The 55969-nt window shown below is 45.8% G+C and carries 66 protein-coding genes (2 of these 66 running past the window's edge); 30 read left to right on the top strand and 36 right to left on the bottom strand.

Annotated features, from left to right (window positions below):
- Positions 1-734, top strand: partial view of a translocation and assembly module lipoprotein TamL gene (gene tamL, locus IEV98_RS22040; protein WP_229738904.1) — the final stretch only. Its footprint begins 1576 nt before the window's first position; only the last 734 of its 2310 coding nucleotides appear in the window; the start codon falls outside the window, past its left edge; it ends in the stop codon at positions 732-734.
- Positions 735-764: 30 nt separating this feature from the next.
- Here the strand turns inward: tamL and IEV98_RS22035 are convergent, their stop codons facing one another.
- Positions 765-1355: a hypothetical protein gene (locus tag IEV98_RS22035; protein WP_229738903.1), complete on the bottom strand. Its 591-nt coding sequence runs from the start codon at positions 1353-1355 to the stop codon at positions 765-767.
- A 65-nt stretch (positions 1356-1420) separates the two neighbouring features.
- Here IEV98_RS22035 and IEV98_RS22030 point away from each other — a divergent pair, with 65 nt between their 5' ends.
- From IEV98_RS22030 to IEV98_RS22000, 7 genes are all read left to right on the top strand, one after another.
- Positions 1421-2911 (top strand): gluconokinase, encoded by a 1491-nt coding sequence (locus tag IEV98_RS22030; RefSeq protein ID WP_188508212.1) that lies wholly within the window; start codon positions 1421-1423, stop codon positions 2909-2911.
- Between the two features lie 30 nt (positions 2912-2941).
- Positions 2942-4261 carry a gluconate:H+ symporter gene (locus IEV98_RS22025; RefSeq protein WP_188508211.1) on the top strand — a complete coding sequence of 440 codons (1320 nt, stop codon included), beginning with the start codon at positions 2942-2944 and terminating at the stop codon, positions 4259-4261.
- 132 nt (positions 4262-4393) lie between these two features.
- The gene (locus tag IEV98_RS22020) at positions 4394-5452 is read left to right on the top strand and encodes an efflux RND transporter periplasmic adaptor subunit (RefSeq protein ID WP_188508210.1); all 1059 of its coding nucleotides are present in this window, start codon (positions 4394-4396) and stop codon (positions 5450-5452) included.
- A gap of 18 nt (positions 5453-5470) precedes the next feature.
- On the top strand, positions 5471-8584 hold the full coding sequence (locus tag IEV98_RS22015; protein WP_188508209.1) for an efflux RND transporter permease subunit: 3114 nt from the start codon (positions 5471-5473) through the stop codon (positions 8582-8584).
- Positions 8581-9888: a TolC family protein gene (locus IEV98_RS22010; RefSeq protein ID WP_188508208.1), complete on the top strand. Its 1308-nt coding sequence runs from the start codon at positions 8581-8583 to the stop codon at positions 9886-9888. Before IEV98_RS22015 ends, IEV98_RS22010 begins: the two co-directional genes overlap by 4 nt.
- 74 nt (positions 9889-9962) lie before the next feature.
- Positions 9963-10829 (top strand): N-acetylglucosamine kinase, encoded by an 867-nt coding sequence (locus IEV98_RS22005; protein ID WP_188508207.1) that lies wholly within the window; start codon positions 9963-9965, stop codon positions 10827-10829.
- 44 nt (positions 10830-10873) lie between these two features.
- A complete protein-coding gene (locus tag IEV98_RS22000) occupies positions 10874-11389 on the top strand; it encodes a glutathione peroxidase (RefSeq protein ID WP_188508206.1) in 516 nt (171 codons plus the stop codon).
- Between the two features lie 203 nt (positions 11390-11592).
- Here the strand turns inward: IEV98_RS22000 and IEV98_RS21995 are convergent, their stop codons facing one another.
- Positions 11593-12174, bottom strand: coding sequence for a thymidine kinase (locus IEV98_RS21995; RefSeq protein ID WP_188508205.1), 582 nt, complete (start codon positions 12172-12174; stop codon positions 11593-11595).
- A gap of 227 nt (positions 12175-12401) precedes the next feature.
- Between IEV98_RS21995 and IEV98_RS21990 the strand changes: the two genes are divergently transcribed.
- Positions 12402-13391, top strand: a complete 990-nt coding sequence (locus IEV98_RS21990; protein ID WP_188508204.1) for a DUF8457 domain-containing protein — start codon at positions 12402-12404, stop codon at positions 13389-13391.
- Positions 13392-13405: 14 nt separating this feature from the next.
- Here the strand turns inward: IEV98_RS21990 and IEV98_RS21985 are convergent, their stop codons facing one another.
- The 13 genes from IEV98_RS21985 to IEV98_RS21925 form a co-directional block, all read right to left on the bottom strand.
- A complete protein-coding gene (locus IEV98_RS21985; protein ID WP_188508203.1) occupies positions 13406-14638 on the bottom strand; it encodes a hypothetical protein in 1233 nt (410 codons plus the stop codon).
- Entirely contained in the window at positions 14625-15185 is a 561-nt protein-coding gene (locus IEV98_RS21980) for a hypothetical protein (RefSeq protein ID WP_188508202.1), read from the bottom strand. Before IEV98_RS21980 ends, IEV98_RS21985 begins: the two co-directional genes overlap by 14 nt.
- A 22-nt stretch (positions 15186-15207) precedes the next feature.
- Complete coding sequence (locus IEV98_RS21975; protein WP_188508201.1) at positions 15208-15744, bottom strand: RNA polymerase sigma factor; 537 nt, start codon at positions 15742-15744, stop codon at positions 15208-15210.
- A gap of 163 nt (positions 15745-15907) precedes the next feature.
- The gene (locus IEV98_RS21970) at positions 15908-17095 is read right to left on the bottom strand and encodes an aspartate aminotransferase family protein (RefSeq protein ID WP_188508200.1); all 1188 of its coding nucleotides are present in this window, start codon (positions 17093-17095) and stop codon (positions 15908-15910) included.
- Positions 17096-17110: 15 nt separating this feature from the next.
- Positions 17111-17587: a hypothetical protein gene (locus tag IEV98_RS21965; RefSeq protein ID WP_188508199.1), complete on the bottom strand. Its 477-nt coding sequence runs from the start codon at positions 17585-17587 to the stop codon at positions 17111-17113.
- A 1-nt stretch (position 17588) separates the two neighbouring features.
- A complete protein-coding gene (locus IEV98_RS21960) occupies positions 17589-18293 on the bottom strand; it encodes a hypothetical protein (RefSeq protein WP_188508198.1) in 705 nt (234 codons plus the stop codon).
- A 33-nt stretch (positions 18294-18326) separates the two neighbouring features.
- Positions 18327-18872: an RNA polymerase sigma factor gene (locus IEV98_RS21955; protein WP_188508197.1), complete on the bottom strand. Its 546-nt coding sequence runs from the start codon at positions 18870-18872 to the stop codon at positions 18327-18329.
- A gap of 26 nt (positions 18873-18898) precedes the next feature.
- On the bottom strand, positions 18899-19852 hold the full coding sequence (locus tag IEV98_RS21950) for a transketolase family protein (RefSeq protein WP_188508196.1): 954 nt from the start codon (positions 19850-19852) through the stop codon (positions 18899-18901).
- Between the two features lie 71 nt (positions 19853-19923).
- Positions 19924-20769, bottom strand: coding sequence for a transketolase (locus IEV98_RS21945; protein ID WP_188508195.1), 846 nt, complete (start codon positions 20767-20769; stop codon positions 19924-19926).
- A gap of 124 nt (positions 20770-20893) precedes the next feature.
- The gene (locus IEV98_RS21940; RefSeq protein ID WP_188508194.1) at positions 20894-21577 is read right to left on the bottom strand and encodes an arylesterase; all 684 of its coding nucleotides are present in this window, start codon (positions 21575-21577) and stop codon (positions 20894-20896) included.
- Entirely contained in the window at positions 21577-22131 is a 555-nt protein-coding gene (locus tag IEV98_RS21935; protein ID WP_188508193.1) for a NifU family protein, read from the bottom strand. The genes IEV98_RS21940 and IEV98_RS21935 overlap by 1 nt, the downstream gene beginning before the upstream one ends.
- A gap of 65 nt (positions 22132-22196) precedes the next feature.
- On the bottom strand, positions 22197-23540 hold the full coding sequence (purB, locus tag IEV98_RS21930) for an adenylosuccinate lyase (protein WP_188508192.1): 1344 nt from the start codon (positions 23538-23540) through the stop codon (positions 22197-22199).
- 306 nt (positions 23541-23846) lie between these two features.
- A complete protein-coding gene (locus tag IEV98_RS21925) occupies positions 23847-24764 on the bottom strand; it encodes an SDR family oxidoreductase (RefSeq protein ID WP_188508191.1) in 918 nt (305 codons plus the stop codon).
- Positions 24765-24876: 112 nt separating this feature from the next.
- Between IEV98_RS21925 and IEV98_RS21920 the strand changes: the two genes are divergently transcribed.
- The 5 genes from IEV98_RS21920 to IEV98_RS21900 all read left to right on the top strand — a co-directional run bounded on the left by IEV98_RS21920 (position 24877) and on the right by IEV98_RS21900 (position 27233).
- On the top strand, positions 24877-25146 hold the full coding sequence (locus IEV98_RS21920; RefSeq protein ID WP_188508190.1) for a hypothetical protein: 270 nt from the start codon (positions 24877-24879) through the stop codon (positions 25144-25146).
- Positions 25147-25327: 181 nt separating this feature from the next.
- Positions 25328-25705 (top strand): response regulator, encoded by a 378-nt coding sequence (locus IEV98_RS21915; protein WP_188508189.1) that lies wholly within the window; start codon positions 25328-25330, stop codon positions 25703-25705.
- A 67-nt stretch (positions 25706-25772) separates the two neighbouring features.
- Positions 25773-25961 (top strand): hypothetical protein, encoded by a 189-nt coding sequence (locus tag IEV98_RS21910; RefSeq protein WP_188508188.1) that lies wholly within the window; start codon positions 25773-25775, stop codon positions 25959-25961.
- A gap of 8 nt (positions 25962-25969) precedes the next feature.
- A complete protein-coding gene (locus IEV98_RS21905) occupies positions 25970-26227 on the top strand; it encodes a hypothetical protein (protein WP_188508187.1) in 258 nt (85 codons plus the stop codon).
- On the top strand, positions 26196-27233 hold the full coding sequence (locus tag IEV98_RS21900; protein WP_188508186.1) for a DNA topoisomerase IB: 1038 nt from the start codon (positions 26196-26198) through the stop codon (positions 27231-27233). The genes IEV98_RS21905 and IEV98_RS21900 overlap by 32 nt, the downstream gene beginning before the upstream one ends.
- 18 nt (positions 27234-27251) lie before the next feature.
- On the opposite strand, the gene IEV98_RS21895 is transcribed toward IEV98_RS21900, so the two are convergent.
- From IEV98_RS21895 to surE, 3 genes are read right to left on the bottom strand one after another with little or no spacing between them, the layout of a single operon-like run.
- Positions 27252-28352 carry an AI-2E family transporter gene (locus IEV98_RS21895; protein ID WP_229738902.1) on the bottom strand — a complete coding sequence of 367 codons (1101 nt, stop codon included), beginning with the start codon at positions 28350-28352 and terminating at the stop codon, positions 27252-27254.
- Entirely contained in the window at positions 28349-28597 is a 249-nt protein-coding gene (locus tag IEV98_RS21890) for a DUF7218 family protein (protein ID WP_188508185.1), read from the bottom strand. Before IEV98_RS21890 ends, IEV98_RS21895 begins: the two co-directional genes overlap by 4 nt.
- A gap of 37 nt (positions 28598-28634) precedes the next feature.
- The gene (gene surE / locus IEV98_RS21885; protein WP_188508184.1) at positions 28635-29381 is read right to left on the bottom strand and encodes a 5'/3'-nucleotidase SurE; all 747 of its coding nucleotides are present in this window, start codon (positions 29379-29381) and stop codon (positions 28635-28637) included.
- Between the two features lie 136 nt (positions 29382-29517).
- Between surE and IEV98_RS21880 the strand changes: the two genes are divergently transcribed.
- Both IEV98_RS21880 and IEV98_RS21875 read left to right on the top strand, forming a co-directional pair.
- On the top strand, positions 29518-30438 hold the full coding sequence (locus IEV98_RS21880) for a diacylglycerol/lipid kinase family protein (protein ID WP_188508183.1): 921 nt from the start codon (positions 29518-29520) through the stop codon (positions 30436-30438).
- A gap of 129 nt (positions 30439-30567) precedes the next feature.
- Positions 30568-31062 carry an alkaline phosphatase PhoX gene (locus tag IEV98_RS21875; RefSeq protein WP_188508182.1) on the top strand — a complete coding sequence of 165 codons (495 nt, stop codon included), beginning with the start codon at positions 30568-30570 and terminating at the stop codon, positions 31060-31062.
- A 35-nt stretch (positions 31063-31097) separates the two neighbouring features.
- On the opposite strand, the gene IEV98_RS21870 is transcribed toward IEV98_RS21875, so the two are convergent.
- The 3 genes from IEV98_RS21870 to IEV98_RS21860 form a co-directional block, all read right to left on the bottom strand.
- Positions 31098-31649: an NADPH-dependent FMN reductase gene (locus IEV98_RS21870; RefSeq protein WP_188508181.1), complete on the bottom strand. Its 552-nt coding sequence runs from the start codon at positions 31647-31649 to the stop codon at positions 31098-31100.
- Between the two features lie 98 nt (positions 31650-31747).
- The gene (locus IEV98_RS21865) at positions 31748-31918 is read right to left on the bottom strand and encodes a hypothetical protein (RefSeq protein ID WP_188508180.1); all 171 of its coding nucleotides are present in this window, start codon (positions 31916-31918) and stop codon (positions 31748-31750) included.
- Positions 31919-32102: 184 nt separating this feature from the next.
- Positions 32103-33536 (bottom strand): Gfo/Idh/MocA family protein, encoded by a 1434-nt coding sequence (locus IEV98_RS21860; protein WP_188508179.1) that lies wholly within the window; start codon positions 33534-33536, stop codon positions 32103-32105.
- 402 nt (positions 33537-33938) lie between these two features.
- Between IEV98_RS21860 and IEV98_RS24770 the strand changes: the two genes are divergently transcribed.
- From IEV98_RS24770 to catB, 3 genes are all read left to right on the top strand, one after another.
- Positions 33939-34112, top strand: a complete 174-nt coding sequence (locus IEV98_RS24770; RefSeq protein ID WP_371870701.1) for a Tm-1-like ATP-binding domain-containing protein — start codon at positions 33939-33941, stop codon at positions 34110-34112.
- A 53-nt stretch (positions 34113-34165) separates the two neighbouring features.
- On the top strand, positions 34166-34468 hold the full coding sequence (locus tag IEV98_RS21850; protein WP_188508177.1) for a DUF1330 domain-containing protein: 303 nt from the start codon (positions 34166-34168) through the stop codon (positions 34466-34468).
- Positions 34469-34620: 152 nt separating this feature from the next.
- Positions 34621-35253 (top strand): type B chloramphenicol O-acetyltransferase, encoded by a 633-nt coding sequence (catB, locus tag IEV98_RS21845; RefSeq protein ID WP_188508386.1) that lies wholly within the window; start codon positions 34621-34623, stop codon positions 35251-35253.
- A gap of 162 nt (positions 35254-35415) precedes the next feature.
- On the opposite strand, the gene IEV98_RS21840 is transcribed toward catB, so the two are convergent.
- The gene (locus tag IEV98_RS21840) at positions 35416-36471 is read right to left on the bottom strand and encodes an NAD(P)-dependent alcohol dehydrogenase (RefSeq protein WP_188508176.1); all 1056 of its coding nucleotides are present in this window, start codon (positions 36469-36471) and stop codon (positions 35416-35418) included.
- 368 nt (positions 36472-36839) lie between these two features.
- On the opposite strand from IEV98_RS21840, the gene IEV98_RS21835 reads away from it, so the two are divergent.
- Both IEV98_RS21835 and IEV98_RS21830 read left to right on the top strand, forming a co-directional pair.
- Positions 36840-38690 (top strand): DNA topoisomerase 3, encoded by a 1851-nt coding sequence (locus IEV98_RS21835; protein WP_229738901.1) that lies wholly within the window; start codon positions 36840-36842, stop codon positions 38688-38690.
- A 202-nt stretch (positions 38691-38892) separates the two neighbouring features.
- Positions 38893-39123 (top strand): VOC family protein, encoded by a 231-nt coding sequence (locus IEV98_RS21830; RefSeq protein WP_188508175.1) that lies wholly within the window; start codon positions 38893-38895, stop codon positions 39121-39123.
- 103 nt (positions 39124-39226) lie between these two features.
- On the opposite strand, the gene IEV98_RS21825 is transcribed toward IEV98_RS21830, so the two are convergent.
- A complete protein-coding gene (locus IEV98_RS21825; protein WP_188508174.1) occupies positions 39227-39811 on the bottom strand; it encodes a Crp/Fnr family transcriptional regulator in 585 nt (194 codons plus the stop codon).
- A gap of 230 nt (positions 39812-40041) precedes the next feature.
- Here IEV98_RS21825 and IEV98_RS21820 point away from each other — a divergent pair, with 230 nt between their 5' ends.
- Positions 40042-40260 carry a (4Fe-4S)-binding protein gene (locus tag IEV98_RS21820; protein WP_188508173.1) on the top strand — a complete coding sequence of 73 codons (219 nt, stop codon included), beginning with the start codon at positions 40042-40044 and terminating at the stop codon, positions 40258-40260.
- Positions 40261-40366: 106 nt separating this feature from the next.
- Positions 40367-41404, top strand: a complete 1038-nt coding sequence (locus IEV98_RS21815) for an Atu2307/SP_0267 family LLM class monooxygenase (protein WP_229738900.1) — start codon at positions 40367-40369, stop codon at positions 41402-41404.
- A 133-nt stretch (positions 41405-41537) separates the two neighbouring features.
- On the opposite strand, the gene IEV98_RS21810 is transcribed toward IEV98_RS21815, so the two are convergent.
- Together IEV98_RS21810 and IEV98_RS21805 are read right to left on the bottom strand one after the other, a co-directional pair.
- The gene (locus IEV98_RS21810) at positions 41538-42767 is read right to left on the bottom strand and encodes a DEAD/DEAH box helicase (protein WP_229738899.1); all 1230 of its coding nucleotides are present in this window, start codon (positions 42765-42767) and stop codon (positions 41538-41540) included.
- Between the two features lie 403 nt (positions 42768-43170).
- On the bottom strand, positions 43171-43923 hold the full coding sequence (locus IEV98_RS21805) for an SDR family oxidoreductase (RefSeq protein WP_188508171.1): 753 nt from the start codon (positions 43921-43923) through the stop codon (positions 43171-43173).
- Between the two features lie 221 nt (positions 43924-44144).
- Between IEV98_RS21805 and IEV98_RS21800 the strand changes: the two genes are divergently transcribed.
- The 6 genes from IEV98_RS21800 to IEV98_RS21775 all read left to right on the top strand — a co-directional run bounded on the left by IEV98_RS21800 (position 44145) and on the right by IEV98_RS21775 (position 48651).
- Positions 44145-44795, top strand: coding sequence for a DNA alkylation repair protein (locus tag IEV98_RS21800; RefSeq protein WP_229738898.1), 651 nt, complete (start codon positions 44145-44147; stop codon positions 44793-44795).
- A gap of 90 nt (positions 44796-44885) precedes the next feature.
- Positions 44886-46259 carry a serine hydrolase domain-containing protein gene (locus IEV98_RS21795; protein ID WP_188508170.1) on the top strand — a complete coding sequence of 458 codons (1374 nt, stop codon included), beginning with the start codon at positions 44886-44888 and terminating at the stop codon, positions 46257-46259.
- A 4-nt stretch (positions 46260-46263) separates the two neighbouring features.
- Positions 46264-46740 (top strand): RNA polymerase sigma factor, encoded by a 477-nt coding sequence (locus tag IEV98_RS21790; protein ID WP_188508382.1) that lies wholly within the window; start codon positions 46264-46266, stop codon positions 46738-46740.
- Between the two features lies 1 nt (position 46741).
- Entirely contained in the window at positions 46742-47290 is a 549-nt protein-coding gene (locus tag IEV98_RS21785; protein ID WP_188508169.1) for a hypothetical protein, read from the top strand.
- A gap of 107 nt (positions 47291-47397) precedes the next feature.
- Positions 47398-47967: a dihydrofolate reductase family protein gene (locus IEV98_RS21780; RefSeq protein WP_188508168.1), complete on the top strand. Its 570-nt coding sequence runs from the start codon at positions 47398-47400 to the stop codon at positions 47965-47967.
- 117 nt (positions 47968-48084) lie between these two features.
- Entirely contained in the window at positions 48085-48651 is a 567-nt protein-coding gene (locus IEV98_RS21775) for a hypothetical protein (protein WP_188508167.1), read from the top strand.
- A 27-nt stretch (positions 48652-48678) separates the two neighbouring features.
- Here the strand turns inward: IEV98_RS21775 and IEV98_RS21770 are convergent, their stop codons facing one another.
- The 8 genes from IEV98_RS21770 to IEV98_RS21735 form a co-directional block, all read right to left on the bottom strand.
- The gene (locus tag IEV98_RS21770) at positions 48679-49143 is read right to left on the bottom strand and encodes a RidA family protein (RefSeq protein ID WP_188508166.1); all 465 of its coding nucleotides are present in this window, start codon (positions 49141-49143) and stop codon (positions 48679-48681) included.
- A 7-nt stretch (positions 49144-49150) separates the two neighbouring features.
- Positions 49151-49609 (bottom strand): carboxymuconolactone decarboxylase family protein, encoded by a 459-nt coding sequence (locus tag IEV98_RS21765; protein WP_188508165.1) that lies wholly within the window; start codon positions 49607-49609, stop codon positions 49151-49153.
- A 53-nt stretch (positions 49610-49662) separates the two neighbouring features.
- On the bottom strand, positions 49663-50298 hold the full coding sequence (locus IEV98_RS21760) for a hypothetical protein (protein WP_188508164.1): 636 nt from the start codon (positions 50296-50298) through the stop codon (positions 49663-49665).
- 15 nt (positions 50299-50313) lie between these two features.
- On the bottom strand, positions 50314-50742 hold the full coding sequence (locus IEV98_RS21755) for a DoxX family protein (RefSeq protein ID WP_188508163.1): 429 nt from the start codon (positions 50740-50742) through the stop codon (positions 50314-50316).
- A gap of 91 nt (positions 50743-50833) precedes the next feature.
- On the bottom strand, positions 50834-51331 hold the full coding sequence (locus IEV98_RS21750; protein ID WP_229738897.1) for a helix-turn-helix domain-containing protein: 498 nt from the start codon (positions 51329-51331) through the stop codon (positions 50834-50836).
- Positions 51279-51734, bottom strand: coding sequence for a hypothetical protein (locus IEV98_RS21745; protein ID WP_188508161.1), 456 nt, complete (start codon positions 51732-51734; stop codon positions 51279-51281). The genes IEV98_RS21750 and IEV98_RS21745 overlap by 53 nt, the downstream gene beginning before the upstream one ends.
- A 235-nt stretch (positions 51735-51969) precedes the next feature.
- On the bottom strand, positions 51970-52395 hold the full coding sequence (locus tag IEV98_RS21740) for a VOC family protein (RefSeq protein ID WP_188508160.1): 426 nt from the start codon (positions 52393-52395) through the stop codon (positions 51970-51972).
- Between the two features lie 73 nt (positions 52396-52468).
- A complete protein-coding gene (locus IEV98_RS21735; RefSeq protein ID WP_188508159.1) occupies positions 52469-53245 on the bottom strand; it encodes an AraC family transcriptional regulator in 777 nt (258 codons plus the stop codon).
- 270 nt (positions 53246-53515) lie between these two features.
- Here IEV98_RS21735 and IEV98_RS21730 point away from each other — a divergent pair, with 270 nt between their 5' ends.
- Complete coding sequence (locus IEV98_RS21730; protein WP_188508158.1) at positions 53516-53698, top strand: DUF2188 domain-containing protein; 183 nt, start codon at positions 53516-53518, stop codon at positions 53696-53698.
- 69 nt (positions 53699-53767) lie between these two features.
- On the opposite strand, the gene IEV98_RS21725 is transcribed toward IEV98_RS21730, so the two are convergent.
- The 3 genes in view from IEV98_RS21725 to IEV98_RS21715 are tightly spaced (at most 20 nt apart) and all read right to left on the bottom strand, a layout consistent with a single transcriptional unit that may run on beyond the window.
- Positions 53768-55396 (bottom strand): PepSY-associated TM helix domain-containing protein, encoded by a 1629-nt coding sequence (locus IEV98_RS21725; protein ID WP_188508157.1) that lies wholly within the window; start codon positions 55394-55396, stop codon positions 53768-53770.
- On the bottom strand, positions 55393-55677 hold the full coding sequence (locus IEV98_RS21720) for a hypothetical protein (protein ID WP_188508156.1): 285 nt from the start codon (positions 55675-55677) through the stop codon (positions 55393-55395). The genes IEV98_RS21725 and IEV98_RS21720 overlap by 4 nt, the downstream gene beginning before the upstream one ends.
- Positions 55678-55697: 20 nt before the next feature.
- Positions 55698-55969 carry the 3' portion of a hypothetical protein gene (locus IEV98_RS21715; protein WP_188508155.1) on the bottom strand. Its footprint extends 1 nt past the window's final position, so the window shows 272 of its 273 coding nt (coding positions 2-273); only part of the start codon is in view: it crosses the right edge, with 2 bases visible at positions 55968-55969; its stop codon occupies positions 55698-55700.

Below are 55969 nucleotides of genomic sequence, written 5' to 3'. Positions count from 1 at the left end.
TGTTGGGATTAGCCAGTCAGGTTATTGATTTCAAACGAAATGTAGATGGCGAGAAAGAGGTGTTGGGCGTGCCTTACTTGCAATATGCAAAGGTTGAAACGGACTTACGGTATTATCGGCACCTAGGGGGAGATAGGCAATTGGTTTTACGGCTCAATCCAGGCGTTGCTTTGCCGTATGGTAATAACTCGAGTTTGCTGATCTTTGAGAAAAGTTTCTTCGGTGGCGGTATGAACGGTATCCGCGCATGGCAGGCCCGCACGTTGGGCCCCGGTAATTACAACCGGGAAGTGCTTGACCCCGGTTTGCGCCTCAATTTCCGCAATCTCGATCAGCTCGGAGAAATTAAGCTGGAAGGAAATGCGGAGTATCGTTTTAAGCTGGTGAATGATATATTTGGTGCAAAGTTGAAAGCGGCGACATTTATCGATTTCGGCAATATCTGGCGGATCGACGAAAATGAGCTGAATCCCGGCGGTGAGTTTAAATTTAATCGCTTCCTCGGGCAGTTGGCGGTCGGCGCAGGTGCGGGACTACGGTTTGACCTGGATTATTTCGTTATCAGGCTGGATGCGGGGATGAAGGTACGCGACCCGCAGTTCAATGGTGCAAAACAATGGGTGATTTCCGAATTTTTCAATAGCCGGGAATTTAAAGAACGATATCGCATTACCAACGCACCTGACCGTTATAATTTCATTCAGTATAACTTCGGTATTGGGATGCCTTTTTGATTTGAAGATATGTAGATTGATTTTTAATCCTCAAATCAACCCCTTTATCCCATGCGTAATCGTTTCAAAAATACTTTCAAGATCCAACCCCTTACTATAATTGTAGATAAAAAGACCGATCAGAATCACGATTGCCAATACCATTAGCCGTTTGAAAAGGTAAGCGACCAGCAGGATCACTGCCGGGATAAGGATGAGGTAGTACCAATTGATGGCAATGGGCTTTAGTCCGGTGTCATTTTTCAGTACATAATATAGCCGCCCTTGGGAGCCTCGTTGGTTGCGATGTTTAATGAATACGAATGCTGAAGCTTCGATGGCATTTGGGGTTATGGCCACACCCTCATGGAATTTCAATTCCTGATTGAAACCGTTGATGATAAATTGATAGCTTCCTGATATAGAGTCCGTCGGATTCTCGTCGGCATCTGTAGCGATGATGGCCAATTTACCGTTTTTGATGAGGTTTTCCTTAACGATGAAATGGTCAATGCCGTTGCTGTGCTGCGCGTGCAACAATCCAGAAAAAAACAATGTAACCAGTAAACAACCGAATTTCCACATTCCTTTAGTTGGTGTTGAATCATGCAATGTTAAGGAAAAAAGATAGAAGTTGCGCATTTTTCTATATTTGTGGCTGCTAAGGTGTTTTACTTCCATCTTTCCAATTAGAGCTGATTACATTCATGGACTATATCATCGGTGTGGATATCGGTACGTCGGGTACCAAGGCAATTGCTTTTCGCTTGGCCGGTAGCATTATTGCCGAATACCACGTTAGTTATTCGCTACTTAACCCGCAACCGGGTCATTTTGAGCAGGATCCCAATGTGTTGTTGTCAGCCGTGGTCGAATCCATTGCCCGGGTAGTCCAAACGGTAAAGAAAGGCGCTGTGGGTACCCAGCTATTGGGTGTTGGTTTCAGCAGTGCCATGCATGGCCTCATCGCCATGGATAGGCAAGACCAGCCACTGACGAACTGCATCACATGGGCCGATACGCGTAGCGAATCCTTTGCAACTCGGTTAAAAGGTACGCCCCATGGGATTGGCATCTATTTGAAAACCGGTACACCTATTCATCCGATGTCGCCGCTCTGTAAATTGTGCTGGATACGAACCCACCTCCCCATTATTTTTTCAAAAGCACAAAAATTTATATCCATCAAGGAATATGTGTTCTTGAGGTTATTCGGTCGTTATCTGGTGGATGAATCCATTGCCTCCGCAACAGGCCTTTTTGATATCTATGCTTTCCAGTGGCATGCCCCAGCCCTCGATTTGGCGGGCATTTCATCGATGCAGCTTTCCGAACCGGTACCCATTACCTATACGTTGTCGGGTTTAACCAAGCGCTATGCTGACGATATGGGCATTCCAGTGGATACGCCGTTTATTGTGGGCGGCAGTGACGGTTGCTTGGCTAATTTGGGTGCACACGCCGTGGGGGCAGGAGAAGCCACGGTTAGCATCGGTACAAGCGGGGCGATACGGATGATGTCTAACCATCCCGTAACCGATCAACAAGCCCGAACGTTCTGCTACGCGCTCACAGACAACCTGTTTGTTTTGGGGGGAGCAGTGAATAGCGGTGGAGTGGCGCTCCGTTGGTATGGCGAGAATTTCGGCCCTGCCGGTGTACCCCAAGCGACAGCTTTTGAGTTACTTGCCAATGATGCATCCACAGTGCCCGCCGGTGCCGAGGGGTTGGTTTTCTTGCCCTATCTCGCAGGCGAACGTGCCCCGCATTGGAATGCGAAAGCGAAAGGCATGTTTTTTGGCGTACAGATGCACCACCGGAAGGCTCATTTTACAAGAGCCGTATTTGAGGGCGTCATATACGGAATGTATAGCGTAGGAAAGGTATTGGAAGAGATCGCAGGTCCGATTAAAGTTATCCATGCCAATGGTGGGTTTGCCCGATCCTCGCTTTGGGTACAATTGCTAGCGGATGTTTTTAATAGACAGGTACTGGTGCGGGAAGAAAGTGTGGAAGATGCCGCTAAGGGTGCCTATATCGTTGCGCTAAAGGCCTTGGGCAAGATTTCGGATTTCGATGCACTAGCGCATAAGTCGGAGCAGGATCGATATGACCCCAATCCGGCAGTATATTCCGTTTATATGGAAAATTTTGACCGGTTTGGCCGGCTATATGACAAGATCAAGGATGAGTTTTAATCGATCATATTAATAAACCAATTAAAAAAGATGGTACCTATCATTATTGTTGCATGTGGGGTGTTATTGCTGTTGCTTCTTGTTATTGTATTCAAACTGAGTGCTTTTTTTTCACTCATTATTACTTCTTTGGCTGTCGGGGTGGCCTTGGGTATGCCTGCCTCGGATGTAGTTAATTCCATCGAAAAGGGAATGGGGAGTACGTTAGGTTCGCTCACCATGATATTGGGGTTTGGCGTGATGCTTGGCAGACTGATTGCCGACGGGGGCGGTGTGCACCGAATTTCTACGCGCCTGATTAACGCATTCGGTCGGAAGAACGTACAGTGGGCGGTCGTGATTATTGGGTTTGCGGTTGGTATTCCAATGTTCTATAATGTAGGCTTTGTCATTTTGGTACCCTTTGTCTTTGCAATTGCAGCACAGACTCGATTACCGCTTATTTACGTCGGACTGCCCATGCTGGCATCGTTGTCTGTGACACACGGTTATTTACCCCCGCATCCGGGGCCAACTGCTATTGGTACGTTGTATCATGCGGACATGGGGCTCACCCTGATCTATGGGATTGCGGTTGCGATTCCGGCAATTATCCTGGGAGGTGTCGTCTTTTCCTGGACATTGAAAGGCATCCGTCCGAATCCACCAGCCCAATTTGTGAATGTGGAGATGCCGGCCGACGCAGAAAGCCCCGGTTTTTGGATCAGCCTATTTACCGGATTGCTTCCGGTATTGCTCATTGCCTTTTCTTCATCATTACTACTTATTCTCCCAACCGATTCTCGACCAGCGGCTATCGTGTCGTTCATAGGAAATCCCGCCATTGCGTTGCTGATCTCGGTGTTTGTCGCCGTCTACACTATGGGCATTGCACGCGGAAAAACGATGAAAGTCGTTATGGATAACTTGGAAGATTCGGTGCGTAGCATTGCGATGATTCTGTTGATCATAGGTGCTGCCGGATCGTTTAAGGAAGTATTGGTAGATAGCGGGGTAGGTGATCATATAGCGGAATGGGCAGGCAAGCTCTCTTTTTCGCCCTTGATTTTGGTATGGGCCATTGCGGCTGTTATCCGGGTGGCGCTTGGCTCGGCGACTGTGGCAGGGCTCATGGCCGCCGGCATCGTATTGCCACTTATCGGGTCGACCAATACCAGCCCTGAGCTGATGGTACTCGCCACGGGGGCAGGTTCACTCATGTTCTCTCACGTCAACGATACCGGCTTTTGGATGTTTAAGGAATATTTCGGCCTTAGTATTCGCGATACCATTTTATCGTGGTCGCTCATGGAGAGTATTGTTTCCGTTGTGGGGCTCGTTGGTGTCTTGATATTGGATATTTATATATAGCCTGTTCGGTAAAAAATGTGATACAGCGATAAAATACTTGATGATTCAAGTAGTTTTGGGCGTTTAAAGCTGTACATTTATGTCTTTTTGAGGTGGTGGGCATTATCCAAAGCCAGACATTCAGATACTAAAATGAAGAAGAAGTACCTTTATATTGCGATAGCAATCGTTGCTGTGGCCTTTATAAGTTATCGTTTGACGCGTAATGACAAGCCCAAAGTAGCGGCGCCGACTTCACCCCAGGAGCCAGGTATGATGGAGGTCAACGCGGTTATAGTGGCTCCTCGGGAATTTTCGAATATCATTACGCTATCGGGGTCTATCGAGCCCAATGAACAGGTGCAGATTCGCAGTGAAGTTTCTGGTATTGTAAGAACGTTGTCTTTCCGTGAGGGAACGGCAGTTCAAAAAGGGCAAGTGCTCTTGCGCATTGATGATTCCGAATTGCAAGCGCAGCTCATTCAGGCGCAGAGCAGTGAAAAATTGGCAGAGGATAATGAAAACCGTGCTCGCCTGCTATTGGAAAAGGAAGCCATTAGCCAGCAAGAGTATGACGTGGCTCATGCGGATTACCAGTCGGCCAAGGCGCAGACCGTACTGATCCGCGCTCAGATCGCTAAAACTACGGTACGGGCTCCTTTTAGTGGAAAAATAGGCCTTCGATCGATATCTGAGGGTGAATACCTTACACCGACTACCGTGGTAGCGAATTTATTGAGTGTCAATCCTGTCAAGATTTTGTTTTCAGTGCCTGAGAAGTACAGTGGTCAGATCCAGGTTGGACAAGGATTGACCTTTGGCATTAGCGGATCGGATACGAAGTACCACGCAGAGATCTATGCCATCGAACCCGGTGTAGATGCGACCACGCGGACGGTCAGCATTCGAGCCATCGCAGAAAATCCCGGAGAACAGCTTTTTCCAGGCTCCTTTGCACGTATTGAATTACCATTGGATCGGATGGAAAACGCAGTTCTGGTACCTACCGAAGCGGTGATCCCCATTCAAAACGGCAAACAAGTGTTCTTGTTGAAAGATGGTAAGGCTACCGCAATACCGGTAGAAGCTGAAAATCGTACCCGCTCCGACGTGTTGATTACCAGCGGAGTGAATATAGGCGACACCGTATTGATTTCCGGTATCATGTCAGTCACCGACGGAATGCCGGTAGCCGTGCAGGTTGTCGAATAGGACGTAAATTATAAGCCCATGAGTCTTTCCACCATAAGTATTAAAAGGCCGGTTCTTACGATCGTGATGAACTTGATGCTTATTTTGTTTGGCGTCATTGGATATACTTTCCTGGGAGTACGCGAGTTTCCCTCCATAGATCCGCCAATCGTATCGGTACGGACCAATTACGCCGGCGCCAATCCAGATATCATCGAATCCCAGATTACCGAACCGCTGGAACGTTCGATCAACCAGATCGACGGCATCCGTAACATTTCCTCATCGAGCAGTCAGGGCTCCAGCCGGATTAATATTGAATTTCTCTTAAGCAAAAACCTGGAAGAGGCGGCGAATGATGTTCGGGATAAGGTATCTCAGGCCATGCGCAGCCTCCCGCAGGATATCGATGCGCCACCGGTAGTATCCAAAGCTGATGCCGATTCCGAGCCGATCATCGTGATGACGGTACAAAGCGAATCGCGTTCGCCGCTCGATCTTGGTGAGATTGCTGATAATGTGATTGCACAGCGCTTGCAGACATTGCCTGGGGTGAGTTCGGTACAGATTTGGGGCGAAAAGCGATACGCCATGCGATTATGGATCGACCCGATGCAGCTCTCCGCTTATGGGCTTACGCCATTGGATGTTCGTAATGCATTGAATCGCCAGAATGTAGAATTACCATCAGGAAAAATTACCGGAGAAAATACTGAACTGGCGATAAAAACCATTGGAAACCTAACTACCGAAGCCGAGTTCAATGATTTGATTATCCGATCGGAGGGTGACCGTATAATCCGGTTTGGAGATATTGGAAACGCCGTACTTGGCCCGGAAAATCTAGAAAGCGAGTTTCGCGAGTCGGGCTCCGTTATGGCCGCTATGGCGATCATACCACAACCAGGCACCAACTACATCGATATTGCTAATGCATTTTATGAGCGCTTTGAGCAGCTCAAGAATGAAGTACCCTCAGATATCAAAATGGAGGTCGCCATAGACAATACGCTATTCGTGAAGCGTTCGGTTTTAGAAGTTGCCGAGACCATTGTCATCGCGTTGATTTTGGTGATTTTAATTATCTTTCTTTTCTTCCGGAATTGGGGTATTGCATTCCGTCCGTTAATTGATATCCCCGTATCACTGATTGCCACTTTTTTTGTGATGTATCTGTTTGGGTTTTCGGTCAATGTACTCACACTACTGGCAATTGTATTGGCTACCGGTCTGGTAGTCGACGATGGTATCGTGGTTACGGAAAATATTTACAAAAAAGTAGAGGAGGGCATGTCTCCCATCATGGCTGCCATTAAAGGGGCCAATGAGATATTTTTTGCTGTCGTCTCTATTTCCGTCACTCTGGCCGCTGTATTTTTACCGGTGATGTTTATGGAGGGTTTTGTGGGACGGTTATTTCGAGAGTTTGGGGTGGTGATCGCTGCCGCGGTATTGATTTCGGCATTCGTATCGCTATCGCTTACACCCATGCTCAACGCCTATCTGATGCGCAGTAATGCCAAACATTCCTGGTTTTACAACGTGACCGAACCATATTTTGTCAAGATGACCACAGGGTATGCTAATTCCCTACGTCGGTTTATGCACACCAAATGGGTCAGTTTTCCAATACTTGCTGTTTGCTTTGGTCTGATTGCTTGGTTTTGGGTTCATTTGCGGAAAGAAACCGCACCCTACGAAGATCGGAGCCTCGTACGTGCCAGTGTGACGGCACCAGAAGGAAGTACGTTTGAATACATGGATCGTTTTATGCTGGAGCTTGTCCAATTGGTCAATGATTCCGTGCCGGAGAAAACCGTCAATATGGTCAATACATCGCCAGGTTTTTCAGGTACCGGGTCAGCAAATACGGGAATGATGCGTATCGGTTTGGTGCCGCCGGAAGACCGCGAGCGATCGCAAGATGAGATCGCAGAAGCCTTGACACGCCAGACTAGGAAATATACGGAAGCGCGAACCTTTATTTCCCAGCAACCGACTATTTCTGTAGGCCGACGGGGAGGAATGCCTATTCAGTATATCATCCAAGCGCCGAATTTTGGGAAACTTGAAGAAAAGATACCCGAATTTATGCGTGTAGCGACGGCTGATCCCACATTTGCGAATGTGGATGTGAATCTCAAGTTCAATCGGCCAGAGCTCAATATCAGCATCGACAGAGATAAGGCGCAGAGCCTTGGCGTATCGGTATTAGACGTTGCACAAACGCTGCAGCTTTCGCTGAGTGGACAGCGATTTGCTTATTTCTTGCTGAATGGGAAACAATATCAGGTGATTGGTCAGTTCTCGGATCTCGACCGAAGCTCACCGTTGGACTTGGCGACTATCTTTGTTCGCAGTAGTACCGGTGAATTGGTGCAACTCGATAATCTAGTGGATATGACGGAAAAAAGCAGCCCGCCGCAACTGTACCACAACAACCGTTTTATGTCGGCCACCATTTCCGCCTCATTGGCTCGCGGCCGAACGATTGAAGATGGGATTGAAGCGATGGACCGGATCGCAGATCAGGTGCTGGATGATAGCTTTTCAACTGACTTAGGTGGTGAATCGCGGGATTTCCAGGAGAGTAGCTCCAATACGTTGTTCGCCTTTGGCTTGGCGTTGTTGTTGGTTTATTTAATCCTTGCTGCTCAGTTTGAAAGTTTTCTGGATCCATTTATCATTATCCTTACGGTGCCCATGGCTGTCGCCGGGGCCATGCTTTCCCTATGGCTTACTGGGCAGTCATGGAACATTTTTAGTCAGATCGGTACCGTCATGCTTATCGGCTTGGTCACCAAGAATGGTATTCTGATCGTGGAGTTTGCCAATCAGCTGAAAGAGCGGGGCAGGCCGGTGCGCCAGGCCATCATAGAAGCTGCGGAAGCACGGCTCCGTCCCATCCTGATGACTAGCCTTGCTATCTCATTGGGAGCATTGCCTATTGCCATGGCATTTGGGGCAGCTGCTACAAGCCGGATCGGAATGGGCGTGGTGATTGTCGGTGGAACACTGTTTTCATTGATACTTACCCTATATATTATCCCGGCCGTTTATGCATTGTGGTCAAGAGCGCATAAAGTGAACCCCGATTTGGAAGAAGCAAAGCGTGTAGAAGAAGAAGTGGCGGCAGGTGCACATTCATTATGAAGAGACTGATTATTATTGTTTGCTTTATCACGCCCTTTTATGGGCTAGCTCAGTCCGAGCCCGAGCTTAGGTTGGACGACGCCATTGCCATTGCATTGGAAAATAATTATGATATTCGTTTGGTAGCTAAAGACGTTGCCATTGCGACGAACAATGTGCACATCGGCAATGCTGGTATGTTGCCCGTTGTTAGTGGCGATGTATCTGCTGCTGCAGGTATCCAAAATACTACGCAAACGCTTCTTAGTGGCGAAACCCGGGCCTTGCGTGGCGCGAGGAATCGGTCAATGGCCTATGGTGCCAATTTGGATTGGACTATATTTGATGGGCTTCAAATGTTTACGCGTTATGAGCAGCTTAAGGAATTAAAAGCCTTGGGCGAAGCCAATCTAAAGGCAGCCATCTTGGCAACCGTATATGAGGTGGTAAGCGGATATTTTGACTTGGTCCAGCAACAGCAACTGATAGACGCTACGCAGACCGCCCTTGAATTGTCCGCATTCCGCTATCAAACGGCTGAAAATAGGTATCAGATTGGTAGGGCTTCTAAACTGGAAGTGTTAGCAGCCAGTGTGGACCTCAATACAGACACAACAAATCTACTGCGTCAGCACGACCTATATCGGCGGAGTCAAGTGAGGCTGAACGAATTGTTGGCTCGCGATGTGAATACAGATTTCGGTGTTGTCGATACCATTGTGATTGCAAATGACCTGCACTACGAAACACTATTCCAACTGGCGAAGCAATTGAATCCAACTTTGCAGTCGGCTATTGTCAACCACCGGGTCAGTCAGTTGGAGTTGAAACGCATCAAAGGCGAACGTTATCCCGTTGTCGCCATCTCATCAGCCTATACCCGTTCGCAATCCAGTACGCAATTGGGTTTTTCCACCCGATCGCGAAACAATGGATTCAATTATGGCATTTCCGCGTCGATGAATATTTTCAACGGTTTTATGCAACGACGGAATGAGCAGAATGCGGAGTTTGCCATGGAAGCCGCAGAAATTGAGGTCGATAAAATCAATAAGAATATCGAAGCACAATTACTGGCTGCGTATCAGACTTATCTGATGAATTTGGAGTTGGTGCGACTTGAGGAAAGGAATAGAGACATCGCCAACGAGAATATGGACATCACGCTGGAGAAGTTTAAACTGGGCAGTATCGCACCGCTGGAATTTCGTGAAGCCCAACGCAATTTTGTGGACGCCAGTACCCGATACAGTACAGCACAGTATCAAGCTAAATTGGCTGAAATAACACTAAACCAAATAGCAGGGGCGTTAAAGGTTGAGTAAGGGTTTTTATTTTCACATAATTAATCCGATATTTGATATCCGAAGAAGGCTAACGCAATAAACACCATTATCCCATGATATTAGTAGCAGACAGCGGATCTTCCCAATCGGATTGGATGTTGGCATTACCCGACGGCGAGCGGTTGGCATTTACAACGAAGGGGTTGAATCCTTTTTTTGTGAATGAAAAAGATATTGCAAAAATAATACAGAATGCTCAAGAAATCGTGCCATATGCGGATCGCGTGAGTGAAGTCTATTTTTTTGGCTCAGGGTGTACAAGTCCGGACAGACGCGAAATGGTTTCCAATGCGTTATCGCAACTCTTTACCAACTCCTTCATTTCAGTGGAAACCGATCTTGTCGGTGCAGCCTACGCAACCTGCGGCGATCGAAAGGGTTATATTGCTACGCTGGGCACCGGTTCCGATGTGAGTTTCTTTGACGGACATGAAGTGCTACCTACCCGACAAGGTCTCGGTTATGTACTCGGAGACGAGGGCTCCGGCGTATGGTTTGGAAAACAATTGGTAACCAAATTCTTGTATGGTGTTATGCCTGCTGATCTTTCGGCCGAATTTTATGCAAAGTATCGTATAAATAAAGAAATTATTATCAAGAACGTATATCAACGCGCTTCTCCTAATGCGTATCTAGCCTCATTAGCTCTTTTCATGGGGGCGCACGCAGACCACCCCTTCATAGACGAATTACTCATAACGGGATTTAGGGAATTCATCGTCACAAACATTAAACCATTTCCAGACCATAGGGACTATATATGTCATTTTGTGGGGTCTATTGCGTTCTATTTTATTGAGCAATTACGTGAGGTCTGTGAACAGCAAGACGTCAAGATAGGGAAAGTGTTACGGCGTCCGATAACCGAGCTTTTTAACTATATCGTTCAACGGGAAAAGAACTACGAAATACAGGCGTAGGGCGGAACTCAACAGTTAGAGATTTTAAGTAAACACGTAAGCATATGAAATTAGTTGTTTTAATACTGGCTGCAATGATGATTAATCATTCAGCGGATAATGTGCATCAGTTTACCTTCACCGCTATTGATGGTAAACAAGTAAATCTCTCTGAATTTAAAGGCAAGAAGCTATTGCTCGTGAATACTGCCTCCGAATGCGGGTTCACTAAGCAATATGCTGGATTGCAAGAGCTATCAGAAAAATATGCAGACAAGGTGGTCGTCATCGGCTTTCCAGCCAATAATTTCGGCGGGCAGGAACCTGGGAGCAATGTTGAAATTCAGGGATTTTGTGAAAAGAATTTTGGGGTGACTTTCTTGTTAGCGGAAAAAAGCAGTGTGAAAGGAGATGACATATCTCCCTTGTTTAAGTACCTTACGACAACCGAAAATGTTGATTTTGCTGGCGACATCAAATGGAATTTTGAAAAGTTCTTGATAGACGAAAAGGGCAATCTCATTCATCGTTTCCGCTCTAAAACCGAGCCATTGAGCGACGAACTTATCAGCAAGCTGTAAAACAAAGAAGCCTCCTGTTTAACAGGAGGCTTCGAACTAACCAATTATAAACCTAAATTATGAAAAGACAATTGAAAATCAATGCACCAACATATGCATTACAACTACCGCTATGCGTAGTAATTACACCTAATAAAACGAAGAAATAAGCGGATTAGTCTTTTGACGGAAAAATAAATAGAACCAATCAGGTTGGCCGAATGTTATTCACCGGTTCGGTAAAAGCATGCCCGGCATCGCGGTTCATAATGATCCTTTTCACCCAATAGTAGCTTTTGTTCACCCTTGGCAACACGATAAGAGTAATTTGCAGGTGCCCCGCATCGGATGCATACCGCATGCATTTTGGTCACATGCTCGGCGATGGACATCAAAGCTGGTACCGGGCCAAATGGAAGACCCATGAAATCCATGTCTAGACCGGCTACAATGACCCGGATACCGCCGTTGGCTAACCGGTTGCACACGTTAGGTAGCTCGTTATCAAAAAACTGTGCTTCATCGATACCTACCACGTTTGCAGCGCTTCCCAATTGCAGAATCGTCGATGAATGATCAACAGGGGTAGATGATATACTATTGCTATCATGTGACGTAATATTGGTGTGGTGATAGCGAGTATCCATTGCAGGCTTAAAAATCTCTACGGTCAATCTGGCAAGCTGCGCACGTCGCATTCTGCGGATGAGTTCTTCGGTCTTTCCCGAAAACATGGAACCACAAATCACTTCGATACTCCCATAGGGAGTGTCTCTGCCCACAAACCGATCTTCTGAAAACAACATGGTATATTCTTCGTGTTCTGCTTGGCAACCTTAATTCAAGGCATTCCCAAGGTTTGCTAATATCTGTATTTAATGTTAATTTTCGACTATGGTTTTTTGTTTCGCCCATTAGCTAGACAATCAGTCAATTACTTTGCTTTGGCGGGCACTATCATTTGCATATGAATAGCAATTTGCCTAAGTTTGACTCATCTTTTATCGATTACACAAGTATCAGTTTCGATTTTATGGCAACAAAAAAGCAGGTTTTAGAAAAAATAGCAGATTTACTGAACGATATTAACGATCAGTATCCAGATTTGGAAAACGATACGACAGGGCAAAGTAATCTAAAAGGTGATCTTTTTGAGGCTACCGTTAATTATTTTGCTGCGTATGTAGCCGTATATAACAAGTTGCAGAAGGCTGAAATCGGAACACTTGGTGGTCTTGAAGTTGAAACGGACGATACTAATGAGGTAGCGGTGGCTGATTCGGATGAGATTATCTTTACGCCGGCCATCGATAGTGCGGAAGAGCAAGCCTCACATACTGAGCAAGTCGAAGATACTGAAGTTGATGATCCGGATGATTCTACGATGGATGAGGAGGATGAGTATGCGGAGGAAAATGTCGATGACGTTGTGGAGGAAGAGGCAATAGACGTTGTGGAGCGGGATGTGGATGATTCCGAGGGCGAAGATGAGGATGAGACTGAACAAGAAGACAACCAGCCTAGTGAAGGGCTAGAGTCGGACCTGCCCGAGCCGGATTTTGGCGCTGAGGAAACAGATAAAGAGACCGATATTGGGGAGGAACCTGTTTCGGAGGAGGTAACCATCCAGCAGAAGGCCGTGGAAATCGATGTGCCTGACAAGCAAGAGGTAATTCCTTCGGACGAAGAGAAACCCTCACGGCCACTTTCTATCAATGAAATATTATCGGCACAGCGTAAGGCAGGCAGCAGCCCACTATTTGCGGCTCGTAGCGAAGTCGATCGAATCTTAGATATCAAATCGGCCATCAGCCTCAATGACAAATTGTTATTTATCAAAGATCTCTTTAACGGATACAGCTTGGCGTATAGCGAGGCAATCGAATTGTTGAACAGGTATGATGATTTTGCTTCTGCAGATGCTTTCTTGCAAGCCAATTACGCAAAGAAAAACAACTGGGTTGATAAACAAATTGCTGTAGATAAGCTATATGCCATTCTTAGGAAAAGGTTCGGGTCATAAAGCCTATCCTTTTTTTATTTTAGACTTACGGCTCCATATCGTGAACTGACGCTGACAGCATTGCCGGTGGCCTTGTTCCAATAACCGCTATAGCTTTTCGATGTATTGTTTTCGGAGCTGCTGCTGATATTGATGCGGTCGCGGTCGTAGTCAAACCCGCCATAGCTGATTGCCACGTTGAAATTAAATGCTGCTTCTGTTACAGGTTCGATACTCACATTGGAGTAAGAGGCCGCCACGTTGGCCTTCTGTATATCCGGTCCGAGCCCCATTTTGAATCCACCGCTATATCGCAGGCTGATATCTGCTTCACGGTTTACTTTTCCGATTTCACTTCCGCTCGTATAGCTTAGTGACAAGGTGAGTTTTTCCGCCTCGGATAATGTAAACCCGCCGTAACGGACGGCGATATCGCCTTCATTGAGGTACTCCAGCTCAGCTTTGGAATAGGTAATGAGTAGCGAGTTGTCCTGCCCGTTTAAATGGCCGACGCGTAAGCTTCCATAACTCACCGATAATGCGACATTGCCTTCCCGATCAGCCAATTCGATGGCACCATAGCGGTTCGCTAGTGCTAAATCATTCCCTTTCGGCAAATAAACATCATAGTCTATCCGTAATGCACGATCGGCTGCGCCGCTGGTTAATAACGACCACCAATTTGAGTTGCCAGAATCGATGTGTGTCTTAAAAGAAATATTATCTTCAGACTTGGATTGGTCAATGCGTACGCGGTCCAACGCCTCTTGAGCTTGCCGTTCTGAGTTTTCCGCGGTACGTACTTTAACAGTCACTTTCACTTCATTACGTGCCCAATTATGGATGGCGATCTTGCCATATTGGTTATCGATGCTAATTGTTTGTCGATTGGTTACCGGATAGATTTTCTCGATTATTTTTTCTTTTTGGAAGCCGAGAATATGATTCATATCCGATTCCCAAGATTGTTCCCAGTTCAATTGACCGATCTCTTGCGCGATGGCTCCGGTTTGATGGATGATGGGAGATAAATGTTGTTCTATCGAGAGCGCAATGAGGTTTTCTGTGTCCAGTGTGCGTGTTTCAAAATCGATTTGGCTCACGGCAGCGGCCACGTCAATGCTCAGTTCGGTGGCCAGCTGGCCAATGCTTTGGATGGTTGCCTTCTCCTGTTTATGCAGCCGCTGCCGTGTTGACTGTGCGGACAGGGCCGTCGCTAAGAGCAACGGAGCCATTGTCAAGGCGATATAGCTGTTAAATCTGTTCATCTTTGGTTTGGCTTTTTGTTCCATTAATATAGTTCAATACATCCATTTGCTGACTGAGGACGTCAATCTGTGCTTGTAGATTGCGGATCATGGCTCCTAGCGTCAGTTCTTTATTTGGGCTTTTGGCAAACTCCTGTTTCAGCATTTCGTAATTGGTCTCCATTTGACCGAGTACTTTCGAAAACTCCCCATATAGTGCGGGGTTCGAAGTTGCAATGAAAGCAATGGAGTCCTTTTTTTGTGTTACTAGTTGAGCATACACCTGCTGTTCCGCGGCCAAGTCAGGATTTATCCTGCTGTAATCAATGTAAGCATCTCTCTTCCCGTGGAAATACACCAAAATACCTGCGGTGCCGATCAAAAATGTAATGGCAGCGACCTTCAATATGTGAGTGAGCCATATTTTCCGTATGCCGGCTTTTTCGTCGCGCGACTGTTCGCGATTATCCAACTCATCAGCGATCCGTTGCCATAGCCCCGGTGGCGGATTTGCCGGATCGAATGCCGCCCGGTTTTCACTAATGAATGCTTTCAAATCCTTTTTCATATCGCCTCCTATATTTTATCATTCAATTTGCTAAGTAGTTCAGTAATTTTCGCCGCCCGCGGAGAAACTGACTACGGGAAGTCGCTTCGCTAATCCGTAGAATGTGTGCAATTTCTTCATGATCATACCCCTCCAGTAAGTATAATGTAAGTACTAATCGATAACCATCAGGCAATTTATCGATAGCGTGCTTGACGGCTGCTACCTGCAGTTCCACCCCATTATCTTCCGGTTCCTCGTTGGGCACTTCATCGCCCGCTTCCAAAGGTTGCAATTCCAATTTGCGTTTGCGTAGGGCAGATATGGACTTATTTACTACAATCTGCTTCATCCAAAGCCCAAAGGTGCTTTCTTGCCGGAAGCTATCTAGTCGTGTGAATGCGTCGATAAACGCTTCTTGAAGTACATCGGCAGCCTCAGCTTCATCTTGGACGATACGCAGCGCCGTATTGTACATCGCTTTGGCATATAGATTATACAATTTGAATTGGGACTGGCGGTCACCGCGTTTGCAGGCCACTACCAATTCATAATGCTTGTCACTAAATGAGGCTTCCAACTAACTATGTTATTTATGGTCCCAAAATCGTACAACCTGCCGTTCCACCATTTCCTCCGATTCACTAATCAATAGACGCAGTGGAAAAGGCGTGTGTTGCACGCTATATAAAAAAAATCTATTTCCGAAAAAGAATGTTAATCGTCGATACGGGCGACACGATTTAACGCTGCTGTGCTATCGCTTCCAGAATCACGTTGCATGCGGTCGCTATTTCTGCTTCACTTATGGTAAGTGGCGGTGCGATGCGTAAGGCAGTTTCACAGTGTAGGAACCAGTCAATAATTACCCCGTTTTCCGCACATTTTCTGCTGATGCATTCTACCTGATCAAAGGTGTCCAATTGCAGGCATAGCATCAATCCGATGCCACGTATCTCGTTGATTTGGGGGTGTTGGAGGTATTGACGGAACAATTGAGCCTTTCTTTCCACTCCTTCAACCAAGTGCTCGTCCAGTATGACATGGAGCGACGCCAGTGCAGCCGCACAACTTACCGGATGGCCACCGAAGGTGGTAATATGCCCCAACATGGGGTTTTCCTTTATGACATCCATGATTGCTTTGTTGGCAACGAACGCGCCTATTGGCATACCTCCACCCATTCCTTTTGCCAGCAGCAGGATATCGGGTTGGATACCATAGTGTTGGAAGGCGAACAGCTTACCCGTGCGTCCGAAACCGGTTTGTATTTCGTCAAGGATGAGTAGCGCACCCATTTCATCACAACGTTTGCGGACGGCCTGCATGTAGTTTACATCGGGTATGCGAATACCTGCTTCGCCTTGTACCGCTTCCAGAATGACTGCCGCAGTAGCTGTCGTAATCTTATCCAGATCATCGATATGGTTATAGCGGATGAAGTTGATTTCGGGTAGGAGCGGTGCGTAGGCTGTATGATATGCTGGGTTTCCGATAAGGCTCAAAGCTCCTTGGGTACTCCCGTGGTAGGCTTTTTCCGCGGCGATGATTTCTCGTCTTTGCGTAAACTTCTTGGCAATTTTCATGGCGCCCTCGGTAGCTTCGGTGCCCGAATTGGTAAAATAGACGGTATCGTACCGTTCTGGAAGTACAGCAAGCAGCTTGGTTGCCAGTGCTACCTGGGGTGCTTGTATAAATTCGCCATACACGGTCACGTGCAGGAATTTATCAAGTTGGTTAGCTATGGCTTGGAGCACGCGCGGGTGCCGATGACCAATGTTACTCACCGCAAAGCCGGAAACCAAGTCGATATATTTTTCGCCGTTGGGTCCATACAGATAAACGCCCTCCGCTCGGTCAATTTCTATGAGGCGCGGTGTGTGGGATGTTTGGGCGGTATTCAGTAAAAAAAGCTGCCTGTTGCTAAGCATGCTAAGTTACGGGATTTATGGGTTGTCTTTGTCGCGTCTGCGGTGTTGTAGTTCGCGAAGCAGGTAATTACGGAACTCTTCTTCGGCTTCAAAAAATCTCGAAGCCCGTGCTTGCCCAACGATATCGGCAAAACGCTTACGGTAAATTTTCTTCACCTCCAATTCCTTTGCATCGAAGGCAAGGACGTCACGATTGGTAGGGTTAAGGCTATTGCCGGGGATTTTTTGACTTCTTAGGTCAGACTGCCCCTTCAGCCTGGTATCCCCATGTCGTTCTTGCTTGAGCTTCCATATCTCCTTCTGATACTGGTTGTATATCGGAAAGAATTTTTGGGCCTCAGCGGGCGTCAGATTCAATTCATTGGTGATAAATGCACTTTTCTCCGCCTCAATCCGTTCAAAACGCTGGGCTCTGCTCTCCTGTGCCTTCGAGAAGGCCGTGGAAAACAGGAGTATAGCTATGAAGAGATTGAATGGTTTCACGACGGTCATTTTACAGCGTATGATTAAGGTAAGCTTCAAGATCCACCTCACTTATCCCCTCACTAATGTTGGGCTCATCGAAATCATCAAGATGTTCCGAAATATAGATCATATCATTCGCAGTTCCATAAAGCTCCAGGTAATTGAGTATTTCCTGGTCCGATACCGAAGCTAATGGACTTGAGGTTTCGGCACCGTCATCAACTAATCTGAAAATACCTGTAATACCCATCACCATGGCAATACAGGCGGCGGCCGCATACCCCACCCATTTCGTAGGTCGGCTTATTTTGCGCACAAGGGTAGCTTCACGTCGAGATGTCCGATCGGTAATTCGGTTTTGCAACGTGTCGAAGTAATGTTCGGGAACGGCAAAACCCGGTTCAACTGCGTTTTTCCTGATTTTTACATTAGCCAGCGATTGCTCTTCAAGGCTGCTAAAGTAGCCTTCGGGAACCGAAAAGCCAGCCTCGCCCACGATATTCCTTAGTTTCTCTTCGGCAATTTTCGCCATTATGCCGTCTTCCAGCTGCTGGAAATAACCAGACGGCACCGCAAAAGTCGTTGGTGTTTCTTCCATGTGACGACATTGCTGGAGCGTACGATTATACAGGTCGTCAAAGTAACCCTCCGGAACGGTATACGGATTCGCACGTAAGGCGTCGGGCAGCTTGTCCGGTGCATCGACATGGTGGTACGTATCTTTTTCCTTCATGGTATTCCTTAGATGTTTTTGTTACGTGAAGGTTTAATCGCTTGCCTCAAAAAAGTGCGCTATTTTCTTTACCGCTAAATGGTAGGATGCTTTCAATGCGCCGACGCTTGTTCCTACGATAGCTGATATTTCCTCGTACTTTAAATCATCAAAATATTTCATATTAAACACCATGCGTTGTTTTTCAGGAAGGGTGAGCAGCGCTTGTTGTAATTTTAATTGCGCTTGGCTACCGTTGAAATACGCCGTGTCTGTCAATGAATCTGCTAAATAAGCCGCGCTATCGTCATCCAATGACACATGCTGCCGCTGTTTTTTTTTGTTTAGAAAAGTGATGCATTCGTTCGTGGCTATGCGGTATAGCCACGTATACAATTGAGCGTCCTCCCTGAAGTTCTCCAGGTTTTTCCATACTTTTATAAATACCTCTTGAACGAGGTCATCGGCATCATCGTGGTCGATGACCAAGCGCCGCACATGCCAATATATTTTCTGCTGATACTTCTTTAGCAATACGCCAAACGCTTCTTCCCGCGTACGTTTATCTGCAAATTTTGCTAGTATCTGGGCATCTTCCATATGGCGCGCGGTTCGTTGTCCACCCCTTACTTCCGTTTGATCACGCGCTGGACGGCCGCGACGATATTAGCTGCGTTCAGGCCATATTTTTCCATCAATTGAGCCGGTGTTCCACTTTCACCAAAACTATCATTCACCGCGACATATTCTTGGGGCGTCGGATTGTTTTTGGCCAATACCTGCGCAATACTGTCGCCAAGGCCACCAAGCCTGTTGTGCTCTTCCGCGGTAACCACGCAACCTGTTTTTGCTACTGATTTCAAGACCGCTTCTTCATCCAAGGGTTTAATCGTGTGAATATTGATGATTTCCGCATCGATTCCCAGTTCGGCCAATTGTTCACCAGCCTGGATAGCCTCCCAAACCAAATGGCCGGTAGCGAAGATACTTACATCCTTGCCCTCGTTGACCATCCAAGCCTTGCCAATTTCGAACTTTTGATCCGAATCCGTAAATATAGGGACTACCGGACGGCCGAAGCGCAGGTATACCGGACCGTGATGTTCTGCAATCGCAATGGTAGCGGCCTTGGTTTGGTTATAGTCGCAGGGATTGATGACTGTCATCCCCGGCAGCATTTTCATCAACCCGATATCTTCCAGGATTTGGTGAGTAGCGCCGTCTTCACCTAAGGTGAGACCAGCATGTGAGGCACAAATTTTGACGTTCTTATCCGAATACGCGATAGACTGGCGTATCTGGTCATAAACCCGGCCCGTTGAGAAGTTGGCAAAAGTGCCAGTATAAGGGATTTTTCCGCCGATGGTAAGCCCAGCAGCAATCCCCATCATGTTTGCTTCCGCAATACCCACCTGGAAAAAGCGTTCGGGAAATTCCTTGATGAAGTCGTTCATCTTGAGGGAACCGATTAAATCAGCACAAAGCGCTACTACATTTTCGTTCTTCCGACCTACTTCCAATAGGCCGGCTCCAAAGCCCGAACGGGTGTCTTTTTTATCTGTATAGGTGTATTTTTTCATTTCTCTTAGCTATCAGCCGTCAGCAATTAACTGTCAGCTTTGTTTCCTTTCACATTGCTTGCGCAAATTCACTAGTAATCTCCCAACGTTTCCTCCAATTGGGCAAGTGCGGCTGCCAATTGTTCATCGTTGGGCGCCACGCCGTGCCACTTGTGCGATCCCATCATGAAATCCACACCATTTCCCATTTCTGTTTTCATGAGTATCATGACGGGTTTGCCTTTGCCCGTCCGCGACTTTGCTTCGGCCAGTCCTGCTAATACGTCACTCATAATATTGCCGTTCATCTCCATGACATCCCAACCAAAAGCCTCCCATTTTGCCCCGAGATTGCCAAGCGACAAGACTTGCTCCGTAGAACCGTCGATTTGTTGCCCGTTGTAGTCAATGGTAGCAATAAGGTTATCTATCTTATTGGCTGGGGCATACATGGCTGCCTCCCAAATCTGACCTTCCTGCTGTTCGCCATCGCCCATCAACACATAGACCAAGTGATCATCGTTGTTGAGCTTTTTGGCACGGGCTGCGCCAATCGCTACGGAAGGGCCCTGTCCTAATGACCCCGATGCTATACGTATGCCGGGAAGCCCCTCATGAGTCGTGGGATGGCCCTGTAGGCGTGAATTGATTTTGCGGAAGGTAGCCAATTCGCTGACGTCGAAGTAACCCGCCCGGGCAAGGGTACTATAAAATACCGGAGAAATGTGTCCATTGGATAAAAAGAAAATATCTTCCCCAATTCCATCCATATCGAATCCGGCTTTTCGCTCCATAGCACTGAAATATAGTGCAACGAAAAATTCAGTACAGCCCAAAGATCCTCCGGGGTGACCCGATTGGCAGGCATGGACCATCCGTACGATGTCCCGTCTCACCTGTGATGCAACGTTTTCTAATTTGGTAATATCTTCGCTCATTATTATGTGATTGTTATCGATTTTGGTGCTAAAGTTAAGGATTAATTATGAATATTAAAGGAGCTACAATTGGCTTTACGTTTAATTTGTCCGGCAACTGATCATCGATAGCTGACGCGACAAGCTATAGAAGCGGTTGTAACACCTGCCATACATTTTCAGCTAGGATTTCATGCCCCTTCTCGGTTGGGTGGATGCCGTCTCGTTGATTTAATCCGGATTCGCCAGCGACTCCTTCAAGGAGGAAAGGCACATAAGCCAAGTCGTTTTCCTTTGCTAGTGCTGGAAAAATGGCCGTGAATGCATTGCCATAGTCACTGCCCATGCTAGGCGGTACTAGCATACCCGTAAGCACCAGCCTACAGTCTGGATACTTGCTTTTTACCTTGTCAATAATGCTTTGGAGGTTTTTTTGAGTTTCTTCGGTGGGTATGCCTCTAAGGCCATCATTTGCGCCCAATTCCAGGACGAATATGTCGATCTTCTCATTAAGCAACCATTCGATGCGCTCATTTCCGGCGGCAGATGTTTCTCCGCTAAGGCCCGCATTGATAACACGGTAGGGCAGTTCCAACGAATCTATGCGTTGTTGGATAAGACCGGGAAAAGCGAGCGCTTGACTTTCGAGGCCGTATCCGGCCGTGAGGCTATTGCCAAAAAAAAGGATGTTTTGCGTTTTTTCTTTAACAGACACGGTGTCTGCTTGGCTTGCTTCGGCGTTAATTTCTTTCCCTTTTTGATTAGATGGGCTGCCACAGGAGGCAGCCAAGAAAAATCCAATAGCGAGGTATAAGCTAAACTGCTTCATTACATTGCTTCGGCTACTACTTCCTGTACTTCTGGTACCATCCGTTTGAGCAGCCCTTCTATGCCAGCTTTGAGGGTAATAGTAGAAGATGGGCATCCGCTGCATGATCCGCGCAGTTCCACAACAACCGTACCCTCCGTAAAGGATTTGTAGTGAATTGCACCACCATCTTGTTCAACCGCCGGTCGTACATAGTCATGCAAGATCTGTTGTATTTTGATTTCGGTTTCAGAACCTTCAAAATTTACATCTTCATCCTTTGTTACCTCTTGGACCTTCAACTCTGACTCAACAGCGCCCTTAACAAAGTCTTTCAGGATGGCCTCGATGTCTTCCCATTCTGCATCCTCGGTTTTAGTAATGGTTACGAAATTGCTCGCGAAAAACACACCGTTTACAAAGTTGAATTTAAATAATTCTCGCGCAAATGGGGATTCCTGAGCCTTCTCCCTGTCGGGATAATCCAAACTCCCGTTGATCAAGAGCTTGTTAACCAGGAATTTCATGGTCGCCGGGTTAGGAGTATATTCAGTATACACGTTTATCGTTGCCATTTCTTTATTATTTTTACAAAGGTACCATTATTCATCAAGAATTAGGGTCAGCTTTTCGTCAAAGGTTATACGCCTGTATAATTCCAAGGGGTAATCGCTTTGAGTTCCATCTTCACTCCTTCGCCCACATCCAATGTTTCCACGAATGCCGCAATGGTTTCCTGTGTTACGGTCTCATTGGTGCGAGTCAATTCTTTCAATGTTTCGTAAGGCTTTGGGTAACCCTCCCGTCGTAAGACCGTTTGAATAGCCTCCGCTACCACCGCCCAGTTGCGTTCCAGGTCGGCTTTGAGCGCCTCCTCATTGAGGATGAGTTTCTGTAATCCCCGTGTCGCAGACTTGAGGGCAATCAGGGTATGAGCCATGGGTACTCCGATATTTCGTAGTACGGTAGAGTCCGTAAGGTCCCGCTGCAGGCGTGATATGGGCAGCTTGGCTGCCAAATGTTCGAACAATGCATTCGCGACACCCAGGTTTCCTTCCGCGTTTTCAAAGTCGATCGGATTGACTTTGTGCGGCATTGCGGAAGAGCCGATTTGGCCCTTAGTGATTTTCTGCTTGAAATAATCCATCGAGATATAAGTCCAGATATCCCGGCACAGATCAATCATAATGTTATTGATGCGCTTCATCGCATCGCATTGTGCGGCGAAGTGGTCATAATGCTCGATTTGTGTTGTCGTCTGCGAACGGTGTAAGCCCAATGTATCATTCACAAACGCATTGCCAAACGCTATCCAATCCGTTTGCGGATAAGCTACTTTGTGTGCATTGAAATTTCCAGTGGCTCCGCCGAATTTGGCGGCGTTCGGAATCTGCTCCAGTAGTCGCAATTGGTTGGCTAGCCTTTCCGTGAATACCCTAATTTCTTTACCTAATCGAGTAGGGGATGCCGGTTGTCCATGAGTGTGCGCAAGCATAGGAGTCGTTGTCCACTCGGAAGCCCGCTGTTCCAGCGCAGCGATGAGGATATTGAGCTCGGGTATATATACTTTGGTGAGCGCTTCTTTCCAGGAATAAGGAATGGCCGTATTGTTAATATCCTGGGAGGTCAAACCAAAGTGGATAAACTCCAAAGAGTCGACCAATCCCAAGGTTTCGAACTTGTCCTTGAGGAAATATTCCACAGCTTTTACATCATGGTTGGTCTCTTTTTCTTTATCCTTGATCCACTGGGCGTCTGCCAGGGAAAAATGATTATAGATGTCGCGAAGCTTATTATTGAGGCTACCGTCGAAATGCTGCAACTGTGAGATTCCACTCCCGCATAAGCTGATGAAGTATTCGACTTCTATGAATACACGGTATTTTATAAGCGCATATTCTGAAAAATAGCCAGCTAATTCAAGGGTTGCGTGGTGGTAGCGGCCATCTACAGGAGATACGGCGGTAAGTGATGATAATGCCATACAGAATTTCGTTTTCCGCAAAGGTAGGTATTTGAAGTGCGAAACACGAAATCGGAAATAAATAACTAAGGAAACGATGGACTAGCCAATGAATCAGTGGTTGTGGCAGTATCCGAAGCATTTGTAGTGTCGCCCCAGGTTGCGGAATCGTTGGCAACTGAATCCCCGAAAATCGAATCAGCGCCCTCCGAGTCATTGCGGTTATTATTTCCTGTATTGTCACAGGAGGTTATTCCAATCAAAACGCTACTGACTATTAATAATCCTAGTGTTTTCATAAAAGTTAATTTTGATATTAAATGAAACCTATATGGTAATACGACCCCCCGTAACCGGCAGTGTCGCCCCTGAGATATAATTCGCTTCGTCAGAAGCCAGAAAAACATAAGCGGGTGCCACTTCCGCCGGTTGTCCGGGACGCTCGAAAGGCGTGTTGTCGCCAAAGTGCTCATGATCCGGAATGGTGGATGGAATCAAGGGTGTCCATATCGGACCGGGCGCCACAGCATTCACGCGGATACCTTTGCCCTGCTCCAACAAAATCTGACTTAAATTTGCTGTAAAATTCTGAATAGCTGCCTTTGTCGCCGCGTAAGGTAATAGCGTAGGGTTGGGTTCGTAAGCATTTACGGACGTAGTATTGATGATACTCGAGCCGGGTGGCATGTGAGGCTCGGCCGCCCGGCAAAGATAAAACATACTGTGTATATTTACCGCGAAGGTTTTTTCCCATTCCCAAGTAGGAATATCCTGTAGTTTTTCCCGCGACATTTGATACGCTGCATTGTTTATCAAAATGTCGATCTTACCGAACTCCTTTACAGCCACTTCGATGATTTTTTGGCAGTGCCTTTCTGAGCTAATATCGCCTTTAATGGCGATGGCCTTCCGTCCCGCTTCCCGGATATATGCCACGGTATCTTGCGCGTCCCGATCTTCTACATCATCCAAGTAGCTGATCAATACGTCTGCTCCCTCCCTTGCGAAAGCTATAGCAACTGCTTTCCCGATACCGGAATCGCCACCCGTGATAATCGCTGATTTGCCTCCAAGTCTGTTTTTTCCCTGATAGGATTGTTCTCCATGATCAGCTTGTGGATCCATTTCGCTTTCGGTACCCGGCACATCCTGCGGTTTTCGCGGAAATGGCGGCTTCGGATACCTATCTGCCGGATCTTCCGAGGATGGCCGGGATCCCTCATGTTTGGTTTTCTCTTGTGCCATATCAAACCAACAATCCGGTATCTTGTTGGTTTGCTTTTTTATTTAAACAATCCGTTGGGGTGAATTGTAATGTAATTTGAGTGACACAGTAGAAAATCAGATATAAGAAACTATGGCAATAAAAAAAGATGATGCGGAGCTATCCGCCGATCGCGGGAAGCTAAAAGATAAAAAAGGCGAAGACCTGATTCGGCCACCTCGCGAGCTGAAAGAAAGGAAGGAGCAAAAAAATTACGAAGCCGGAATAGACCCGCAAGACGAGCAGCTTAATGCCATTCCGGAAGGAAGCGGAACACAGCGAGGGGATAGCAAACCCGGCGGCGGAAACCGACTGCATAAAGACGCGCTTGGTTCGGCAAGCCATTCGCGGAAAAATAGATAAATAAAAACATTTTTTATGGGCTGGTTGTACAATCTTTTATATCAGGCCAACGTTATCTTTATCAGTCGACACTTACATATAATCTAAAATTCAATCGTCCTTTAACGTATTAGCCAGCATCAAAAAGACTCAAACACTTCGAATCTGTAACTTTAACTTTGGTCATTTTATCGATAACCTGATGAGAAAGAAAATCCTGTACATTGAAGATGATCCCGATATGGTAGACATCGTGTCGGAAATTATGCAATATGAGGAATATGAAGTCATCAGAGATTGCGGTAAATCTATGTATAGGCTTTTGAAGGATAATGATTTTGGTCTGATATTGATGGATGAGCGACTAAGTTGGTGCTGGGGGAGTAGTCTATGCAGCGAGCTGCGCTCGAATGAGCAGACGGCCCATATACCAATTATCATGATTTCTGGAGTCCGAGAAATCGATGATATAGCCCAGCATTGTGGAGCGGATGCTTATATCCGCAAGCCATTTGAGATTTACGAGGTCATCGATGCAGTAAATGATTATTACCGAAAGAACAACTCCCGACCGGCATAGGGATTTCATTGGCAGGAATAAGTAGGTTCAATAACAAGATAAACATCCTTCAACTAATTAATTGCGCATGAAAAGAAGTAAAGTAAACAGGGGCATCGTGCAAACAACTACTCCCCACCAAGGATTTCATTTCGATGGCGGAAGTATCGATGGCGACGAAAGTTCGAATGAGACGTCGCGTACAAGGATGCTCGATAATCTAAAAATCGCATTATTTTTCAGTCGGATGCAATGTCAAATGAGTAAGGAAAAATGAGATCAGTGATGACAAACAGTGCATACGAGCTTTTACAGGTATTAAACCGGTGGTCTACGGGCTCGATTCATAAGTTTGCCGAGGAGCTTGATACAGATCCGGTAGATCTTTTGGCCGCAGCCCATGAGCTGCAAGTAGCTGGATTTGTGATTTCCTATCCCATGAAAGACGGTAGTCCCTTCGGTAATGCGATGTTGGAAATCACACAGAAAGGGCTCGATTTTATTGAAACGTATGTCGGCCAAATCAACTCGGAAACGAAATAGAAAAAGGTTACGCTATTTACCGGATCTTACGGCAGGCTATGGTCGTGTAAGGCGGGGCAGGGGCTTTTGCTATACAGATACCACAGGTTTGCGAATAACGGATGCGAAAAAACTCGACCGTTTCCGTGCTTTGGTAATTCCCCCTGCTTGGAAAGACGTATGGATAAGTCCAAGTAAGAAGGGGCATCTCCAAGCCACGGGTGTTGATGAAGAAGGCAGGAAACAATACCTTTATCATTCCGAATGGACAAGCGAAAGACAGCAGAAGAAGCTGAATCGGATGATCGCTTTTGGGGAGGCACTGTCGCATATCAGACGTCAGGTGACCAAGGATTTACGCCAGGAAGTGCTCACCAAAGAAAAAGTCACCGCAATTGCCTTAAAGATCACAGAAGCAACACTTATCCGTATCGGAAACGAACAGTATTTCCGCCGATATGGAAGTCATGGGTTAACCACATTGAAAAAAAGACAGGTGAGCCTTTCAGAAAATCAAGCGATATTCCGATTTCGAGGTAAAAAGGGCGTTCGTCAAGAAATCGAAGTGCGCAATGTCAATCTGGTGGCGCATTTACTTGAGCTGAAGGGCCTGCCAGGCGCTCATCTGTTTCAATACATTGTTGGTGAAGGAAATGTTCATCGGCTACGCGCAGCGGATATCAATGCTTATATCCAACAATCAACGGATCAAGAATTTTCGTCAAAAGACTATCGCACATGGTACGCCGGACTTTGGGCATTCCGTTTGTTTGGTAAATGCCCCGATTATACGACCGAAAAAGAGTGTGAGGCAAGTATACTTTCGGTGTTGGATGCCGTTTCTCATCGGCTGGGCAACACGCGGGCCGTATGCAAGCAGTATTATGTGCCCGATAGTTTGGTCAGCGCTTACAAAGACGGCACTTTATTTCCATATTTACGCAAAAGCTTGGGTAGTAGTGGTCTGCCGGGTACTCGGAGAGCCGAAGAGCAACTACTTAATTTCTTAAAACACGCCACGGCATGAAAGCCAACGACCCAACAGTTACTTCTGCCGGAATTTACGTTTAACGATATGGAAAAACGAAGTCCGATTTTTTTTGGCACGTTCTGGGCCGATAAGTACCCCATAAGCATGAAGCTCGGGTACATTATCGCAAATTATCTTGATGATGCCAATCACCGGTATGGCTAGCGCCATTCCTGCAATCCCCCACAGTAATTCTCCTGCTACCAACCCCATTATGGTAAACAACGGGTTGATGTTCACCTGTTGGCCTACCACTAGGGGTTCCAATACATAGGTTTGAAGAAATTGCACCAAAAGATACACCGCAACGATGCCCAATACCATACGCCCATCGCCTCCCTGGGCCAATACCGCAAAGATAGCGATCAGATTACCGACAAAATTTCCAAAGAAAGGTACGATTTCCAATATACCGCATAAAATCGCAAATAATATGGCACCCTCCAGACCCACAATCCCGAATCCAATACTGTACATCACCCAGAGAACAGCAATCATACTGAAAAGACCGGTAAGATAATTACCTGAGACGGCTACCGATTTATGTATGATCCGATCCGTATTTTGTTTTTTTTCATCAGGCACGATGCGCAACGCGACTTTCTTCAAATGGGATCGGTAAAGCAATAATAGGAAGGTGTACACAACAACCAACACGGTATTGACAGCCACCGTTGCCAAGGTATTAATAAAGTTGAACAGTAAGTCGTCTGCCTGGCCGGTGGCACTGTTTTTTTGCTCGTTTAGCATTTTTTCCTGTTCGTCGATACCGATACCCAATGTATCACTCACCCATTCCCGGATCGCACTTACATGGTCGATAAATTTTTCTTTCATTTCCCCAAAATCGTCTGCTAGCCGATTTACTTGCCAAGAAAGGACAATGAAGAGCAAAGCCAGGCCGCACACAAGGGCCAACACGAGAATGAATGAAGCCAGCCCCCTGCTCATGCCACCCCTTTCTAGCCGGTTACTGGTGCCGGTGAGCAGCATAGCAAGCAAAGCGGCAAGAACAATCGGAATGAGAAATGGAGCGGCAAAATAAAGGCCTGCTACCGAAAATGTAGCGGTAGTTATGACATAGGCCGCTCGCCTGCTGCTGGCCTGTTGTGTCAATGATTTCTGATTTTATCGCTGAGCTCCCCCTTATTCATTTTTGAATAACCCTTTATGCCAATTTTTTTGGCGTCTTTAACTAATTCTTCCTTGGTTCGCTCTTCCATTTTACTTGCTTTTCCACCCTTTTTACCTGCGTTTGGTGTATTGGCAATGCGGGCGGCTTTTTCTTTGCTCATGCCTTCATCCCGCAGCGCTTCGTATTTCTCATCGTCTTTGATTTGTTTTCCATGATCTTTAGCCATGCTTGTATATGTTTAGTTAAAACTTTTCGCTTGCCATTTAAACAATGGGTTCGTGTCTAGTCAGCTGTTTTTGTAATAAGCTTTCATCCGTAAGATCCAGCCGGAGTGGCGTAATCGACACAAAATCGTTTTCTACTGCCCACCGGTCGGTATCTTTTTCGGCCGGTTCCAATGGAGTGACCGTGAACCAATAGTGTTTCCGTCCCATGGGGTCTTGTCCCGGAAGGATTTTGCCATCATAGAATCGTACAGATTGACGGGTCCAACGAATGCCTGTTGGTTGTGTCGGATAGTTCACGTTAAACAGTCCGATCTCATTGGGATCTTCCAATAACAACGTCAGTGTCTCTTGAACATAAGGGGTAAGTACATCAAAATCCGGCTCGGTATTGCCTACGGGGGTACTGAAAGCGATCCCTTTTTTTCCGAAAAGTACCGCTTGTTTGGCTGCTGCTAACGTGCCAGAATGCCACATGGAATTACCAAGGTTTGGCCCCATATTAATACCGGAAAGTACCACTTGGATGTTGTTGCGTAAATGCGTGCCCAATGCCACACAGTCGGCCGGTGTGCCGTTTACCCGGTAAGCTTCTATGCCTTCTTTGAATTCGATGGGCGATTTTTTATAAGACAATGGTCGGGAATGCGTAACGGCATGGCCCATCGATGATTGTTCAACATCCGGTGCCACAACAATCACCTCACCAAATTTGGAAGCGATGGTCGCCAGCGCATTGATGCCGGGACTATAGATGCCGTCGTCATTGGTCACTAAAATTCTCATAGAACGATTATATACGGATGAAAAATGTCATTACTATTTAAAAACAAGTGTCGCCGATTTTTTGTTTTGTTGGATGTATATTCAGTAAGGAACGAAGCTCACAAGGGCACGCTTAGTCACGACTAAAAAACAATCTATGCAGAAAGAAAGTCCCGTCCATGTTCACCTATTACATAATCCAAAAGCTGGAGACCAGGACCACGTTAAAGCAGAATTAATCAAGATAGTTGAATCGCGCGGCTTTACATGCCAATACGCTTTGATAAAAGATAAAGGATGGAAGCGATTTAAAAGCAAAACTGCATTGGTAGTCGTCGTTGGCGGAGACGGCACGGTACGCGAAGTCATAAGAAAATTATTGAACCGCAAACTGCTTGATAAGCCGCTAGCCGTATCACTTATCCCGAGCGGTACAGCAAATAATTTTGCGAAAACATTAGGCGTATCATCCGAACTAAAAGATTTTGAGCGTTGCCTCTCATCTTGGAAGACCATAAAGGTTGACATTGGAGCCATCAGTAATCTACGAGATACCCCATTCTTTATCGAAGGGCTGGGGTGTGGCCTTATTCCGAAGCTCATCAAGAAAATGAAAGACACCGATTTATCCGCGGCTGATACGGCTGATAAAGAATTGAATACGGCATTAGAGAAGTTGGCGGAAATCGCAAAGACCTATCGGGCTAAACGAGCAAAGATCGTTATCGATGGCATGGTGTATGAAGACGATTACCTCTTGGTTGAAGTTTTGAATATCAAATCGGTCGGGCCTAACCTTGTGCTCGCGCCGAAAGCAGATCCTACAGATAACAAATTTGAAGTTGTGCTCTTGCGGAACGCAGATCGGGAAACGTTTACAGAATATGTACACGGGTTGTACAATTCGGTGGGTGGTCAGCGTTTAAAAACCCCGTGGGAAATTGTAACCGCGACTCGTGAAATCACCATCCAGTGTGACAATCGATTGATGCACGTAGACGACGAATTGGTGTCGATTAGCAAGGGAAAAAAGATAACGATAGCAATAAGGCCTGGTATTGTGGATTTTATCGCCTAAGCTTTCTGAAACAGACATCTCTTTACCTTTCAGCGTTTACACAGTGGTAACATAGCCTTAATTTATGACATATACGCATGTGTTACTATTGCAGGATCATATATTTGAGCATACAACGATAGTTCGGTTATGAAAAGCGAGCAACAGGTAGTAAATTTTGGGCGAAGGGCATTTATCAGGAATTCCTGGATGATCAGTGTCGGATTCATGGGTTTGAAGTATTTTTCCGGCATGCCGGCCCAAGCCAGCAGCGGCCCACGGCTGTATGACCGGTATGGGCCTTTGGTTACCGACCCCCAAGGTATTTTCAATTTACCTAGAGGCTTCGCCTATAAAATCATTTCCCGCTCCGGAGAACCCATGGATGACGGTTTCCTTTCGCCAGGGCGAAATGATGCGATGGCTGCATTCGCAAATCCGGATGGAAAAGTCGTCGTTGTCCGCAACCATGAGGTTTCGGTGGATGATGTTAAAAACGGCCCATTCGGAAAGGCGAATGTGTTGCTTGACCGATTGTCCCCTTTGCAAATTTACGACCGTGGTCATGGCAAAAAACCAAGCCTAGGTGGCACCACCACGTTCCTGTTTAATGAAGATACCCAAAGGATGGGTTACCTGTTTTGACTTGGAGAAGTTAGGGAATCTCAGGCTTGATTTTACTACCAAGGTCTGTTTACCCAATTTTCATAAGCGCCGATAAATGTTTTAAGGAATTCTTTTGTGTCTTTTGCAAGATTTCCAGTATCGTCGAAAAGGTTCTGCGCATTTCCGATATATGCCTCTGGTTGGGGCATCATGGGGACATCAAGGAAAACCATAGATTGACGAAGTTGATGGTTGGCTCCGAAAGCACCTAAACTACTCAATGAAACGCTTATCACCGCACCGGGCTTCCCCGCCCAAGCATTTTTTCCATAAGGCCTTGAACCGACGTCCAGCGCATTTTTCAGAACCGCAGGCACGCCGCGATTATACTCGGGGGTGAAGAATAGAAAGCCGTCGGCTTTTTTGATTTTATCTCTGAATTGAACCCACGCCAAGGGCGGATCGCCTTGATCGAGATCTTCATTGTAGTGTGTCAACTGGCCGATTTGTAAAATTTCGCAAGCTAAATTCTGCGAAGCAAGTTTTACGACCTCGTTGGCTATTTTTTTATTGAACGAGCCTTCTCTCAGACTGCCCACCAATATGTAAATCTGCTTTGCAGCCATTGTATTATACTTTTAAGGGTTCCCGTGTGCCTATGGTCACATACGCCGTCAAAGTTGCGGGAGTATCGCCATTTGCACACAGGAAATCCAAAACTCGTCTATAACGTGTCGTTCATTAGTGTATCGGATGGAGGAGGTGGAGCCGGCTCCGTTTGCGGATCCATATACGTGGTGTCTGTGTCCTGCTGCTGGTTGTCGCCAGCGTTGTTGCACGCTGCTAAAAACGCAGCCGTAGCCACAACAGCGAAAAGCATTTTGATCGTCTTCATTTACGTAAATTTTGTTTAATGATGAGTTTGCATCACCGGGCAATGATACGCGGTAGCCAATGCCTTATCATTGAGTCTTATAAAGCAACAGCCGGGGGAGGCATTTAGTTTTAAAAAGTATGATACTTCGCCGGATCGTCAGCGAATGACGATCCGGCGAGCAAGATAATTATGCGTCGATCGATCAGAATTTCCGATATTCGCCGGTCAAATACTGATTGGCTTTTTCCTCCTCGAATTTGGCTGTATCAGCATCCCAGTGCAACGTTTCGCCGGGAAAACGGCCAGCAATGGTACCCAAAAGAATGGTCTCCGTTAGTCGTGAGGCATATTCGAACGGTGCCGAACATTCGCCTTTACCCAAGCAGGCATCAACAAACTGGTGATAGTGCTTGGGCCCTTCGGTATCGTAGTTTCGGATAGGCTCGCCTAGACCATGCGCTTTACTTACCTCTGCGATTTCCTTGGAAATATCGACGTACTTACCCTTAACAATTTTCCTTGGCAATTGCATGAAGTGGGGCAACAGCAAACGACCTTTCCTGCCCACAAACATGGCTCCCTGATCCGGTAGTTCGTTTTCGCCTGCGACCATCGGATCCAGCGAGACTTTCCCTGTGCCAACCGTTTTCCCGTTCGCATTCTTTCTTTCTGCTTGGGTATCCATGCCACCTGGCAACGCCAGATCTTCGTGCATGGGCGGGGCGCCGGGGCCGTCATACCAGATCCATTTTAATGACCTGGTGGTGTATTCGGTGCCTGGAAACTCATAGGTTACCGTATTGTGTTCGGGAAAACCGAACCCATTGGTAGGCCGACATTCGTTGGTGATGGTCCGCGGCACATCCAACTGCAGGGCGTTATAAGGCGTATCAAAAATATGCACCCCCATATCGCCCAGTGTACCGCAGCCATAGTCCATTAATTTCCGCCAGACACCGGGGTGGTACACCCCTTCTTTATAGGGCGGCTTGGGCGAGGTGCCCGCCCACAGGTTCCAGTCCAGCTGGGTGGGAATCGGATCTTCGCCTTCCGGAGGAGGGCCGTCATACCCGTGATTCTTGGGCGACCATGCGTGCACGGTGTGTACCTTACCGATAATGCCGGATTGGATCAACAGCGTTGCCAACTTATAGTCATAAAACGAGTGCACCTGAATACCCATCTGGGTAACCAATCCTTTTTCGGCTGCCAGTTGCTTCATCACCCGCGATTCAGACACATAGTGGGTGAGCGGTTTCTGGCAATAGACGGATTTATTCATCTGCATGGCCAGCATGGCGGCCGGGGCGTGGGTATGATCGGGTGTGGATACGATGACTGCATCAATTTCGTCGCCCAGCTCGTCCAGCATCACACGGTAGTCGAAAAATACGCGGGCCCGGGGGTGAAGTTTGTGCGCGGCGGATAAATTCAGGGCATCCACGTCGCAAAGGGCCACCACATCAACATCCGCATGGGAGGAAATGGCCTTTAGGTCTTCGCCCCCCATATTTCCCACGCCGATATGGGCAGTCCGTAAACGGCTCCCAGTTGGGAAAGCTCGCAGCCAAGAGGGGGCCAACATGACTCCCAAGGCACCTAGTGTACTAGTTTTTAAGAATTCGCGTTTATTCATAACTTGGTGGCAATCTGTTTAATCGTAGCCGAAAATAAAACTATTGTCCGTTTATTCCAAGTCTATTTTGAGAAATAACACAATTCGTTATCAGCCCTGCTAAATTTTGATGACAAATTAACGTAAATTTGGGATAGGGAATTGTTATAAACCAATCACAGGTATCAATTAATTATGCAAAAGCCAATTTCAGGAAATGCTTTAGGGTAATCAGCCATCGCGATTTTCGGGATATTTTTGTTTAGTTTACTCCATTTGCGTAAGTTTATCAGGATGGAAGAGTGCGGAGACCGAATTCGAGGACTTTGAATTTCGTGCCTATTTAAATTGTCTGGAGATAGAACTACAAGGCTCATCAATATCGGAATACAATACCGTTCAAACATAGTAGGCGGGAATAAGGTGGGTTACCAAGCGGATATCGGTGATGGCTATTGGAGAGATGATAATCGCGATGTCACGCTGATGCGAATTGATAGACACGAAAATAAGCAGCTCGGGAGGATACTTGCCGATAAGCTAGCTCTATCGTCGGCACCGGTTAGCATTCTGCTGCCCACCAAAGGATTACACTAAATAGACGTGAAGGGAGAGTTTTAGTGCAACGAACAACATTAAACGTTAAAACAATGTTTTTTATCACACAACTTATCTATATCAAAGATGGCGAAGAAAACGTGTTCAATCAATTTGAAGATATCGCAATTCCAATTATCTCAAAATACAACGGCCGGCTTTTACTTCGAATAAGACCAACCGAAAACACGTTTATTACGTATAACATTGACAGGCCATACGAAATTCATTTGGTAGAATTTGACAACGAACAAGATTTCAAGAACTTTACCAAAGACGAAGAACGCAAACAATTTCTGCATTTGAAAGAGCAATCAATTAAATCGGTTGTGCTTATTAAAGGAACCAATGTATGATGGCAAAAACGGCCGTTAGTAAGGAAAGTAGGTAAAGTTGCGTAACTTTGCAAGATGAAGCTCTCAGATTAGCATACTATAGATAACCAATGGATGGAGTAGGTGATGCCCTGCTCTGGTACTTTTCTTTTGTTAACTTTGACTATGCTGAGATGAAAAATTTCTTTGAAAGCCCATTCAAGGGCAAAATCATAAAAGACCATATCGCTAATCCGAATATTGTCGCGGGGAACCATTCCTATTATTCAGGCTACTACCACGGCCATTCTTTTGACGACTGTGCCCGTTATTTATTTCCTGATCGGAATGACGTAGACAAACTCATTATCGGTTCCTACTGTTCGATCGGCAGCGGTGTTAGTTTTATAATGGCCGGCAACCAAGGGCACCGGCACGATTGGATATCAAGTTTTCCTTTCCATTACATGCCCGAAGTGGAGACGTTCAGCGGTGCCAACGACGGGTTTGCCAATGCAGGCGATACCCTTGTAGGAAACGATGTATGGATTGGAAGTGAGGCGATGGTTATGCCTGGAATCACCATCGGCGATGGTGCAGTCATCGGCAGTCGGGCACTGGTGACGAAAAATGTTGAGCCATATGCCATCGTTGGAGGGAATCCGGCTAGGGTTATAAAAAAGCGATTCAGTGATTCTCAGATCGAAATGCTTTTGGAAATGAGCTGGTGGAATTGGGATAATGTCAGATTGTCTGCTGCCATCCCTATCCTTTGCTCAGGAAATGTTGCTTTGCTTTACGCATATTATCACAATTCCATGGAGTGATGGAATATCGCCATTGAGGCAGACCCGGCTCATTTTAAACGAGCCGGGTTTCTCTGTTTCATACTCGATGAATGCGCCACTGAATCTGTCCAATGTTGCGCTGTACTACAGGTAGATCAGGGTTGACCAGCAATATAGCTTCTTCTAGAATCAATTGTTGTTTCAATCCTTCAATGACGCCATATCAATCACAAACCTGTATTTGACATCCCCTTTTAGCAAACGATCATAAGCTTTATTGATGTCTTGCATCCGAATCATTTCGATATCTGAGGTAATGTTATGTTGTCCACAGAAATCAAGCATTTCTTGTGTTTCTGCAATGCCACCGATCATCGAACCTGCGAAACTTTTCCGTTTAGGGATCAGGCTGAATGCTGCGACAGGAAGCGGATGCTCCGGCGCGCCGACTAATGTAAGTGAACCGTCTCTTTTCAATAAACTTAAATAAGCATTGATGTCATGTTGGGCCGAAACACAGTCCAAAACAAAATGTAAAGTGCCTGCATGGCTTTTCATTTGCACTTTATCGGTAGATAAGATGACTTCATCCGCGCCCAAACGCTTGGCGTCTTCCACTTTAGCAAGTGAGGTGGTAATCACCAACACATGGGCGCCCATGGCTTTTGCAATTTTCACGCCCATATGCCCCAAACCTCCAATGCCAACAATTCCCACTTTTTTTCCCGGGCCAACATTCCAATGCCTCAGCGGAGAGAACGTAGTGATACCTGCACATAATAGGGGCGCTGTCGCTGCCAAATCCAAATTTTCGGGAACCCGTAAAACAAAATCTTCATCCACAATAACACGTTCGGAATACCCGCCGAAAGTTTGCTGGTTTGTATGCTTGTCGTGTCCGTTATAAGTTTGGATATTGCCTTTTTCACAATATTGTTCCAACCCTTCCTTACAGCTTTCACATTCCCGGCAACTATCGACCATACAACCTACACCGGCTAGATCGCCAACCTTGAACTTGGTAACACTGTTGCCAACCTTTGTAATCCGCCCAACAATTTCATGTCCCGGAACGTTCGGATAAACCGTGCCACCCCATTCATTGCGGGCTGTGTGCAAGTCGGAATGGCAAACGCCACAATACAAAATATTGATTTCTACATCGTTTGAAGTTACGTCCCTGCGGTTGATGGTCATCTCTTTTAAATCCGCTTCGGGCGCTACTGTACCGAATGCTTTTACGTTAAGTGTGTTCATGTTCTTTCTTTTATTTGGATTTACTCGTTTATGAAAACTCCTTTCCGAAACGCCCGTGAAAAGATAACAATTTGATATTTGTTATTTCAAATGTTCCTTGAAAAAGGTTTCCAATTTATTAAACGGAGCTTTTCCTGTTACATTATCATACGAATACTGTTTCAGGCGGAAAGGCCGACGTCGACGATGCTTGCTGGAGTATAAACAACATTTGCATATTTATATGACATTTTTAGTTGACATATAAAAGGCTCGATTCGGAATTGGTATAAATCGACAATGGGTTGTGCCAACGTACGCGCCTAAGATCTTTTTTCGCCTTGATGAGTGCCGATAGTAAGCATTTTATCTTCGCTAACTGGGCGATAATGCCGAGATTTGCCGACCAATATATATTTATGGCCGGATTCAAGGTTTGTATTGCTGAAAAGCCCAGCGTGGCGAAAGACATTGCCCAAGTAATTGGGGCTACGGCGCGTATGGACGGCTACTATGAGGGCAACGGCTACCAAGTAACCTGGACCTTCGGGCATTTCTGTACGCTGAAGGAACCCCACGATTACAGTCCGAACTGGAAATCGTGGCAATTGGCATTCCTGCCCATTATCCCCCCTTCATTCGGAATCAAGCTGATTCCCAATAAGGGCGTAGAAAAACAATTCGGCGTGATCGAACGCCTCGTGGCTGATTGCGAAGCTGTGATTAACTGCGGTGATGCCGGGCAGGAAGGGGAGCTCATTCAACGATGGGTATTGCTGAAAGCCAAATGCAAAGCTCCTGTAAAACGGCTATGGATCTCGTCGCTCACCGAATCAGCCATCCGTGATGGTTTCAGTAAGTTGAAACCGGATTCAGATTATGATAACCTGTATGCTGCCGGCAGCGCCCGAGCAATCGGCGATTGGTTGCTCGGTATCAATGCGACGCGTTTGTTTACGACCAAATACGGTACAGATAAATCGGTGCTTTCCATTGGCCGTGTTCAGACCCCTACGCTGGCCATGCTCGTGCAACGCCAAAAAGAAATCGATGCCTTCAAAGCGCAAGATTACTGGGAGTTAAAAACCACCTATCGCGAAACGGTTTTTACCGCATCTATTGAGCGGCTGAAAACGGCCGATCGGGCCGAGAAGGGGCTTGCCTACTTAAAGGAACATCCGTTCGAAGTCGTTGCAGCCGAAATCAAAGAAGGCAGGGAGCGCAATCCCCGTTTGTACGACCTCACCTCGCTGCAGGTGGACGCCAACAAGAAGTATGCCTTCTCTGCCGATGATACATTGAAGTACATTCAGGCACTGTATGAAAAGAAATTCGTTACCTATCCACGCGTGGATACAACCTACCTATCCGAAGATCTTTTTCCGCAGATACCGAGCATTTTGGCCAGTATGACGCACTATGCTGCAATGGCGGCTCCGTTACTAGCACATCCGATCGCGAAAAGCAAGACTGTATTTGACGACAAGAAGGTAACAGATCACCACGCCATTATCCCTACAGATATATCACCAAACGTACTTCCGCTGGATGAAAAACGTATTTACGATTTGGTTGCCCGCCGTTTCATTGCGGTTTTCTATCCAGAATGTAAGGTCTCTAATACCAGCGTGGAGGGTAGAGTAGGCACGGTGCCCTTCCGCGTTACGGGCAAGCAGATTCTTGAACCTGGGTGGCGGGTGTTGTACCCCAAGGAAAAAAAAGAAAAGAAGGCATCAGGCGAAAACCCCGAAGAGCAGGAAATACCTGTATTTGAAGTGGGTGAAAGCGGGCCGCATGAACCGTTCATTCACAAAGGGCGAACAAAAGCTCCCAAAGCCTATACAGAGGCTACGCTCCTGCGCGCCATGGAAACCGCTGGAAAACAGGTGGATGACGAAGATGTGCGCGATTTGTTAAAAGAAAACGGTATTGGGCGTCCATCCACCCGAGCTAATATTATTGAGACGTTGTTCAAACGGAAATACATTGAAAAGCAAAAACGAAAGCTGGTGGCTACGCAAACCGGCATCCGATTGATCGATACGATTCAAGACGAGTTGTTGAAAAGCCCGGAACTGACCGGGGTATGGGAGCGCAAACTGCGGCTCATTGAAAAAGGAGAATACGATGCCGCTCAATTTAAGGAAGAGCTCATTACCATGATTTTTCAGCTTACCAACGAGGTAAAGCGTCACCAGTCGGTCAAGGCCGACCAAGGGGATACGCTCGTGTATCCGTGATTTCAAGTTTACATCGTACGCTTCAGCCATGAACGGGCCTGGAAGGAAACTTTAATGCCTTCGTCCATGGCGATTTATATGCGGGCCATCCGCAATAATTCGAAGCGATAATTCCCTGCCCCCTCGTTTCAAACGGAGCATCGATTTTTTGAAATTGTTAATACCTTCACCGTGCAAAAGGAACAGCTATCGGGGATAAAAAATGAATATACAGTGTCTTTTAGATCAGAACGGATTTTATAGCGGTGCAGAGGTGCAATTGTTTCAGCAACACGTTGACCGGTATTGGCGAGAACTTTCCGCACTGGAACTGCCAGAAAAGTACCCAGGCGTAAAACTGACGCCCATCCGTAATTACGATTGGGGCAGGGAATGTTTCTTGCACGATCCGTCTGGCATCCTTTGGTATTTCGGTACATTCTCTAAGGGATAACATTCCCATAATTCCGCATTTTCCCGGTTATGTACCGCGTGTTGCCCTGATCGTTGTATGCAATGCCGGTCAGCTCATTTTCATGCCAAAAAAGAGCGACTCATTATTTCCGAAGGAGCTGGCGCTTAACACGGCTCAGGGTATCTTTAGTGACACCGATGTAAGAAGCAATGATATGCTGCGGAAACCGCTCTACCAGTCCGGGATAACAAGCTGCAAAATCAGCATATTTCTTTTCTGCAGTAGCACTGATGGATGAGGTCAATCTCCGCAGATTGGCCATGTTGTTCCGCTCGTCGAGCTGGCGCATCATTTCACCTATAATGGCAGTTTTCCGCAGCAGTTCAAGGACAACAGGCCTAGTCACCAACAGCACCTCGGTGTCTTCCCAGGCATCGATGTTGTAAACACTCGGCGTTCCCATTACCCAGCTTTCGCGGTCGCCCATCCACCAGCCCTCCACACCAAGTCTGATCATGTGTTCAGATCCTTTGTCACCTACAGAATATTGGCGCATGGCTCCTTTTACAATGAATGCAAAATTTTTGCATTGGTCACCCGCCTGCAACAGGTATTGTCTTTTCCTTAATTTTGTTGGAATAAATGCTTTTTTGATCAGCACCTTTTCCTCTTCTGACAGCAGAGGACAATTAAATTTTTTCAGGTACTCAAAAAAGGCCTCATGCATAATACTTGCGTATCTTTATGGTATTAACTACTGTAAAAACTCTGTTTAGACAAAAGTAAGAATTAAATACGGTAAAGAATGTAGCGTCGATCATACCGATAGAACATAGACTTATGTCTACCTTTTTTGTTGACTTATATCATCTTTATCTTTTACCGCGTTGCGGAACTTTGCATTTCCAGTTTAAAACAAATGATTTTTTTAACTCTCATAACTATTTTGAAGGAGTAATGGAAACAATAGAATATCAAAACGGCGAAATTACCATCCTATGGAAGCCGAAAGTGTGTACCCATTCAGGGGTTTGTGTAAGAACACTTCCCAATGTTTATGATCCGAAGGCACGTCCCTGGATACGAACACAGTATGCGACCACACAGGAATTAATCGATCAGGTCGCCAAATGTCCGTCCGGGGCACTAAGTATTAAGAAAGATGAAGAAAAATAACGGGGTAATCGGTGGCGGAAAGCTACCGGAGCTCCATACCGAGGTGTCTCCCGAGTTAGACGGGGTAAAGACAAATACGGGGGGAATCATAAATTAAACGATCAAAATGGATAACATGGAAATAGGCATAGATAGTTTTGCGTCGGCGATGTTTGGAAGCAATAAGCTGGGCAGTGAAGAGGCCATGGAACAGTTGTTAGACAGAATAGTTGCCGCCGATGAGGCCGGGCTTGATATTTTCGGGATAGGCGAACACCATAAAAGAGAATTTCTCGACTCTGCTCCTGCGGTCATATTGGCGGCAGCCGCCGCCCGCACCAGCGGCATCCGGCTTACGAGTGCGGTTACCGTGCTCAGTACTTCAGATCCTGTCCGGGTATTCCAAAATTTCGCGACACTGGATATTATCTCAAAGGGTCGTGCGGAGATCGTGGTTGGCCGGGGTTCTGCGACAGAAGCGTATCCCTTGTTCGGTTATCATCTGAGTGATTATGACGCTTTGTTTAAAGAAAAATTAAAATTGTTGCTGCAGATCCGAGATGAAGAATTCATTACCTGGTCGGGTAAGTTCAGGCCGGAATTAAATAATCAGCCTGTATACCCACGTCCGCTACAGGAGAAATTGCCTGTTTGGTTGGGTGCAGGTGGCACGCCGCAATCCTTTGTACGTGCAGGAATGCTTGGGCTTCCTTTAATGGTGGCCGTTATCGGTGGCGAAACCGAGCGCTTTAGACCGCTGGTCGATCTCTATAGAAGATCAGGCGAAGAGGCAGGCTTCAAACCGGAAGAATTGAAGGTAGGCCTTCATTCGCCTGGCTATGTTGGCAAGGACGACAAATCAGCTATCGCTGATTATTTTCCAGGCTTTTTAGAATCCTGGACCAAAGCAGGCCGTGAGCGCGGTTGGCCACCGGTTACCAAAGCTCAGTTCGACGCAATGATCGCGCCGAAAGGTGTGCTTGTTGTAGGTGGGCCGGAAACGGTTGTCGAAAAGCTTTTACGGCATAGCGAAGCCCTCGGTGGTGTAGATCGTTTCACCTTCCAAATGGATATTGCAGGTCTTACTCACCAACAGTTAATGCGGTCTATCGAGCTGATCGGCGCGGAAGTAGTCCCTCAAATCAAGCAAAAAGTTAACATTTAGTATGAAAAAAGAAAAGCAGTTTTCTACCCTTGAGATAAAGATCAGATATTGGCGACGCGGAAATACACAGGATGCATTATACTACCTAAATTAAATATTATAGCGGGATAATTAAATAGCGTACTTATTAAAACTACCTTTTCTTATTCTTCATCGTCATTTTGGCTTTTACCCCACCGCCATAGTTGTAGGTTTTGTTGTTGCTTGCTTTCTTTTTATGAAAAGCGCCACCCTTTGATTCGTCCACTTCATTCTTTTCTTTTGGATTAGTGGACGGTTGATAGATGACAAGATCATCAGGAGTAGGCATGATAGGGATTTTCTTCCCCAAAGATTGTTCTATTTTTTTGAGTTCCGGAAGTTCAATGTCTGTCGCAAATGTGATAGCCATAACTTCGTCATTTGAAGTTTTTATAATATGTTGCACAAAAACATCTCTATTTTCTGGTATTTCAAAATGAAATACAAAAGGAATCCTACTTAAATCAATATCATTCGAGCTTTCATTTGCAATAATGAGTATTCGACATTCTGGGTCTTTCTTAAAATCATTGATATCATCAAAACCTGCATCATCATGCAACATGGGGAGTAGCACAGCTACTTCTCCTTTTTTTGCATGTAGACTTTGACTAAGCTTTTGTGCGGTAAGTCGGGTATTTACAAAAACCACAACTTTATCAAATACGTCATCGTCACGCATCAAAAGATTTAGCAAATTTATTTTCGTGGTAAAATTCGGAACCTGATACAACATGAGCTCGTGTGTTTCCGTCGTTTTCTCACCTAGTTCTTCCACCTCAACCAGCGTAGCAAAAGGCATGAAATCATCAATCATCAAGTGCAGTTTTTCATGTTCAACAGTGCTAAATGCGAGGTACTGTACTTTTCCGCAGCTTTGGGCCAGTTCCCTTACACGAGTCTGCATTCCCTGCTTAACTATTTCTTCAGCATCATCAATGATGAATGTCTGAATGCGATTTAGATTAAGCCCTAATTTTAGATACACCGCACGGGCACGGTTTGGAGTTGCTACGACAATATCTACCCCACGGACCAAATCTTCGATTTCTTCCTCCATACTTCCGCTCGTTTTAAGCCCCATGATATGAAGATTCTTATTCTTGCTAATTGCCAGAAAACGATCAACTATTTCAGTGATTCTTTCGTCATTAGGGGCTAATATTAAGACTTTAGGAGCTTCATCTTCCGTATATTTTAAGCGCATCAATACCCCAAGAACATAAGTCGTTGTTTTTCCAGCTCCTTCGGGTGCAATGCCAATAATACTATGCCCACCGATTATACGAGAGAGTGATTTTAACTGAATCTCTTTCGCTGTAAAATAGCCCAAATCATTCATGGATGCATGGAGACGTTTACTAAGCTTCAATTTATCTAAAGACACTGCTGAATAGTTAAAAGAATACGAGGCAACAAAGTTACCCAAAATATTTGGTGTTGCTTTTTATGATTTGTTTGGCATGCGCCTGTATTAAATTTCGTCCCCTCCAGCTTATTAGTGCTGCGTATTTGTCTATACGCACTAAAAAACTGCCGCGAAAAACGTGGCAGTTCGCGACTGACTGCGGATTCTGTTTCTTAATTCACAATCCGAAATTTCAGCATGTTGTATCATACCCTAGCTGCTAGCATTGTGAAAAATAATTTTCTCATATCACTAGATAATAACTTTTATACCTTTTCCGGATTTAAAACTATGGCTTTGGATTGTGGATGAAAAGTGTGAATAGATATTTGCTTTCTCATTTTATAACCGAAATTCCTGCGTCCACCGTTAATTCAGTTCCGTGGATATATGACGCTTCCTGCGAAGCAAGAAACAATACGGCACTTGCAATTTCGGTAGGTTCGCCAAATCTCTTAAAAGGAATGGTAGGGAGGATGCTTTGGATAGCCCCCTCAATTTGTTCAGTATTCAGACCTGTATTGTTGAAACCGTTTGTTTTGATGTATCCTGGACTAACGCCATTTACCCGAATACCTTTTTCAGTAAGCTCCGACGCAAACGTTTTTATAAATGATTGAACGGCTGATTTTGCCGCCGAATAAACAGAAAAGTTTGGTACTGACATTTCAGTAACGACAGACGTGTTCAAAATAATCGCACTTCCTCTTTTCATCAATGGCAGTATTTGCTGGATGGTAAAAAATACACCTTTAACCAACATATTAAACAATTCATCAAAATGAGTTTCATCTACGCTTTCAATGGAAGCAAATTTTCCGTAACCAGCATTTACAAAGAGTAAATCAATGTTGTCTGTATATTGTTTTGCTTGTTCTTGCAAAAGCATGATATCTTTCATACTACCTGCATTTGATACGATACCAAACGCATTTTTTCCTAACTGTTCTACAGCTTTGTATACGGTTTCAGCGCGTCGCCCTGTAATAATTGCTTTGCCTTCTTCGTCGATGAATTGTTGGGCGGTAGCAAACCCCATTCCGTTTGTTCCGCCTGTGATAAATGCGCACTTGTCTTTAAATCTCTGCATTATTATTTGTTTTAAAAGTCTGTTGCAAAGATCGGAATGCGTGTTATGGCATAAAACCCGAATCTTGCTAATATCTGGTTCCATTTCCCATTCTCTTTCACAAAAAAAAGCTTCTCCAGCTCACGCAGAAAGGTTGTTTCTCAACAACCTACCCGCTAACTGCAATAATATTTGAAGAAATCTTAAATTTGAAAAGCAGTTTATTAAAAACACAGCACGACATGACTATGGAACTTTCTTCCGCCGCGCAGCATATTTTGAGTCAAATTAGCAATAAGGCCACTAAGCTTGGCGATTTGCGGAACATAGCAAAAAATATAGGTAAGCACCACCAGTTAGCTTTGGAACTTTGGTCAACGGGCGCTTATTTTGCGCGGCAGTTGGCGATCCTATTGATGGACAAAAAGCTTCTTTCGCAAGAAATTATCGATGATTTGGATGAGGATATTCAGCAGCATATACCGGAGGAACGAAACCAACTGATCGATTGGCTCATGGCCAACCAACTCGCTAAAGATAAGAAGACAGTTGCGTTAATGGAATCCTGGGTAGATAGTCCTTCGCCATTGCAAAGACGGCTTTTCTGGTATCATCAAAGTCGCTTACGTTGGGTAGGACAGACTCCTCCCGCCAATAGCGAGCACCTACTTTCTCTAATCGAAAAACGAATAGCATCTGAAAAGCCTGAAGTCCAGTGGGCGATGAATTTTACTGCAGGTCAAATTGGGGTTTTTCAAGAAGAGTTTCGTTCAAGATGTATTGCCATTGGAGAACAAACAGGCCTCTATAAAGACGAAGTGGTGGCAAAAAATTGTACGCCCAACTATCTACCGAAATTCATCGCCATACAAGTTGCCAAGTTGAAGAAATAAGTAGCCTAGGGCCTTATAGCCTCTCCAATAGGTTTCACCGGGCTGAATCTTTTTGTGTAAGTTTTTTTTCGCCTTCGCGACTAATGCGATATGACGATTAGAAAAATAACATGCGCAGCTTTACTTATGCTGGTAGGGCTAACAGGCGTCGGGCAGCCCGCCATGGATACCGCTGCTATACACACCTATTTTTCCACGCAGCAGGAGCAAATTGGATTCAGTGGTGTCGTTCGTATCACGCGCCGGGGCGATGCCCTGTATGAAAGGGCCTACGGGTTGGCTTCCCATGAGTTGGGAACACCCATGAAGACAACGGATGTTTTCCGGATCGCCTCCATCAGCAAACCGTTCACAGCCATGCTTACGTTGCTCGCATGTAAAGAGGGGTTGCTCCGCGAGGATGATTCGATCGGTCGGTTTTATCCGCAGCTTACCGATTCGGTTTGGCGAGGAATTACCGTCCGGCAGTTGCTTACCCACCGATCGGGGATTCCGCACAATGACGGAATCGCTGATTATTGGCGAGAAAAGGCATTCTTGCCGTTGGATCGGGAGCGGTGCGTTTCCGAAATTTTTGCCATGGAGCTCGGGTCTTCCCCCGGTGAAAAGAGTCACTATTCCAGCCCCGGTTATTTCCTCCTTGCTGATATCCTTGAACAGGTTTATAATCAATCGTATGCCGCATTGGTAAGCGAGAAAATCACCGTCCCACTGGCCTTGGGTAGCACAGGCGTGTATGATGGGCGTGCCATCGTTCCCGGTATGGTCACCGGATATCACCAGCTCGGCAACCGTTTGATGCTCGCTCCCCACCGCGATCCCAGCCTCATGAAAGGTTCGGGCAACCTATATGCATCAGCAGGAGATCTTACCGACTGGCTATCTTCATTGGGCAATGGCCGGTGGCCCGAAGACGTGGTTTCGAAGCTGTTTGATGTGAGGTCTACCATTCCGATGGCAAATGCCGATCGTTATGGCTATGGGTTTTACTACCGACAAGGGGGAGACGGCCAAAAGCCAGCTTGGTATCATGGCGGCGGTACATTCGGCTGTTCGGCGATCGCGGTATGGTATCCCGAAGACCAGACATCAATCGTGTTGCTCAGTAACGTATCCGTTATTCCCGTCAATCGGCTGTGGGCAGATTTAGAGAACATCCTTAACGGCTCCACGCCCAATCTGCCCCGGCAATATAGTAACGCCCAGCTAACCGATTCGGCACTGAACCGTTTAGCTGGTACATATACCGCTCAGGGGATGGAGCTATCCGTTGTTGCCCACCAAGGTCAGTTATATGCTAAGCTCGGGGGCAATCCTCTTTTTGAACTTAAAGCCACCGGAACCAGGGCATTTTTCGGGCCCAAAGCGGGTGTCTATGTTACCTTCCAGGTAGATTCCCTCGGTAACATCACCGGCTTGATTGCCGAACGCGATGGCAAACCCGTTACCTTTGAAAGAAAATAGGCGGATGGACGAACTACAGTTTTCGACATTGATTGATCAGCATCAGGCGATGATCTGGCGGGTATGCCGACTGTATTGCAACCATGCCGAAGACCGCGAAGACCTTTTTCAGGAAATAGCCATCAAACTTTGGCAGTCGCAGGCATCGTTCCGTGGAGATGCCAAATTCACCACGTGGATGTACCGTATCGCGCTGAATACCGCCATCACATCGCTGCGCCGCAGACGCCCCGCTGTCAGCTATCCGGGTGAAGTGCCGGATGTCGCAGCCGAGCTGCCGGATGAAGAAGCGGCAGAGCGGTATGAAAAGCTTTCCAGCGCCATCCGCTTGCTGGACGACACGGAGAAGGCCCTCATCACGCTTTACCTGGAAGGGATGAGCTATGCAGAGATAGCCGAAGCGTTGGGCATTACGGAGAATTATACCGGTGTAAAACTTAGCCGGATTAAAGACAAATTGAAAACAATGGTTAATCGTTAGTATGATGGATTTACATGAATTGAAAAATCTACTGGAGCGTGAGGAGTGCCCTAAAAAGGGCCGTTCGGAGATCCGGACCCTATTGAGCGCCAAGCCTCATCCCGTGCTGCGCAATGTACGTAGGCAGGTCATCGTAGAGGCAACAGCATGGAGTGGTTTTCTATTCTTGGTTTACACGGCATTTGATGCAGACACGAAACCGTTTTGGCTCGGTTTGTTGGTTGCATTCGCGGTATCGGTCTACCTGATCCACCTCTTAAAAGGTTACGCCCAGATCGTTGCTATGCCGGCCTACAAACCGCTTGCCGAGTCGTTATCATTCGCTTATCAGCGAATGCGGCGGTTTGCCATGCACAATCTGTTGCTCAGATCCTCATTACTTATTGTTGTATTGTTCTTTTTTAGTTACGGTATCAGCTTCACCCCCGGAAAATATGGGACATTGCTCGGAATAGCTGTTTTTTTTATTGCCCAGGTACTTCTCAATCGCAGGTTGTGGCTGCGGCGATTAAGGCGATTACGTCACGCCATCGACGGGTTGGCGCAGTAAAGACTTTACCGCTGTCTCTTCCACCCCCGTAGCTTGTCTCCTTTTCCCTGCCTCATTACCAGGTAGCAATGGTATCTTTGTATAAACGACGATTAAAACAGCACCACATGGGAAAAATAATTGCAGGAATCAATATGACGCTAGATGGGTTTTGTGACCACACCTACGGGATTGCAGACGATGAATTGCACCAGCATTACAGTGAGCTATTGCGCAGTTCCGGCACTATTCTATACGGAAGGATAACCTATCAGCTGATGGAATATTGGCCACCGATCGTAAAAGATCCTACCGGCAACCAAGCTGTTGATGAATTCGCAGTGATCATGGACAGCACGCCCAAAATTGTTTTTTCCCGGACACTGGAAAAGGTGGATTGGGAAAGCGCGAGGATTGCAACACGAAGTCTCGAAGAAGAAATTTTAGCACTCAAGCAACAATCGGATAACGACATTTTGGTGGGCAGCCCGAGTTTGATTGCAGCCGCTACGGAACTTAACTTAGTGGACCAATACCAACTCTGTGTACACCCTGTTATCGCGGGGAAAGGCTTACCATTATTTAAAAATATAGGCGATTTGAGGTTTCTGAAGCTCATAAAGACCAAAGCGTTTGGTTCTGGTGCCATCGTGCTGTACTACGAGCCGGCAAAAGGCACGGCCGGATCTGTACAATAACTCAGTCAAGCAAGCAACGTAAAAAACGCTGCCGTCGTCTTTCCAGGTGAATATGAAGAACAATATTTATATTTACTTCGAATTCTGAAATACCAGAAGACGCAAACTGGTTGGTTTATGAAAAACCTATTTCTATTATCGTTTGTGTTGCTATTGACAGTTAATTGCAATAGAAAAAATAGCCGAATCAATAGCGTAACGCAATACTATAAGGCCTTAAATAATTCAGACTATAATCAGGTCAAAAGCCTGATAACTGATAGTATAACGATTGTTGAAGGGGATTATATAATGCCTTATTCCCATGAAACTTTTCATGAACATTTTAAATGGGACTCTATTTTTCAACCAACATATAAATTAATAGCGCTAAGTGAAACGAATGATCACGTAGTCGCTACCGTGGCAGTAAATTCTTTACGCTTTGAATTTCTAAAGAATAACCCGTTGACTTGTCGGCATAAAATTTTCTTCAAATCGGGTAAACTTACCAAGTTTGAAAATATGGATTGCATAGATGCAGATTGGACCATATGGGAAAAGGAAAGGGATGCACTCGTTCGTTGGACTAGTACCCATCATCCAGAACTAGATGGATTTATCCACGATTTAACAATGAATGGCGCAATAAATTATTTAAAGGCGATTGCGTTATATAAAGAGAATAAAAGCGCGCTGCGTTGAAAAGTCCGGAAGTTAATCGTGTCTTCTTTATTCATTTTCCGGGCTTTTGACAGCAAGAGCCTCAATTTCGACCAACATGCCATCTATAGCAAGTTTGGGAACGGGAATTAAGGTGTTGATAGGGAAATTTTTGGCGGGCCAAACTTTATTGAACTCCTCTACAATGATGTTCAATTTCTCCGCATTGTGATCAACCACTAATGTGGTTAGTTTAATGACGTTGTTCATCGTCAGCGTATCTGATGCAAGGGCAACTCGGATATTATGCAAAGAAAACGCTACTTGTTGCCTGAAATCAGGGCTTAACTTACCTGCTGTATTCTCTTCACCACCCTGCCCGGCAATAAAGATTAATTTATAGCCTTGGGGCACGGTAACCATATGGGAAAATCCGTATGGAGTGGGATCGAAAAGAGAAGCCGGGTTTTTGAATTCTTGTGCTTGCGTAGTCATGGTAAAAATTATAGCTGTTAAAAATATAATGTGTTTCATCTGTTTCTTAATCTTTATTTTCGGTGTATGATCCCGGTACCGCGCCTATCGTTTTATTGATCCTGTTCCAAGCGTTTATCTGCGTAATTGCTAACGTCAAAATGGATATCTGTTCTTTTGAGTAGTGTTTTTTCAACAGTGCATAAAGTTGATCGTCCACTTCCGTTTGATGGGTTAACGTTAGGTTTTCTGCGAACTCTAATGCTGCCTTTTCATGGTCTTCAAAATACGGACATTCTTTATAGGCGATAAGCGTATGAAGCCTCAATTCCGACTCCCCAAGGGCCAAGGCTTCTTGATGGTGCATAGCTAAGCAATAGCCACATTTGTTGATTTGCGAAACCCGGTATTTAACCAATTCAATCAACTTCAGGTCAAAACCTGATTTTTTTAAATATAACTCTGTTTTTAGTATGCCATCCAATAAACCGTTGGGCATCTGATTTAATTCGATCCGTGTATTCATAAAATTTGTTTAATTAAATAGATAAAGCTTTCGAACGAATGTGATACATGTTGTCAAAATTCTTTTCTTACAAAAAGCCCAATGCTGCTATAGCTTGCAGCCAGACTTCCATATTGATCAAAATTTGCGGCCGGTCCGAGCTGAATTTCTCCAAAGTTGACTCCCACCCTTAAGTATTGGTAACTTCTCACATGCGCTTCCAAACTCCATGTAGTCATGTACTGTAAACGGGCATACAGCTTCAGTTTCTGGCCTCCTGCCGCTCGATATTCAATGAAACCCATCAGCTCCAGATTTGGATTTTTCCAAAGATCTACTCTTGGGTATATCATCAGCGCTGTTGTTTTCCCCTTCAGAAAGTACTGGAGGAAAACGGATGGTCGGACACGGTTCAAGGGCGAAAAGATGGAACCTATCCCTGTACTCCAGAGCTCGCTTAGCGTATAGGATACATAAGACTGGCTCATTATTTCGTTTCCGCGATTTTTATCATAAGGAATAAGGATGGAGGAAGTGTGAAAGAAGCCAAATGGCCTTTCTGTGTTGAATTTTGCTGCAAATGCGTGCTGATAGTAATAGCTGGAGTGACCCACACTGATCTCTACGGGCAGCTGTGCCCAACCAGAAACCGGGCACACATGCAAACATATCCAAAGCAAGATCGGGCTTAGTGTATTTAATTTTTTCATACACGGAGATGTGTTTTACTGAGCTGTTCGCCCTTTATCTAAGGATTTAATAAGCTCGTCAAGCGAAAAGCGTCCGGAACCTTGTACGATTATATAAACGGATGCAATGAGATACAACATCGCCGTTTGCTTAACATCGAACGGATCATTGCCATGAACCAGAAATACCGCCACAACAAATGTGATGACAATCGGGATACTTGCGATCCGTGTCATCAAGCCTAAAACAAGCGCCAGTCCGCAGATCAATTCGGAAAAAATGGCCAGATAGATCGAAAATGTAGAACCGATGCCAAGAGGATCTGGAAAATCAAGAGACGCGTCCGGCAGAGCTAGCCACTTGCTCCAACCGTTTATCATCAAGAGCAAACCGGATAGGACACGGAAAAAAGTATATGCAATGGTATGGACCCGATCGGATTGAATATGGTATTCTAATTTCATTTTACGTTTTATTAACATCATTGCAAAGCTATTGGGAATGATAATCGCTTTGCTGTAAATAAAACGGTGAAAACTGTAAATTTTCCGGTTTTTAGCTCAATGCATAGGATGGCGCGTGGTTGAAGTCGCGGACGGCATTCTTGAAGACCGTGGGAAGCTGGCCGTCATAGTTCCTAAACGCGCGGGAAAAGTGCGATGTATCTGTATAACCTAATTGATAGGCTACTTCCTTTACAGAACGATCCATAAAACTGAGTAGGTATTTTGCTTCTTGCATGATATGAAATTCGATCCATTTTTTTGCCGAAAGGCCGGTTTGTTCGACTAATATTTCACTCAGGTATTTTGCTGACATATTCAATTGATCAGCATAAAAGCCGACATCTTTATGCTCGGCGAAGTTTTTGGCGACCAATTCCCTGAATTTAACAACAGTACGGTCCTTATCACTCAATGCTATTTTATTGCCACGATGCAACTGCCAGAAATGTTTCTGCGCGATGATCAGAATCGAATACAATATCCCCGATAATGCTTCAGGTTTCGGCCACCACCTGAAGTGTACTGAAGAGTTGCTGCATTTCTTCAAACTGTTTGTCAACCAAATGAATCACGCTTTGTTCATCTGGACAAAAGAATTCCAACGAATAGAAAAATGAGCTACCGAAGTTATTTACGAAGAGATCATCATAAAATAACAATGTATCATTTACGGGAAAACTCGTGTTCAACCATTGGCATGTAACACCCGGACCAATCGTTAATAAGCTCCCGTGAGTCAGTTCATAAGTCTTACTTCCTATTCTAATAACCGCGCCATCACCGTAGTACAGTCCAATGGTATAAAAGTAATTTTTAAAAGCATGTGTAATCCCCGCGTTTTCCAAACTTTCTTTTGATGCCAAATAGTATGGAGCCGCTGTGCGCTCACCTTTTTGAGATTTTAAATGCTTCAGCAGGTCGAAGCTGGTTGAATGTTTCCTTAACTCCATGATCGACGATTAAGTTATCCTACAAAATAGAAAAAACTAATTTGATTTTGTCTACGCTATTGCAAAAGTATTCACCTCGCTTCAAATTATTTCACCTCCGATAAAACAAACACCTCTTTTTTTCGTTTAAGCATTAGGTTTAGGTTGATAGCCCCTAACCCCATTGGGGCGAACCCGTTATCTCACACGAGGTAACGGGTTTTTTTAATTTCCGGAACATCAGAAGCAGTCACAATCAGGCACTTTCAAGGGCCTCAATATCGAACTTTCTCATTTTCATATAGACCTCCATTACCCGCTTCGCTTTATTTGGGTCGCTAAGCAGTTTTGGCAAAATGGTAGGTACCACTTGCCAGGATATGCCAAATTTGTCCTTCAGCCACCCGCAATCACCTTCACTGCCGCCGTCGGCCGTCAGCTTTTCCCAATAGTAGTCAATATCTTCCTGATTTTCGCAGTCTATGACAAATGATACCGCCTCATTAAATTTGAACTGGGGCCCGCCATTAAGACCAATAAATTTCTTGCCGTCGAGCTCAAATTCAACCACCATCTGGTTGTCTGCCTTAATTTTGGCATTCTTGAAAATCGAACAGTAGAATTTTGCTGCCGTTTGGGCTTGACCATCAAACCAAAGACAAGGATAAATGTTGTTTTCCATTTTTTTGATTGTTTTGTTTACAGTTCAAAGGTATAGAAGGCTCAAGCCGAGTAATAGAACAAAACTGACAAAATCAGTTTCTCGCAGCTTTACCATAAGCAAGGTATTCACTAGGTGTTAGTGAAGTGAACTCTTTGAATGCACGGATGAAATGGCTTTGGTCTGAATAGCAATTGTTGTAAGAAAGCGCTGTTAGGTTTGTGAACTGTTGGCTGTTGAGCTGTCGGAATGCGGTATTGAATTGGCTGATTCTCCGGTAGCGGGTAGGGATGATCCCAATGGTTTTCTCAAATAACCGTTGGAATGTGCGCCCCGTCATACAAAGGTCCGCCTGCACCACCGTCAGGTTTTTTTTGGATGGTTCGGTGGCGATTTTTTCAACGGCATATTTCACGATACGCATATCCGTTTTGATTTTAGTGACGAGGCTGTATATGTAGTTATCCAAGATGGTAACCATCTCCCTGCTGGAAGACGCGTTCTGTAACTGTTCCTGCAGACCTGCCCTGATGGATGTCGGCAATAAGTTCAGCTCAATGGGGTTATCGGTCAATTCCTGAGCAGCAACCCCAAACAGTGCATTCAGGACATAAGGCTTGAAGAAATAAGCAATCAGTGTGAAATCCTCATCGATGGTTAGGGTGTCTGGGAATACCGTTTGCCCAAATAGGGTCAGGTAGTTCGTGGAATTTCCTATCCGTCCTTTGGCTGTCTGGAAGAGCAGTGTGGGCATGCCATTCGCGAAAAGGGGCAATACAAAAGGGGATGTTACGTGGAAGTTTTCAATAATAAGCAACTCATGAACGTATTCCGCAATACAGGGAGCCGGATGAAGATATATTGATTTCATAGCGTCCTAAACTAATACCAAAGATACCAACATGCCTAATTGTTAAACGGGGGCATTGGCGACAAAATAGGGGGGTAGTTCAAACTTTTTTTTAAATTCATTGTCGGTCAACTCCATGCACTTTAATTACAATCCTTCGCTATATTCTGCTTAACACAATCTATTAGTTGCTATCCTCAGCCACTCCGAGCGGCAAGTAGCTGATACTGCGTCCCTACAACAATTTCAGCGCGCTGTTGTTAGCCAATAAAAGAGTAAAGATAGATTTTTATGCCCTGGTATCACGGAGATTATCCCCCTTCCTATAAAAACCAACCGGTTGAACTGCGGCAGAAGGCGGTTGAGATCGCCAATGCACTTCTCGAAGAAGGTATGGAAGAGGGCATCGCCATCGCGACGGGGCTGAAGCGCGCGCGTGAATTTTTCGATGCTCGCAAAAAGAAAAAGAAGTAGCGATTCCTCTTCCATCCTGTGCTGCTGTGACGCATTCGTGCAACTGAGCAAAAGGATCAGCAGGCAAGATTACTTTATTCGTGTTTCAACGTGCGACCGCCGTTGTTTAGAATTAACGCTTCGCCCCTTCAATGCATACACGGTTATGAACGATAGTGCCGCCAGTATCAGCCAAAGCATGTCGATGACAAATAGCTCATGTTGGCCATTGCCTACAGTCCACCAGAACCAATTGCCCGAAACAACCCCATTGGCTAACGGAATGAAGCATCCGAGAATCCCGGCACTCAACAAGGTGTATTTGTTCGTAAGGTAATTGTCCCGTTTTAGCCAGAAAAAGACGGATACCAACAACCAACTACCGAAAAATATAGAATTAATAACGGTGCCACTATATTCATCCAGGTGCTGTGGTAAAAGCTTGGTCACTAAAAACGACAGCGCGGTGACAGGAAGCATGGAGAGGCAGACGGCAAGGTAAATATGGCCTACAGCCTGGTTAAACTTCCGTTTCTTTTCAGGTATATTCTTTTTATTGCGGGCCTCCAACCAGATAAGTACACCGGTGATGATAACAAAACAGGTAGCGATAGCCAGCAAAAAGTACAGCATTTTTACTGCGATATCCTGCCAGCCTTCCAAACTAAAATAACCAAAATGGATCCGGTGTATAAAAGCAGATACCACTTCGTCATAGCCTTTATGGTATGGGTCGTGCATATGGTTGATTCGTCCTGAAATAACATCAAATTCGAGTTCCCCAAAGTTGAATAACCTGAGTTTTGAATCGATATCCCCGTATATATTGAGGGTCATATCCGTGCTGGCCGTTCCGTGCAACGCAATATACGTGAGGTTTAATCCCTGCCATTTTGAAGTGGCGCTATCCACGAGCGCATTCAGTGAATAGTCGTTCATGCTAACCCGCTGCCCCAGGTGCTCTTCGTGGCGATGACCATGCAACGCCTCATAATACGCCGATTGATCACCGTCATAAAGCAACGCACCCGAAGTCGCCACGAGGATACCCAGTCCGAACCACGCGCCCGTGATTGCGTACATAAACTGAAAGGGAATGCCGATAACACCCAATGCCGTGTGTGCATCGGTCCACACCGTTTTCAACTTTTCGTACGGCCGGAATAGGTAGAAGTTTGCGATGATCTTTTTCCAGTGGACGATAACACCGGTTACCATGGCAAATAAGAAGAAAAGCGATACCAAGCCCGACAGGTAGTAGCCCACATCACCCAACTGGTAGAAGAAATGAAGATCGTACAGCAGGCTGCCGAGTGTCGTTGCGGGCTTCCGCGATAGCTCTTCAACCTCGTAAGTTTCACGATTCAATTGCAAATCTTTGTATTCCTTCGCCTCACCGGTCGCCAGCGAGTCTTCCGACGCGGCTAGGAAGAAGGGTTGTAGTGGCCCTGGCGCCAGCATGTCGATGTAGATATCGCGCCCATAAAGGTCGTAGCCTTTTTCCTCCAGTTCCTGCACCAGCCTATCGAGATCTATAGCAGCGCCGGTAGGGGGTTGGGGTACTGCAATGTGACGTTCACGGCTACGTTCCCACGTTTCAATTTCAGAAAAAAACATCGTGAAGGCGCCAGCGAAGAATATCACAAACAAGCCAACGGTGATGACGATGCCGCTTACGGTATGCAGATGAAAAAAGACATTGTAATTGCGCTTGCTCATAACTTACAGCCGATGAAAAGGATGAACAAAAGGGTAATCCCACCATACCACGCCCAGCATTTCCACCCGTTGGTAAAGAGGAAGGCCACCAGCATCAATGCGCACCATAGGATGAAAAGGGTATAGGAGTACGTCAGCAGCACGGTGACGCGGTGACCTGACCATACCGCCAACAGCAGGTGAAAGGAAGCAGCAACCAGGAAACCACCAAGGAGGGCCGCTGAAACTTTGGCAAATCGTTGCCCCGCGGACCGTGTCAAGTATTTTGGATTTGCAGGCATATCAGTCAGTAGGTCATTACCTAAGATTTTTTAAGGGGTAGTAAAATGATAATCAATCCACTGATGGTCATGATGCTGGCTAACCCGAAGAAAAAACCAACTCCGATACCCAACTGCATCATAAAGCAGCTAAAAGAGGCCAAAAGCATCAGGCATCCCAATGCTTTTGACCACCTTCGGTGTTTACACAGGTAGCTGTTATGTCCGCGCTTTACGAATACCGCCTTGGCAGATGTGCTGTATAGGAGGTAAGATCCTACCAGTTGAATAACGAAACCCAAAAACACAACCA

Source organism: Parapedobacter pyrenivorans (assembly GCF_014636865.1).
Lineage (GTDB): Bacteria > Bacteroidota > Bacteroidia > Sphingobacteriales > Sphingobacteriaceae > Parapedobacter > Parapedobacter pyrenivorans.
This window is presented reverse-complemented; position numbering and strand designations above follow the sequence as displayed.

Coding starts and splice junctions, on each gene's coding strand:
- IEV98_RS22000 (WP_188508206.1), top strand. CDS start 10,874: ATGAAATTAGTTGTTTTAATACTGGCTGCAATGATGATTAATCATTCA.
- IEV98_RS21765 (WP_188508165.1), bottom strand. CDS start 49,609: ATGAATACACGGATCGAATTAAATCAGATGCCCAACGGTTTATTGGAT.
- IEV98_RS21770 (WP_188508166.1), bottom strand. CDS start 49,143: ATGAAACACATTATATTTTTAACAGCTATAATTTTTACCATGACTACG.
- IEV98_RS21925 (WP_188508191.1), bottom strand. CDS start 24,764: ATGGCACAAGAGAAAACCAAACATGAGGGATCCCGGCCATCCTCGGAA.
- catB (WP_188508386.1), top strand. CDS start 34,621: ATGAAAAATTTCTTTGAAAGCCCATTCAAGGGCAAAATCATAAAAGAC.
- IEV98_RS21940 (WP_188508194.1), bottom strand. CDS start 21,577: ATGAAGCAGTTTAGCTTATACCTCGCTATTGGATTTTTCTTGGCTGCC.
- IEV98_RS22015 (WP_188508209.1), top strand. CDS start 5,471: ATGAGTCTTTCCACCATAAGTATTAAAAGGCCGGTTCTTACGATCGTG.
- IEV98_RS21780 (WP_188508168.1), top strand. CDS start 47,398: ATGGGAAAAATAATTGCAGGAATCAATATGACGCTAGATGGGTTTTGT.
- IEV98_RS21850 (WP_188508177.1), top strand. CDS start 34,166: ATGTTTTTTATCACACAACTTATCTATATCAAAGATGGCGAAGAAAAC.
- IEV98_RS21870 (WP_188508181.1), bottom strand. CDS start 31,649: ATGGCTGCAAAGCAGATTTACATATTGGTGGGCAGTCTGAGAGAAGGC.
- IEV98_RS21945 (WP_188508195.1), bottom strand. CDS start 20,769: ATGAGCGAAGATATTACCAAATTAGAAAACGTTGCATCACAGGTGAGA.
- IEV98_RS22025 (WP_188508211.1), top strand. CDS start 2,942: ATGGTACCTATCATTATTGTTGCATGTGGGGTGTTATTGCTGTTGCTT.
- IEV98_RS21840 (WP_188508176.1), bottom strand. CDS start 36,471: ATGAACACACTTAACGTAAAAGCATTCGGTACAGTAGCGCCCGAAGCG.
- IEV98_RS21980 (WP_188508202.1), bottom strand. CDS start 15,185: ATGAAAAAGGATTTGAAAGCATTCATTAGTGAAAACCGGGCGGCATTC.
- IEV98_RS21970 (WP_188508200.1), bottom strand. CDS start 17,095: ATGCTTAGCAACAGGCAGCTTTTTTTACTGAATACCGCCCAAACATCC.
- IEV98_RS21760 (WP_188508164.1), bottom strand. CDS start 50,298: ATGAAAAAATTAAATACACTAAGCCCGATCTTGCTTTGGATATGTTTG.
- IEV98_RS22005 (WP_188508207.1), top strand. CDS start 9,963: ATGATATTAGTAGCAGACAGCGGATCTTCCCAATCGGATTGGATGTTG.
- IEV98_RS21820 (WP_188508173.1), top strand. CDS start 40,042: ATGGAAACAATAGAATATCAAAACGGCGAAATTACCATCCTATGGAAG.
- purB (WP_188508192.1), bottom strand. CDS start 23,540: ATGGCATTATCATCACTTACCGCCGTATCTCCTGTAGATGGCCGCTAC.
- IEV98_RS21825 (WP_188508174.1), bottom strand. CDS start 39,811: ATGCATGAGGCCTTTTTTGAGTACCTGAAAAAATTTAATTGTCCTCTG.
- IEV98_RS21965 (WP_188508199.1), bottom strand. CDS start 17,587: ATGACCGTCGTGAAACCATTCAATCTCTTCATAGCTATACTCCTGTTT.
- IEV98_RS22010 (WP_188508208.1), top strand. CDS start 8,581: ATGAAGAGACTGATTATTATTGTTTGCTTTATCACGCCCTTTTATGGG.
- IEV98_RS21775 (WP_188508167.1), top strand. CDS start 48,085: ATGAAAAACCTATTTCTATTATCGTTTGTGTTGCTATTGACAGTTAAT.
- IEV98_RS21935 (WP_188508193.1), bottom strand. CDS start 22,131: ATGGCAACGATAAACGTGTATACTGAATATACTCCTAACCCGGCGACC.
- IEV98_RS21730 (WP_188508158.1), top strand. CDS start 53,516: ATGCCCTGGTATCACGGAGATTATCCCCCTTCCTATAAAAACCAACCG.
- IEV98_RS21795 (WP_188508170.1), top strand. CDS start 44,886: ATGACGATTAGAAAAATAACATGCGCAGCTTTACTTATGCTGGTAGGG.
- IEV98_RS21790 (WP_188508382.1), top strand. CDS start 46,264: ATGGACGAACTACAGTTTTCGACATTGATTGATCAGCATCAGGCGATG.
- IEV98_RS21830 (WP_188508175.1), top strand. CDS start 38,893: ATGAATATACAGTGTCTTTTAGATCAGAACGGATTTTATAGCGGTGCA.
- IEV98_RS21990 (WP_188508204.1), top strand. CDS start 12,402: ATGGCAACAAAAAAGCAGGTTTTAGAAAAAATAGCAGATTTACTGAAC.
- IEV98_RS21875 (WP_188508182.1), top strand. CDS start 30,568: ATGAAAAGCGAGCAACAGGTAGTAAATTTTGGGCGAAGGGCATTTATC.
- IEV98_RS21740 (WP_188508160.1), bottom strand. CDS start 52,395: ATGGAAAACAACATTTATCCTTGTCTTTGGTTTGATGGTCAAGCCCAA.
- IEV98_RS21865 (WP_188508180.1), bottom strand. CDS start 31,918: ATGAAGACGATCAAAATGCTTTTCGCTGTTGTGGCTACGGCTGCGTTT.
- IEV98_RS21810 (WP_229738899.1), bottom strand. CDS start 42,767: ATGAATGATTTGGGCTATTTTACAGCGAAAGAGATTCAGTTAAAATCA.
- IEV98_RS22035 (WP_229738903.1), bottom strand. CDS start 1,355: ATGCGCAACTTCTATCTTTTTTCCTTAACATTGCATGATTCAACACCA.
- IEV98_RS21890 (WP_188508185.1), bottom strand. CDS start 28,597: ATGGCTAAAGATCATGGAAAACAAATCAAAGACGATGAGAAATACGAA.
- IEV98_RS21900 (WP_188508186.1), top strand. CDS start 26,196: ATGTCGGCCAAATCAACTCGGAAACGAAATAGAAAAAGGTTACGCTAT.
- surE (WP_188508184.1), bottom strand. CDS start 29,381: ATGAGAATTTTAGTGACCAATGACGACGGCATCTATAGTCCCGGCATC.
- IEV98_RS21995 (WP_188508205.1), bottom strand. CDS start 12,174: ATGTTGTTTTCAGAAGATCGGTTTGTGGGCAGAGACACTCCCTATGGG.
- IEV98_RS21915 (WP_188508189.1), top strand. CDS start 25,328: ATGAGAAAGAAAATCCTGTACATTGAAGATGATCCCGATATGGTAGAC.
- IEV98_RS22030 (WP_188508212.1), top strand. CDS start 1,421: ATGGACTATATCATCGGTGTGGATATCGGTACGTCGGGTACCAAGGCA.
- IEV98_RS21815 (WP_229738900.1), top strand. CDS start 40,367: ATGGATAACATGGAAATAGGCATAGATAGTTTTGCGTCGGCGATGTTT.
- IEV98_RS22020 (WP_188508210.1), top strand. CDS start 4,394: ATGAAGAAGAAGTACCTTTATATTGCGATAGCAATCGTTGCTGTGGCC.
- IEV98_RS21725 (WP_188508157.1), bottom strand. CDS start 55,396: ATGAGCAAGCGCAATTACAATGTCTTTTTTCATCTGCATACCGTAAGC.
- IEV98_RS21835 (WP_229738901.1), top strand. CDS start 36,840: ATGCCGAGATTTGCCGACCAATATATATTTATGGCCGGATTCAAGGTT.
- IEV98_RS21785 (WP_188508169.1), top strand. CDS start 46,742: ATGATGGATTTACATGAATTGAAAAATCTACTGGAGCGTGAGGAGTGC.
- IEV98_RS21720 (WP_188508156.1), bottom strand. CDS start 55,677: ATGCCTGCAAATCCAAAATACTTGACACGGTCCGCGGGGCAACGATTT.
- IEV98_RS21745 (WP_188508161.1), bottom strand. CDS start 51,734: ATGGAGTTAAGGAAACATTCAACCAGCTTCGACCTGCTGAAGCATTTA.
- IEV98_RS21950 (WP_188508196.1), bottom strand. CDS start 19,852: ATGAAAAAATACACCTATACAGATAAAAAAGACACCCGTTCGGGCTTT.
- IEV98_RS21955 (WP_188508197.1), bottom strand. CDS start 18,872: ATGGAAGATGCCCAGATACTAGCAAAATTTGCAGATAAACGTACGCGG.
- IEV98_RS21920 (WP_188508190.1), top strand. CDS start 24,877: ATGGCAATAAAAAAAGATGATGCGGAGCTATCCGCCGATCGCGGGAAG.
- IEV98_RS21880 (WP_188508183.1), top strand. CDS start 29,518: ATGCAGAAAGAAAGTCCCGTCCATGTTCACCTATTACATAATCCAAAA.
- IEV98_RS21910 (WP_188508188.1), top strand. CDS start 25,773: ATGAAAAGAAGTAAAGTAAACAGGGGCATCGTGCAAACAACTACTCCC.
- IEV98_RS21735 (WP_188508159.1), bottom strand. CDS start 53,245: ATGAAATCAATATATCTTCATCCGGCTCCCTGTATTGCGGAATACGTT.
- IEV98_RS21905 (WP_188508187.1), top strand. CDS start 25,970: ATGACAAACAGTGCATACGAGCTTTTACAGGTATTAAACCGGTGGTCT.
- IEV98_RS21755 (WP_188508163.1), bottom strand. CDS start 50,742: ATGAAATTAGAATACCATATTCAATCCGATCGGGTCCATACCATTGCA.
- IEV98_RS21860 (WP_188508179.1), bottom strand. CDS start 33,536: ATGAATAAACGCGAATTCTTAAAAACTAGTACACTAGGTGCCTTGGGA.
- IEV98_RS21985 (WP_188508203.1), bottom strand. CDS start 14,638: ATGAACAGATTTAACAGCTATATCGCCTTGACAATGGCTCCGTTGCTC.
- IEV98_RS21805 (WP_188508171.1), bottom strand. CDS start 43,923: ATGCAGAGATTTAAAGACAAGTGCGCATTTATCACAGGCGGAACAAAC.
- IEV98_RS21960 (WP_188508198.1), bottom strand. CDS start 18,293: ATGAAGGAAAAAGATACGTACCACCATGTCGATGCACCGGACAAGCTG.
- IEV98_RS21800 (WP_229738898.1), top strand. CDS start 44,145: ATGACTATGGAACTTTCTTCCGCCGCGCAGCATATTTTGAGTCAAATT.